The organism is Streptomyces sp. DSM 15324, assembly GCF_001514285.1.
GTDB lineage: Bacteria > Actinomycetota > Actinomycetes > Streptomycetales > Streptomycetaceae > Streptomyces.
The window spans coordinates 1-57,671 of sequence record NZ_KQ949023.1; the positions used below are offsets into that span (position 1 = coordinate 1).

Genomic DNA, 57,671 nt, shown 5'->3' on the forward strand with positions numbered 1-57,671 from the left:
CAGGACATTTGGACGCTCATTCCCGCGGACTCCATGGCGAGCCCGCTTTTCTCATAGTCGTCCCGCTGCCTTCAGCGCAAGGTAGGCGTCCGCGAGGGCCGGGGCGAGGTCGTCGGGGGTCGCGTCCACGACGGTGACTCCGTGCCGGCGGAGTTGTTCGGCTGTGCGATGGCGTTCGGTCTGGGCCTGGGCGGCGGATGCGGCGTCGTACACCGCGTCGGCACTGCCGCGGAAGGTGGCCATGCGGGCGATGTGGGGGTCGGCGACCGACGCGACGAGAACGGTGTGGCGCTGGGTGAGTCGAGGGAGGACCGGGAGGAGGCCTTCCTCGACCGGGGCGGCGTCGAGTGTGGTCAGCAGGACGATGAGGGACCGGCGGGGAGCCGTACGGAGCGCTGTGGTGGTGAGGGTCCTGGCGTCCGTCTCGACCAGTTCGGGTTCGAGGGGGGCCATGGCGTCGACGAGGGAGGGCAGGACGTCACGGGCCGAGCGGCCCTGCACAAGGGCGCGGACCCTCCGGTCGTAGGCGAGGAGGTCGACGCGGTCGCCTGCGCGGGAGGCCAGGGCGGCGAGGAGGAGGGCGGCGTCCATGGAGGCGTCGAGACGGGGGGCGTCGCCGACACGTGCGGCCGACGTGCGGCCGGTGTCCAGGACCAGGAGGATGTGGCGGTCGCGTTCCGGGCGCCATGTGCGGACGGCGACCGTGGAGTGGCGGGCCGTGGCGCGCCAGTCGATGGAGCGCGTGTCGTCGCCGGGGACGTATGCGCGCAGGCTGTCGAATTCGGTGCCCTCGCCGCGGGTGAGGGCGCTGGTGCGGCCGTCCAGTTCGCGGAGGCGGGCGAGTTTCGAGGGGAGGTGCTTGCGGCTGGTGAACGGGGGCAGGACGCGTACCGTCCAGGGAACCTTGTGGGTGCCTTGACGGGCGAGGAGGCCGAGGGGGCCGTAGGAGCGGATGGTCACGCGGTCGGCTCGGCGGTCGCCGCGGCGGGTGGGGCGCAGGCGGGTGGTGATGCGGCGGCGCTCGCCGGCGGGGACGGTCAGCTGGTGGCGGGACGCCTCGGTTTCTGTGCCGGGCTGCCAGCTGCTGGGCGGCCAGCCGTCGCGGATGCGGGCGCGCAGCGGGCGTCGGGAGGGGTTGGTGAGGGTCAGGGTGACGTCCGCGGGCTCACCGAGGCGTGCGGTGGTGTCACCGGAGCGGGTGAGGCGCAGGGGGCGTACGGGGGCTGCCAGGGCGTAGTCGCAGGCACAGGCCAGGGCCAGGGGGGCGTTGACGGCGAGGATGCCTGTCCAACTGGGGTCCCAGAGGCCGACGGGGAGGGCGCCGAGGGCCGCGAGCAGGGCGGCGCGTCCGGTGAGTGCCATCAGCGGGGGACGGGGACGTGGGCGAGGAGTGCGGTGATGACGGAGTCGGCCGTCACGCCTTCCATTTCGGCTTCCGGGCGGAGCTGGACGCGGTGGCGGAGGGTGGGGAGGGCGAGGGCTTTGACGTCGTCGGGGATGACGTAGTCGCGGCCGGTGAGCCAGGCCCAGGCACGGGACGTGGCGAGGAGGGCTGTGGCGCCGCGCGGTGACACGCCGAGGGTGAGCGAGGGGGATTCGCGGGTGGCGCGGCAGATGTCGACGACGTACGCGGTGATCTCGGGGGAGATGGTCGTCTTGGCGACGGCCGCGCGGGCCGCTTCCAGGTCTGCCGGTCCGGCGACGGGGCGTACGCCGGCGGCGTGGAGGTCGCGCGGGTTGAAGCCTTCGGCGTGGCGGGTGAGGACGTCGATCTCTTCCTGGCGGGAGGGGAGAGGGAGCGTCAGTTTGAGGAGGAAGCGGTCGAGTTGGGCTTCGGGGAGGGGGTAGGTGCCCTCGTACTCGACGGGGTTCTGGGTCGCGGCGACGAGGAACGGGTCGGGCAGGGGGCGGGGGGTGCCGTCGACGGTGACCTGCCGTTCCTCCATGGCCTCCAGGAGGGAGGACTGCGTCTTCGGCGGGGTGCGGTTGATCTCGTCGGCGAGGAGGAGGTGGGTGAAGACCGGGCCGGGCTGGAAGGAGAACTCGGCGGTGCGCGCGTCGTAGACGAGCGAGCCCGTGATGTCGCCGGGCATGAGGTCGGGGGTGAACTGGACGCGCTTGGTGTCGAGTTCGAGTGCGGAGGCGAGGGCGCGGACGAGCAACGTCTTGGCCACTCCGGGGACTCCTTCAAGGAGAACGTGTCCGCGGCACAGAAGAGCGACGACGAGGCCGGTCACGGCGGGGTCCTGGCCGACCACGGCCTTGGAGATCTCGGCGCGCAGGGCTTCCAGGGAGGCGCGGGCGCGGCCCGGGTCCCCGGTGTTCCCGGCGTTGTCAGTGGTCGGGTCCATCATGGACGGCGTACCTCTCTTTCGAGGGCGTCGAGTTGGTCGGCGAGTGCGATGAGGGCCGTGTCGTCGCTGGGCGGCGGGCCGAAGAGAAGGGAGTGCAGGGGCTGTCCGCCGGAGGGGAGGCGGGCGGACAGGGCGGGCAGGAGTGCTTCGGGCATGTGTGCCTGGGTGACGGGGATGCCTACGAGGGGGGCCAGTCGGGTGCGGGTGGTGGAGCGAAGAGCGGTGGCCGCGCGGTCGCGGGCGCGGGCTGCGCGGTAGAGGCGGGCGCGGCCTTCGACGGTTTCCGAGGCGCGGATCGCCACGGGGAGTTTCTCGGGTACGAGCGGGCCGAGTCGGCGTGCCCGCCAGAGGGCGGCGAGCGCTGCCGCGACGAAGAGTTGCAGGGTGCCCCAGAGCCAGCCCGAGGGCAGCAGGTCGAAGAAGGATTTCTCGTCGCCGGGTTCGGTGGCGGAGGTGTCGGAGAGCGAGGGGAGGTACCAGGTCAGATGGCGGCGGGAGCCGAGGAGTTGAAGGGCGAGCGAGGCGTTGCCCTGCTGGTCGAGTCGGGTGTTGTAGAGGATGTCGGGTGCGCCGATGACGAGGGTGTCGCCGCCGCCGGAAGGGTCCGGGATGCGCAGGAGGGTGGCCAGTCGCCGGCTGGGGTAGCACATGTCGGCGTCGAGGTGGCGGGTGCTGTAGCGGATGCCGCCGGTCTCGGCGGTGCCGGCGCGTCGGGCCTCGGGGAGGGCGCAGTCGGGGGCGAGGGCGGAGCCGCGGCTGGCGGCCGGGTCCGCGGTGACCCCGGGGGCGAGGGTGGAGACGGAGGGGCTGCCGGGAGCGATGAGGACGGTGCGGCCGCCGGAGCCGGAGGTCGTGGCACGCAGGTCCTGCTGCTGGCGCTCCGTCAGAAGGTCGGGGGCGGCGACCAGGAGGGTGGTGTCGGGGCCGGTGGCGGCGCGGGCCTCGGCGAGGGTGGTGACGACACGGGTGGAGACGCCCCGGTCGGCGAGGAGTTCGGCGACGGCGCGGCTGCCGTAGGGGTCGGCGGAGCGGGGGTCGAGGGTGCCGTGCCGGGCGTCGGAGCGCAGGACGGCGAGTGCGACGCCGGCCGCCAGGAGGAGCGTGACGGCGAAGGCCACTCCTCGCGCGCGGGTCCACAGGTGGCGGACGGTGGGCGAGGTCGCGGTGGCGGGGAGCGTGGCCTCGGTGGTCATCCGGCGGCTCCCCGGCGGGTGGTGGGGGCCGCGTCGGCGGTGCTGCGGGTGGTGAGCAGGGGTTTGGCGCGCTCCAGGTCGAGGTCGAGTTCGGCGATGCGGCGGTACGCCTGCTCGGTCGCCGGGCGGCCTCCGTACGTCACGTCGTCGAAGACGCGGGCGGCGGTGTGGAGTCGGTCGCTGTGGCCGGGGAGGGTGCGGCCGGCCTCTGCGGCGGCCTCGTCGGCGGTGCGGCCGGGGCGGGTGTCGAGGAGCGCGCGTTCTTCGAGGGAGCGGACGACCGCGCGCATGCGTTCCTGGAGGGCCTGGCTCCAGTGGCCCTGGGAGGCGTGCGCCTCGGCGGCGGCCCGGTGTTCGGCGGCGGTGCGGGGGCGGTCGTCGAACAGGGCGGCGGTAGAGGCGGGTTGGCGGCGGGGGGTGCCCAGGCGCCACCACAGGGCGCCCACCACGGCCACGACGGCCGCGAGGACCACCAGCACGCCGACGATGCCTCCGGGGGTGGCGCCGGACGCTGTGGCGAACAGGTCGCCGATCCAGTCCCAGAGGGTGGTGAGGGCGCGCTGGAGGAGGCTGGGGTCGTGCTCGTGGTACAGGCGTTCGGACAGCTCGCGTCGGGCCGCCTCGCGCGCGGGATCGCGGGGGATGGTCAGCGGAGGCGTGTCGTCGGAGCGGACGAGTGTGCCGTGCGGAAGTGAGGGCGCGGTGAGGGTACCCCCCGTCAGGCTCACCGCATCAGCTCCCCGAGGTGGTGCCGGGGTCGGGGGAGCCGTAGCCCTGGACACCGGCGGCGCGGGCCAGGTCGAGGTCGAGGGCCTCGCGGCGGATGCGCTGGTCGATGTAGAGGAGGACGACGACTCCGGCCGCGATCGGGAAGGTGATCATGGAGCCGATCACCGAGCCGATGCCGCTGACGATCAGGTAGGTCCAGCCGTAGTCGCCCGTGCCGTCGACGAGGCTGCCGATGCCGCTGTCGCTCATCGCGGCGCCGGCGAAGGCGAAGGGGACGAGGACGATCGTCGCGACGATGTTCGCGATGATCAGGGCGAGCAGCTGGATGCCGAAGACCCGCCACCAGGAGCCGCGGACGAGTTTGGCGGAGCGGCCCATCGCCTTCGTGATGCTCTGCTTCTCCAGCATCAGCGCGGGCGAGGAGAGGGAGAGCCGGACCAGCAGCCACAGGGCGACGAAGACCGCGACGAAGGTGCCGAGGACCGACAGCGCGACCCCGCCCTCGCCGGCCCCGGCGGCGCTCGCCAGGATGCCGGGCAGCGCGCCTGCGGCGCCCACCGCGCCCGCGATGAGCAGCAGCAGGAAGATCAGCCCGAACAGCCGGGGGATCCGGGGACGGGCATCGCGCCAGGCGTCCTGGAGGGTGGCGGGCTTGCCGAGGACCGCACGGCTGATGACGGCCGTGAGCAGGGCGGTCGCGAAGATGGTGCCGACCAGCGAGACCAGCAGCAGGACCCCGGAGTTGAGCATGACGTCGCCCATGGCGCGGGTCTGCTCGTCGAGGGTGGCGCTCGGGTCGCTGAGGGCGGAGGTGTCCGTGGTGTGGTCGAGGACCAGGCCCTGGAGCAGGACGACGATGACCTCGGTGACGATCGCGACGGTCAGCGAGATGCCCAGCACCGTGCGCCAGTAGGTGCGCATCGTGGTGACCGCGCCGTCGAGGATCTCGCCGACGCCGAGGGGGCGCAGCGGGATCACACCGGGCTTGGCCGCGGGCGGGGGGCCGCCCCAGCCGTTGCCCCAGGCCGGGTAGGGGGCGTAGCCCGGGTGGCCGTGGGGGGCACCGCCGTACGGGCCGGCGGGCGGGCGGCCGCCCCAGCCGGGGCCGGGCGGTGGCGGCGGAGGCTGGAGGGGGTTCTGCGGAGCGGCCTGGCCCGGCTGCTGGGGGCCTGCGGGCGCGGACCACGGGCCGGGGGGCGGCTGCTCCTTGGACCACTTCGCTTGGGGGTCCGGTGGATTCGCGGCCGACTGGCCCTCGGGCTGCGCGTGGGCGGGCTGGTCAGCGGGGTCGGACGCGCCGGGCTCCCGCCCGTCGGACGGGGCGGATCCGGGCGAGGCCCAGCCCGGAGTGTCTTTCATCGTCGCTCCTTCACGATGCCCGTCCGCGGGCGCGGCGGCAGGTTGGCTGCCATCGTGCCATGGGGTGGTCATGAGGAGACCGGCCGCGGTAAGGGCTGCACACCTTCAATTGTCCGCCGGACTCGGGGCAGACTGACCGCATGGCTGATCAGTACGCGCAATCCGGTGAGGACAAGCGGCAGGCCGAGATACCGGCGATCCGTTGGGAAGAACCACCCGAAGGCCCCGTGCTGGTGCTTCTCGACCAGACGAGGCTGCCGGCCGAGGAGGTCGAACTGGTCTGTACGGACGCGTCGGCGCTGGTGGAGGCGATCCGTTCGCTGGCCGTGCGAGGGGCGCCGCTGCTCGGCATCGCCGGGGCGTACGGCGTCGCGCTCGCCGCCGCCCGGGGCTTCGACGTGGAGGAGGCGGCCACCGCGCTGGCGGGAGCACGGCCCACCGCGGTGAACCTGTCCCTCGGGGTGAACCGGGCGCGGGCCGCCTACCGGGCGGAGCTGGCGGGCGGAGCCGGTCCGGCACAGGGGGCGCAGGCCGCGCTGGCTGCGGCACGGCGACTGCACCGGGAGGACGCCGAGGCCAGCACCCGGATGGCCGGGCACGGGCTGGCGCTCCTGGACGAGCTGCTGCCCGGAGGCGGGCACCGCATCCTCACGCACTGCAACACCGGCGCGCTGGTGTCGGGCGGGGAGGGGACGGCGTTCGCCGTCGCGCTGGCCGCGCACCGCGTGGGGAGGCTGCGGCGGCTGTGGGTGGACGAGACCCGTCCGCTGCTGCAGGGCGCCCGCCTCACCGCGTACGAGGCGGCGCGCAGTGGTATGGCGTACACCCTGCTGACGGACAACGCGGCAGGCTCGCTGTTCGCGGCGGGCGAGGTGGACGCGGTGCTGATCGGGGCGGACCGGATCGCGGCCGACGGCTCGGTGGCGAACAAGGTGGGGAGCTATCCGCTCGCGGTGCTCGCGCGGTACCACCATGTGCCGTTCATCGTGGTCGCGCCGGTGACGACCGTCGACCCGCACACGGCGAGCGGGGCGGCGATCGAGGTCGAGCAGCGCCCCGGGTTCGAGGTGACCGAGGTGACGGCGCCGCAGGCGCCGGTGACGGGCGCGGGAGGCGGGATACCGGTGGCGCCGCTGGGCACCCAGGCGTACAACCCGGCGTTCGACGTGACGCCGCCGGAGCTGGTGACGGCGATCGTGACGGAGGAGGGCGTGGTGTCGCCGGTGACCGCCGAAGGGCTCGCCGAACTCTGCGCGAGGGCCCGTCCGGGGACGGGTGCCTGATGCCCTGGAGATCACGGTCTGTCGGCGAGGGCAGACAGTGACGGTCCCGTACGACTATCGTCACCGGGCGGTGAGGCTTCTCACCTGCGTCACCTTCACCGTTATGAGAATGGGATGATGTCGTTTATGAAGGGACGAGTCCTTGTCGTCGACGACGACACCGCACTGGCCGAGATGCTCGGCATCGTGCTGCGTGGTGAAGGTTTTGAGCCGTCTTTCGTAGCCGACGGTGACAAGGCGCTGGCCGCGTTCCGGGAGGCGAAGCCCGATCTGGTGCTGCTGGACCTGATGCTGCCCGGACGGGACGGCATCGAGGTCTGCCGCCTGATCCGGGCCGAGTCCGGTGTGCCGATCGTGATGCTCACGGCGAAGAGCGACACCGTCGACGTGGTCGTCGGGCTGGAGTCCGGCGCCGACGACTACATCGTCAAGCCGTTCAAGCCGAAGGAGCTCGTCGCCCGCATCCGGGCGAGGCTGCGCAGGTCGGAGGAGCCGGCGCCGGAGCAGTTGGCGATCGGTGACCTCGTGATCGACGTCGCCGGACACTCCGTGAAGCGCGACGGGCAGTCCATCGCGTTGACGCCGCTGGAGTTCGACCTGCTGGTCGCGCTGGCGCGCAAGCCGTGGCAGGTCTTCACCCGCGAAGTCCTCCTCGAACAGGTGTGGGGTTACCGGCACGCCGCCGACACCCGCCTCGTCAACGTCCACGTCCAGCGGCTGCGCTCCAAGGTCGAGAAGGACCCCGAGCGCCCGGAGATCGTGGTGACCGTCCGAGGCGTCGGATACAAGGCGGGGCCGAGCTGACATGCCCGGGGACAGTGCCGCTTCGGCCCCCGGCCGGTCCGGGGTCCGACCGGAGCGGCCTGTCGGCCGGAAGACCATGGATTCACGCTTCGGACGCCTCCTCGAAGGCGGGCTGCTCCAGGGCGGGATGCAGGGCAGCCCGATCCTGCGCCTGCTCCTGCGCTGGGTACGCCGGCCGCTGCTGCCCGTCATGCGGCTGTGGCGCCGCAACATCCAGCTCAAGGTCGTCGCGACCACCCTGCTGATGTCGCTGGGCGTCGTCCTGCTGCTCGGCTTCGTCGTCATCGGGCAGGTGCGCAACGGACTGCTCGACGCCAAGGTCAAGGCCTCCCAGGGCCAGGCCGCCGGCGGATTCGCCGTCGCCAAACAGAAGGCCGACGAGGCGGTCGCCGCGGGCGGCGACGGGAACGCCGTCGACAGAAGCTCCCTGCAGAACGTCACCGAGTGGATGAGCGAACTCGTGTCGTCGCTGTCCAGCGGCGGCCAGGGCGCCTTCGACGTCGTCACCCTCCCCCCGGGCGACGACAGCGGCGGCGGACCGGGACCCCGGTCCTCCGGCTACGTCGACCCCAACAAGAGCGTCCCCGAAGCCCTGCGCGACCACATCAACGGCAACGCCGGAGCAGCCCAGAGCTACTCCCGCATCCTCTACAGCAACGACAAGGAATCCCAGCCGGCCCTCGTCATCGGCAAACAGCTCAACGACCCCAACGGCGACCCCTACGAGCTGTACTACCTCTTCCCGCTCACCCAGGAGGAGAAGTCCCTCAGCCTCGTCAAGGGCACCCTCGCGACCGCCGGGCTCTTCGTCGTCGTCCTCCTCGGCGCGATCGCCTGGCTCGTCGTACGGCAGGTCGTCACACCGGTCCGCATGGCCGCGGGCATCGCCGAACGGCTCTCCGCCGGGCGTCTGCAGGAACGTATGAAGGTCACCGGAGAGGACGACATCGCCCGCCTCGGGGAGGCCTTCAACAAGATGGCGCAGAACCTCCAGCTCAAGATCCAGCAGCTGGAGGACCTCTCCCGCATGCAGCGGCGCTTCGTGTCCGATGTGTCGCACGAGCTGCGCACACCGCTGACCACCGTACGGATGGCCGCCGACGTCATCCACGAGGCGCGTGAGGACTTCGACCCCGTCACCGCGCGGTCCGCGGAACTCCTCGCCGACCAGCTCGACCGCTTCGAGTCCCTGCTCGCCGACCTGCTGGAGATCAGCCGCTTCGACGCCGGCGCTGCCGCCCTGGAGGCCGAACCCATCGACCTGCGCGAGGTCGTCCGGCGCGTCGTCAGCGGCGCCGCGCCCCTCGCCGACCGCAAGGGCACGACCATCCGCGTCCTCGGCGACCAGCAGCCCGTCGTCGCCGAGGCGGACGCCCGGCGCGTCGAGCGGGTCCTGCGCAATCTCGTCGTCAACGCCGTCGAGCACGGCGAGGGCAAGGACGTCGTCGTCAAGCTCGCCGCGGCCGGCGGGGCCGTCGCCGTCGCCGTACGCGACTACGGCGTCGGACTCAAGCCCGGTGAGGCCACCCGCGTCTTCAGCCGCTTCTGGCGCGCCGATCCGGCACGCGCGCGTACCACCGGCGGCACGGGCCTCGGACTGTCCATCGCCCTGGAGGACGCCCGGCTGCACGGCGGCTGGCTGCAGGCCTGGGGCGAACCCGGCGGCGGCTCACAGTTCCGCCTCACCCTGCCCAGGACCGCCGACGAACCCCTGCGGGGCTCGCCGATACCCCTGGAACCCAAGGACTCGCGGCGCAACCGCGGCCTCGGTGACCTGGGACAGGGCGGCAGGGGCGGCGAGAAGAGCGCCACCGTACCCGTGCAGCCCGCCCGCGAACCCCTCTCATCCGCACACGCCCCGCTGGCACCCCGCACGGCCACGGTGACCCCCACTGCCGACCCGACCGCCCTGCCCGGCAACGGCGCACGCGTCGTGGCCCGGCCCGCCGCCCCGGCCACCCGGACCAGCGACGAACCCGCCGACGGCACCGCCGCGGCACGCGCCGACGCGGGGCACAGGGACGCGGGGCACAGGGGCGCGGTGGGCAGAGACGTGACGCGCAAGGACACGGCATCCGGCGACACCCCTGGCCGGCCGGATGCCGGACCGCAGGGTCCGGACGAACAAGGGGAGGCATTCCGTGGGCGCTGACCGCCAGAAGCGCGACCGGCGCACACCGGCGCGCGTGGTGGCGTACGCCGCCTGTGGCGCCGTACTGCTCGCCGGATGCGCCTCCATGCCCGACCGCGGCGACCTGCGTGACGTCGAGTCCACACCGCGCCAGGACACGCAGGTACGGGTGTTCGCCATGCCGCCCCGCGACGACGCTCCGCCCTCCGAGATCGTCCAGGGCTTCCTCGAGGCCCTGACCAGCGACGACCCCAGCTTTGCGACGGCCCGGCAGTATCTGACCAGCTCCGCGGCCCAGAGCTGGCAGCCGGAGCTCTCCACCACCGTCCTCGCCGACGGACCCGGCGCGGAGGCCGGACGGTCGGGCGGCCGGGACGGCGGCGACACCTCCTTCACCCTGACCGGTACGAAGGTCGCCACCGTCGACGCCCAGCAGTCCTACACACCCGCCTCCGGCGGCTACAACCAGACGGTGCACCTCACCCGCGACAAGAAGACCGAACAGTGGCGCATCGACGTACTCCCCCAGGGGGTCGTCATGGGCAAGTCGGACTTCCAGCGGAACTACATGTCCGTCAACAAGTACTACTTCGCCTCCAACACCACCTCCGCCGCCTCCGGGCAGCCCATGGCCGTCGCCGACCCCGTCTACGTACGGGAACGGGTCGACCCCACGACCCAGATGGTCCGCTCCCTGCTCAGCGGTCCCACCAGCTGGCTCCGCCCCGTCGTCCGATCCAGCTTCCCCACCGGCACCGCACTGCGGAAGGGCGTCAGCGCGCTCGCGCCCGACGACCAGAACAAGCTGACCGTGCCGCTCAACGACAAGGCCGCCCACATCGGCCGGGGCAAGTGCGCCGAGATGGCCGCCCAGCTGCTGTTCACCATCCAGAGCGTCACCCCCACCGTGCAGGAGGTCGCCCTGCGGGCAGGCGGCCGCCAGCTGTGCTCGCTGGGCGGCGACGCCGCCGCGGGCGTCGCCACCCGCGGCAGCGAGGCCGACCCCGAGTACCTCTACTTCATCGACGGACGCCACCAGCTCCGTCGCATGCCCTCCGGCGCAGGCGCCGACGGCAACGCCAAGGCCGACCCCGTCCCCGGAGCGCTCGGCGACGGCACCAAACCACTGCTCTCGGTGGCCGTGGCCCGCGACGAACACAGCGCCGCCGGAGTCTCCCTCGACGGCCGGAGCCTGTACGTCACCTCCACCGTGGCCAGCGCCTCCCTCGGTGACCCCGTCCTCACCAGCACCGGCAGGACCGAGGCCGACCGCCTCACCACCCCCACCTGGGACGCACAGGGCGACCTGTGGATCGCCGACCGCAACCCGGTCGCCCCCCGGCTCCTGCTCCTGCAGAAGGGCGGCGGCAAACCCGTCGAGGTGCTCACGCCGCGGCTGGACGGCCGTATCAACGCCGTACGGGTCGCCGCCGACGGGGCGCGCATCGCACTCGTCGTGGACAAGGACGGCAAGCAGAGCCTGCTCATCGGGCGCATCGAACGGGCCGCGGGCAGCGGTGACCAGCCGTCCGTGTCCGTACAGGAACTGCGCTCCGCCACACCCGAACTCGAGGAGGTCACGGCCGTGGCATGGGCCGGCGACAGCCGTCTCGTCGTGGTCGGGCAGGAGTCCGGCGGCGTCGAACAGGTGCAGTACATGCAGTGCGACGGCTCGATCCCCGAGTCCGGCACCCTGCCCGGCCTCACCGAGGTCACCAGCATCGCCGCCTCCGAGAACAGCGACAAACCCCTCTTCGCGACCTCCAAGGACGGGCTGCTGTGGCTGCCCGGCGGGAGCGGGTGGCGCACCCTGAAGGAAACCGCCTCGACGGCGTTTTATCCGGGGTGATCCCTTCGGCGTCCGCCTTTCCGGAGTGGTCCTCCGATTAGGCCGGCCGGGCTCTGAGGAGAGCCAGGCCGGCCTTTTATCTTACTTACCGGTCGGTTTTCCACAGGTCCCCCTCCACGGTTTTCCACAAGGGTGGCCGCCACCCTCTTCCCCCGGCACAGTGAAGACGTGGACGGAGTGCGCAGGTGGTGGCAGGAGATCGCCGGCCTGGTGCTGCCGGCCGAGTGCGCGGGCTGCGGGCGGGCCCGTACGGCACTCTGCCCGCGGTGCCGGGGCGCGCTCCTCGGAAACCGACCGCGGCGGGTACGACCGGAACCGGAACCGGCAGGGCTCCCCGCCGTGCACGCGGCGGCGCCCTACGCGGACGAGATCAGGGCGGTGCTGCTGGCGCACAAGGAAAGGGGCGGGCTGGGGCTGGCGGGGGTGCTGGGGGTGGCTGTGGCGGGGGCGGTGCGGGTGGGGTTGGGGGAGGCGGGGGTGGGGGAGGGGGAGGGGCCCCCGCCCCCGCCTCCCCTTCTCCTCCTGGTCCCCGTCCCCTCCGCCCCCGCCGCCACCCGCGCCCGAGGCCACGACCCCGCCCGCCGTATCGCGCTGGCGGCGGCCGGGGAGCTGCGCCGGGCCGGGGTGCGGGCGCGGGTGGCCCCGGTGCTGCGGCAGCGCCGGGCGGTGGCCGACCAGACGGGGCTGAACGCGCGTGAGCGGCAGGAGAACCTGGTCGGCGCGCTGGCGGTGGTGCGCGGGGGCGGGCGGTTGCTGTGCGGTGGGCCGGTGGTGCTCGTCGACGACCTGATGACGACGGGTGCCTCGCTCGCGGAGGCGGCGCGGGCGGTACGGGCCGCGACGGCGGCGGAGCCTCTGGGGCAGGGGCAGGGGCAGGGGCAGGGGCAGGCGCAGGCGCAGTACGGGACGACTGCCGGATGCGCGCGCGGTGCCCTCGGTGTGACGGGCTTGGGCGGGCCGGCGGCCAGCGGGGCGACGGGGGTACCCGGCGTGCAGGCGGTCCTCGGGGTGCCCGGGCTTCACGGTGCGGACGGCGTCCTCGACGCGACGGGCTACCCCGGCGCGCACGGCGTCCCCGGGCCGGCGGTGCGTCCCGGGTCGGCGGTGCGTCCCGGACCGGAGGGCGGCTCGTACCCGATGAGAGGTCGTCCGGAGGGCGGCCCGGGGCCGACGAGGATTCGCGGTCCCGGGGACGGCCCGGTCCGGGCGAGGGATCTCCGTCCCGAGGCGGACTTCGGGGGTGGTCGTGGTGGGTCGGCCGTGTACCTCGGGGACGGTCGGGAAGGGAGAGGGGTACGGCGGTTCCGGACGGCGGAGGGAGGTGCGCGGGCGGCACGTGGCGGTGACGTGCTCTGCGCGGCCGTGGTCGCTGCGTCGCCGGATTCCTTCGTAATAAACCGGAACTGACTGCGAAGTTGCGTCGTTGCAGCTAATGACAGGGTCAATTCACCTGAACGGAGGTATGGCGCAGTAGAGGGTGACGACATCCGTCCCAGCGAGATATGTTCGGTTGTGAGGGAAAGCCGCAGGCCACACCTCTCATTTCCGAATGCCGTGCTGCGGTTTGGGGAATCGTCCGCCGCACCTGGGGTGTAGATCTCGCCGATGGGGGAGGAGGAGGTGGAAGTCACCAAGTCCGCGGTTCCGGTGCTCACCGGAGCCTGGTGCAAAAGGGAGACGCTCCGCACTGAGGCGGAGTGATCCGGGAACGGAGTTCTGCGTGGACATCGTCGTCAAGGGCCGCAAGACCGAGGTGCCCGAGCGGTTCCGCAAGCACGTGGCCGAGAAGCTGAACCTGGAGAAGATCCAGAAGCTCGACGGCAAGGTGATCAGCCTCGACGTCGAGGTGTCCAAGGAGCCCAACCCCCGACAGGCCGACCGGTGCGAGCGAGTGGAGATCACGCTCCGCTCCCGCGGCCCTGTGATCCGGGCGGAGGCCGCGGCCAGCGACCCGTATGCGGCACTCGACCTGGCGGCGGAGAAGCTGGACGCCCAGCTGCGCAAGCAGCACGACAAGCGGTACACGCGCCGTGGCGCACGCCGGCTCAGCGCGGCAGAGGTTCCCGACCACGTCCCGGGCGTGGCGACGCTCAACGGCAACGGACACCCCGTTCCGGCCGAAGCGTCGGACAGCGTGCCGACAAAGAAGATCGGTTCGCTGGAGGTGCAGGGCGACGGCCCCCTCGTGGTCCGGGAGAAGACCCACGTCGCCGCTCCGATGACTCTCGACCAGGCCCTCTACGAGATGGAGCTGGTCGGCCATGACTTCTATCTGTTCGTCGACTCCGAGACCAAGCAGCCGAGCGTCGTCTACCGGCGCCACGCCTACGACTACGGCGTGATCCACCTCGACACGGACCCCATGGTCGCCCAGGCGCACTCTCCCGAGGCGGGCGGGGCGCTGGGCGGCTGACCCTGCCCGGTGACAGTGGTTGACGCGGTTGTGCCCCTGGAGCGCTGTGTGCGCCCCCAGGGGCACCCGTGCGCGACCCCCAGGGGCAGCGCTCTGTCACCGCTTTGTCGCACGGGCATGGAATCATGGCCGGTGCGGCCCAATCGGTGGGCCGCAGCCTTGGGTTGGCGCTGGCTCAGGACCACAGCCGCAGCCTTGCAGGGGGAGGAACGATGGCGGACAGCTTCGGACCGATGCGGGACGAGGATGCCGACGACGGCGTCGTCGGCATGGGCCCGGACGCGGGTGCTTCACGCAAGGAGCCGATCAGAGTCCTTGTCGTGGACGACCACGCCTTGTTCCGCCGGGGGCTGGAGATCGTGCTCGCGGCCGAGGAGGACATCCAGGTCGTCGGTGAGGCCGGGGACGGCGCGGAGGCCGTGGACAAGGCGGCCGATCTGCTGCCGGACATCGTGCTGATGGATGTGCGGATGCCCAAGCGCGGCGGTATCGAGGCGTGCACCTCCATCAAGGAGGTGGCTCCCAGCGCGAAGATCATCATGCTGACGATCAGCGACGAGGAGGCCGACCTCTACGACGCGATCAAGGCGGGTGCGACGGGCTATCTGCTGAAGGAGATCTCGACGGACGAGGTCGCCACCGCGATCCGGGCGGTCGCGGACGGGCAGTCGCAGATCAGCCCGTCGATGGCGTCGAAGCTGCTCACCGAGTTCAAGTCGATGATCCAGCGCACCGACGAGCGCCGGCTGGTGCCCGCGCCCCGGCTGACGGACCGTGAGCTGGAGGTGCTCAAGCTGGTGGCGACCGGGATGAACAACCGGGACATCGCCAAGGAGCTGTTCATCTCCGAGAACACCGTGAAGAACCATGTGCGCAACATCCTGGAGAAGCTGCAGCTGCACTCCAGGATGGAGGCGGTGGTGTACGCGATGCGGGAGAAGATCCTCGAGATCCGCTGAGGTCGTTCAGCGCAGGGCGGTGGCCAGGGCGCGGGTCACCGCTTGGGTGAGGGGGTCGCGCAGTTCCGGCGCGTCGACCCGTTCCACCCGTACGTCCGTGCAGTCGACCCAGCTCGCCGCCTCGACCAGTGCCTCGGCGACCGCCGGCACCGCCTTGGGGCTGTGCAGGCCGACCTGTCTGGCGACCAGGGTGTGGCCCTCGCGGGCCGGGTCGACGCGGCCCACGAGCCGGCCGCCGGCCAGGACGGGCATCGCGAAGTAGCCGTGGATCCGCTTGGGCTTGGGGACGTAGGCCTCCAGGCGGTGGGTGAAGCCGAAGATCCGCTCGGTGCGGGCCCGTTCCCAGATGAGGGAGTCGAACGGGGACAGCAGGGTGGTGCGGTGGCGGCCGCGCGGCGGGGTCGCCAGGGCCGCCGGGTCGGCCCAGGCCGGCTTGCCCCAGCCCTCGACGGTGACCGGGACCAGGCCCGAGTCGGCGATCACCGCGTCGACCTGTTCGCCCTTGAGGCGGTGGTAGTCGGCGATGTCCGCGCGCGTGCCGACGCCGAGGGACTGGCCGGCGAGGCGGACCAGGCGGCGCAGGCACTCGGTGTCGTCGAGTTCGTCGTGCAGCAGGTCGGCGGGGACGGCGCGCTCGGCGAGGTCGTAGACACGTTTCCAGCCGCGGCGCGTCACGCAGACGACTTCGCCGTACATCAGGGCGCGTTCCACGGCGACCTTGGTGCCGGACCAGTCCCACCATTCGCTGGTCTTCTTCGCGCCGCCGAGTTCGGTGGCGGTGAGGGGGCCCTCGGCGCGGAGCTGTTTGAGGACCTGGTCGTAGGTGCCCTCGGGGAGGTCGTGGTGCCACTGGGGCCGGTTCCGGTAGGCGCGGCGGCGGAAGGCGAAGTGGGGCCACTCCTCGATGGGGAGGATGCAGGCGGCGTGGGACCAGTACTCGAAGGCGTGGGTGTCCTTCCAGTAGGCGTCCTCGACGGCTGCCCGGCCCACGCGTCCGAGGCGGGCGTAGGGGATCAGTTCGTGGGAGCGGGCGAGGACGGAGATGGTGTCGAGTTGGACCGCGCCGAGGTGGCGGAGGACGCCGCGGACGCCGGCCCTGCGGTCGGGGCTGCCGAGGAAGCCCTGGGCGCGCAGGGCGATCCGGCGGGCTTCGTCTGCGGAGAGCTCGGTGCTGGGGCGCGGGGTCGTCATGTCCCGCACGATAGGCGGTGGCACTGACAGTCCGGGGTGAGCTGGGGATTCGTCCGGCGAGGAGGGTGTTCCTACGGCGTGTGCCGGGCCGGTGGCGGCAGGTAGGGGGCGGCCGAGGGCAGGCCGAGGTCGCAGGGGAGGAGGGAGCCGACCCAGCAGTCGCGTCGTACGCCTTTGTTGTTGAGGGCCGAGCGGAGGGTGCCCTCCAGGGTGAAGCCGGCGGCGCGGGCGACCGCGCGGGAGGCCTGGTTGCCGACTTCGGCGCGCCATTCGACGCGGTCGACGGCGAGGTGGGTGAAGGCCCAGCGGGTGGCGGCGCGGGCGGCCTCGGTGGTGTAGCCCTGGCCGCGGTGTTCCTTGGCGGTCCAGAAGCCGATCTCGGCGGTGCCGAGGGAGCGCATGGTGAGGCCGAGCATTCCGGTGAGGGTTCCGTCGGGGAGGAACACGCCGAAGGTGTACATGGAGGCGTCGGCCCAGCCGTCGGGGGCGACCTGTTCGGTGAAGCTGTGGGCGTGTTCGGGGAGGTAGGGGGAGGGGAGGGTGGTCCAGCGCTGGATGTCGGGGTCCTGGGCGGCGGCGAGGACGGCGTCGGTGTCCTGGGCGCCGACGGGGCGCAGCACCAGGCGGTCGGTTGTGAGGGTGACGGGCTCCATCGGGAGATTGTGGTGGGCTCCGGTGGGCGGGCGCCATCGGTTTGCGGGGGGTGTGCCCCTGCCGCGCGGTCGATGACCCCTTCCCGGCCGGGGCGGTCGTGCCGGTTGTGCGGGGCGTGAGCGGGTGATCACGATTCGCGCAATTCATGGGCGGGGGGCGGCACCATCGGCGGGGGCCGGACGTTGTCCCGTTTGAAGAAGATTTTGGCGCGTGTGCGCGACAGTGTGCGGTCCTCGTCATGGCGGGCCTCCCGGCGTGGCGGGGTCCTCGCATACGATGGCCGTTGCTCAGTGAGTCAAATGGAAACCGACCGTGCCAGGCCCGACCGGCAAGGAGACCAACCCCCGTGTCCGTCCTCTCGAAGATCATGCGTGCAGGCGAAGGCAAGATCCTGCGCAAGCTGCACCGCATCGCGGACCAGGTCAACTCCATCGAAGAGGACTTCGTCGACCTCTCCGACGCCGAGCTGCGAGCTCTCACCGAGGAGTACAAGCAGCGGTACGCCGACGGAGAGTCGCTGGACGACCTGCTGCCCGAGGCGTTCGCCACCGTGCGTGAGGCGGCGAAGCGTGTGCTGGGCCAGCGTCACTACGACGTGCAGATCATGGGTGGTGCGGCCCTGCACCTCGGCTATGTGGCCGAGATGAAGACCGGTGAGGGCAAGACCCTCGTCGGCACGCTGCCCGCTTATCTGAACGCCCTGTCCGGCAAGGGCGTCCACCTGATCACGGTCAACGACTACCTGGCCGAGCGCGACTCCGAGATGATGGGGCGCGTCCACAAGTTCCTGGGTCTGGAAGTCGGCTGCATCCTGGCCAACATGACGCCGGCCCAGCGGCGCGAGCAGTACGCGTGCGACATCACGTACGGCACGAACAACGAGTTCGGCTTCGACTACCTGCGCGACAACATGGCGTGGGCGAAGGACGAGCTGGTGCAGCGGGGCCACAACTTCGCGATCGTGGACGAGGTCGACTCGATCCTGGTCGACGAGGCGCGTACGCCGCTGATCATCTCGGGTCCGGCCGACCAGGCGACGAAGTGGTACGGCGATTTCGCCAAGCTGGTGCTGCGTCTGAAGAAGGGCGAGGCGGGCAACCCGCTGAAGGGCCTGGAGGAGACCGGCGACTACGACGTCGACGAGAAGAAGCGCACGGTCGCCATCCACGAGGCCGGTGTCGGCAAGGTCGAGGACTGGCTGGGCATCGACAACCTCTACGAGTCGGTGAACACGCCTCTGGTGGGCTACCTGAACAACGCCATCAAGGCGAAGGAGCTCTTCAAGAAGGACAAGGACTACGTCGTCATGGACGGCGAAGTCATGATCGTCGACGAGCACACCGGCCGTATCCTCGCCGGCCGCCGCTACAACGAGGGCATGCACCAGGCGATCGAGGCGAAGGAAGGGGTGGACATCAAGGACGAGAACCAGACGCTCGCGACGATCACCCTGCAGAACTTCTTCCGCCTCTACAAGCGGCACGACCACGACGGCAAGGAAGTGCCCGGTCTGTCCGGCATGACCGGTACGGCGATGACCGAGGCCGCCGAGTTCCACCAGATCTACAAGCTCGGCGTGGTGCCGATCCCGACGAACAAGCCGATGATCCGCAAGGACCAGTCGGACCTGATCTACCGCACCGAGGTCGCCAAGTTCGAGGCGGTCGTCGACGACATCGCGGAGAAGCACGAGAAGGGTCAGCCGATCCTCGTCGGCACGACGTCCGTCGAGAAGTCGGAGTACCTCTCGCAGCAGCTCTCCAAGCGGGGCATCCAGCACGAGGTGCTGAACGCCAAGCACCACGAGCGGGAGGCGTCGATCGTCGCCCAGGCGGGCCGCAGGGGCGCGGTGACGGTGGCCACCAACATGGCCGGCCGTGGTACGGACATCAAGCTCGGCGGCAACCCCGAGGACCTCGCGGAGGCGGAGCTGCGCCAGCGCGGCCTGGACCCCGAGGAGCACATCGAGGAGTGGGCGCACGCGCTTCCCGCCGCTCTGGAGAAGGCCGAGCAGGCCGTCAAGGCGGAGAAGGAAGAGGTCGAGGAGCTCGGCGGGCTGTATGTGCTGGGTACGGAGCGGCACGAGTCGCGTCGTATCGACAACCAGCTGCGTGGTCGTTCGGGCCGGCAGGGCGACCCGGGCGAGTCGCGGTTCTACCTGTCGCTGGGTGACGACCTGATGCGTCTGTTCAAGGCGCAGATGGTCGAGCGCGTGATGTCGATGGCGAACGTCCCGGACGACGTGCCGATCGAGAACAAGATGGTCACGCGTGCGATCGCGTCGGCGCAGTCGCAGGTCGAGCAGCAGAACTTCGAGACCCGTAAGAACGTCCTGAAGTACGACGAGGTCCTCAACCGGCAGCGTGAGGTCATCTACGGCGAGCGTCGTCGGGTGCTGGAGGGCGAGGACCTGCAGGAGCAGGTCGTGCACTTCATGGACGACACGATCGACGCGTACGTCTCCGCGGAGACGGCCGAGGGCTTCCCGGAGGACTGGGACCTGGACCGGCTGTGGGGCGCGTTCAAGCAGCTGTACCCGGTGAAGATCACGGTGGAGGAGCTGGAGGAGGCGGCCGGTGACCGGGCGGGTCTGACGGCCGAGTTCATCTCCGAGTCCATCAAGGACGACATCCACGAGCAGTACGAGGCGCGTGAGGCGCAGCTCGGCTCCGAGATCATGCGGGAGCTGGAGCGCCGGGTCGTGCTGTCGGTGCTGGACCGCAAGTGGCGTGAGCACCTCTACGAGATGGACTACCTCCAGGAGGGCATCGGTCTGCGCGCGATGGCGCAGAAGGACCCGCTGGTGGAGTACCAGCGTGAGGGCTTCGACATGTTCTCCGCGATGATGGACGGCATCAAGGAGGAGTCGGTCGGCTACCTGTTCAACCTGGAGGTTCAGGTCGAGCAGCAGGTCGAGGAGGTTCCGGTCACGGACGCCGAGCCGGTCGACCTGGACAAGCAGGACGTGGTGCCGGCGCAGGCGGGTGCGCGTCCGGAGATCCGTGCCAAGGGGCTGGACGCCCCGCAGCGGCGGAACCTGCACTTCTCGGCGCCGACGGTGGACGGCGAGGGCGGCACCATCGAGGGTGAATTCGACGACGAGGACGAGCCGGTGCGCTCCGAGGCCGACGGTCTCACGCGCGCGGAGCGCCGCAAGCAGGCGAAGGCGCGGGGTCGTCGCAAGAAGTAGCCGTCAGTCGTGATGAGGGCCGGGTCGCCTCGGGTGACCCGGCCCTTTCGCGTGTCCGCGGCCCCGGGGGGCGTTCTCGGGTGGGGCTCAGTCGTCCTGGTCGCGGGGCCTGCGGGGGCCGTCGAGTTCGACGGCGGTGCAGCGCCAGCGGTGGTCGGTGCCGAGTTCCAGGCGGAAGGCCATGGCGCGCAGTCGGTCACCGGTGCCGATGCGGGCGAAGGCCTCGATGGCGCCGGGGCGGGGGACGTAGTAGCCGATGTCGCGGACGGTCGGGCCGGCGCCGCGGGTGGTGCGCAGGGGGCCGCGTTCGGCGAGGTGGGAGAGGTCGTCGTAGGCGCTGCCGAGGGTGTGGCGGAGCATCGAGTGGACGGGGCGTCGGCCGCTGAGGACCGCGAGGAGGCGGTCGGCGAAGAGATCGGTGGGGCGGGGCTGTGGCGGGGCGGGAGAGGGGCGCTGGGGGCTCGGGGCGGGCGCGGTGGCTGCGGGGGCCGGGCGGCGGGTCGCGGGGGCGTGGGCCTGGCGGGTGCGGGGTGGGGTGCCCGCGGGGCGGCGGGGGTCGCGGCGGCCCGGTGGGCGGGTGCCGGCGGTGGCGGGTGCGGTGGCGGGTGGGCGGGTGCCGGCTGGTGCGGGTGCCGCTGTGCCCGCCCGTGCCGCCCCGGTGGCGCGGCTGCCCGCTGTTTCGCCGGTGACAGGTGCGGGGGCGGTTCGGGGGGCAGGGGCGTGCTTCCTCGTCATGACCTTGTTCATCGTGTCCCCGTCGGATCGACTTGATGGGTGGGCGGCCCCGACCTTCTACCGATCGGTAACTTGCCGTTGCCGATCTTGTACGTGGTTGCGCTGTGTGAGGGCAAGGGGGCGGAGGGTAGTGGCGAGGATGGCGGGCGGTTCACCTATCAGGGTGGTCGAGGCAGGGGAAAGCCCCGGTGGGGGCGGTGTGCAGGGTGAATTCCGGGGCGTGGGGTGGACGCTGCGGCGTCTGCGGGGAGGGGCCCGAAAGGGGACGGCCGCACGTATCCTGAAGGCCTCCGGGCCGAGCGCCCGGGCCGAATCCGACGACGAAAAGAGCGGCCTGCCATGCGCGTCTACGTCCCCCTGACCCTCCCCGGCCTCGCCGAGGCGCACAAGACGGGGGAGCTGGGGTCCGGGCCGCTCGTCGCCTACGCCGTCACGCCCGCGTTGCGCGAGTGGTATCTCTCCGACGACATCGAGGAACTGGAGTACGCGGCGCTGAGCCGGGCCGCCCTCGCCTCGCTGCGGCTGCTCGCGGCGGACGGGGGCGCGCCGCGCCGCAGGGTCGTGGTCGCCGTCGACGTACCCGACCGCGCGACCGGGGTGGACCCCGACCGGGGGCTGGACCCGGCGGCGCTCGGCGAGGTGCGGGTGTCGGGGGTCGTGACGCTGGCGAAGGCGGCCTCGGTGCACGTCGACGCCGGGGACGCGGAGGCGGACGTGGCCGCGGCGGCGGAGGCGCTCGCCGCGGCGGACGGCGGGGACGACGACGCGCAGTTCGTGGTGGACGGCGCCGAGGACCACGAGCTGCTGTGGTTCGCCACGCAGGAGATCCCGAACCTGGTCGGCGCGGGCGGCTGACGGCGCCTCCGCTCTTGAGCGCCGGTGCGGGCGGGTACGTTTGCCGCATGGGGAAGCAGCAGGTGGCGGCGCACATCGTCTGGGACTGGAACGGGACGCTGCTCGATGACAACGACGCGATCATAGGGGCGACGAACGCGGCGTTCGCCGAACTGGGCCTGGAGCCGCTGACGCTGGAGCGGTACCGGGCGCTGTACTGCGTGCCGGTGCCGAAGTTCTACGAGCGGCTCATGGGGCGGCTCCCGACGGACGCCGAGTGGGAGCTCATGGACGAGGTCTTCCACCGGTACTACGCGCAGCACCGGGTGCGGTGCGGGCTCACCGACGGGGTGGTGGAACTGCTCACGGGGTGGCGTTCGGCGGGGCACAGCCAGTCGCTGCTGAGCATGTACCTGCACGAGGAACTGGTGCCTGTGGTGCGGGGTTTCGGCATCGAACCGCACTTCGTGCGCGTGGACGGCCGGGTCGGGCCGTCCGGGGGCAGCAAGGCGGAGCACATGGTGCGGCATCTGGCCGCGCTCGGGAAGTCGGTGGACCCCGCCCGGACCGTGGTGATCGGGGACGCCGCCGACGACGCGGTGGCGGCGCTCCACGCGGGGGCGCGGGCCGTGCTCTACACCGGCGGTTCGCACAGCCGGGCGAGCCTGGAGGCGGTGGGCGTTCCCGTGGTGGACACCCTCGCGGAGGCGGTGGAGGTCGCCTCACGGGCGGCCGCATGACGGTCTAGCGGCCCTCGCGCTGGAGGCCGCGGCGTCCCCTGGGGGCTGGCGCCCCCCCGGCTGGCCGGCCGCCTCCCGGGAGACCGGCGCCCCGGCTTCCTTATCCCCCCTGGGGGGGGGACCCCCGGAGGCAGGCATCCGGACGGCAGGCAGCCCAGAAGGCTGTCGCCATCGGAGGTAGCCCCCTGAGAGCAGGCGCCGCCGACTGGCTGACCACCCCCGGGAGACGGGCCCCCTTTGGGGAACCGGCGCGGCCGGAAGGTCGGCGCGGCCCGGATGCCGGCGCCCCCCCGAAGGCCGGCGCCCCCGAAGGCCGGCGCCCCCAGCCAGCTGACCGCCCCGGAAGGCCGGCGCGCCCCGGACGCCGACGCCCCCCCCGAAGGCCGGCGCCCCCGAAGGCCGGCGCCCCCAGCCAGCTGACCGCCCCGGGAGGCCGGCGCGGTCAGGATGCCGACGCCTCCCGAAGGCCGGCGTCCCCGGGATGACGGCGCCCCTGAAGACCGGCGCCCCCAACTGACTGCCCCCCGAGCGGCCAACGCCGTACCCCCAGCCCCGGTCAGCCGGCCGGAGCCTTCTCCCGGAGTATCTTCAGGAACGCCCGCATCCAGGCCGGGTGGTCGGGCCAGGCGCGGGCCGAGACGAGGGTGCCGTCGACCACCGCCTCGCTGTCCTGGAAAGTCGCGCCGGCCGACTGCATGTCGAGCTCCAGCGCGGGGTACGCCGTGACGCGCCGCCCCTGCAGGGCGTCGGACGCGGCGGTGAGCAGCGGGCCGTGGCAGATCTGGGCGACGGGTTTGTCGCCGTCGAAGAACGACTTGAGGATCTTGCGGAGTTCGGGGTCGTTGCGCAGATACTCGGGTGCGCGGCCGCCGGGGATGACGAGGGCGGCGTACTGCCCGGGGTCGACCTCGGAGAAGGCGAGGTCGGCGGGCCAGGTGTAGCCGGGTTTCTCGGTGTAGGTGTCGAAGCCGGCTTCGAAGTCGTGGACGACGAAGCGGAGCGTCTTGCGGGTGGGGGCGGCGATGTGCACCTCGTAGCCCTCTTCGCGCAGGCGCTGGTAGGGGTAGAGGACTTCCAGGGACTCCGCCGCGTCGCCGGTGACGATGAGGATCTTCGCGGACATGGTGCGGCTCCTCTCTCGGGGGCGCTTCCCCTCTCGGGGGCGCTCCCCCCTCAGGGTCTCGCGCCCGCCGCACCGGCGTCGACCTCTCCGGTCCGCCCGAGGTGGCCGGTTTCCCGCCCGGCCCCTGTGCAGGCCCGGCCCCTGTGCAGAACGTCAAAGTTCTGCCCCTGGTTTTGTACACATACGGCTCATGACGGGTCCCCGGTGAGGAGCGATAGCCTTAGTGGCGTGATCAGCGCGATAGTTCGCGGGGGTTCTGTTGCCCCTGCCCTGCGCCCGGCATGTGCGGACCATCTCCGCGGCCGGGCGGCGGACGCTGGTTCTTGCGGGCGGGACAGGGGCGTATGGGGCCCCGGGACGCCGTACCCACACGCGGAAGGCGCGACGCGGAGAGCAGCGTCACACCTCGCGGTGGTGTCGAGAATGGCCGATAACCCCCCGCTCATCTCATCTTGCGGCATAGCGTCGGAGCAGACCGGAGACCCCGGGCCGTGGCGGCGAGCCGCAAGGGGGGAGACCGTACTTCCTTCTACGTCACGCAACGGCGCGCGACAGGAGTCAGAGGACAATGCAGACCAAGCTGGACGAAGCCAAGGCCGAGCTGCTCGAGAGGGCGGCGCGGGTCGCTGAGAACAGCCCGGTCGGGGGGTACCTACCGACTGGGACGACGAGCGAGGGCACGCCAGGAGCTCCGGGCACCCCGGACCACGACGCCCTGCTCGCGTTCCTCCAGCGCTACTACCTGCACACCGCCCCGGAGGACCTCAAGGACCGCGACCCGGTCGACGTCTTCGGAGCCGCCCTCTCCCACTACCGGCTCGCCGAGAACCGGCCGCAGGGAACCGCCAACGTCCGGGTCCACACCCCGACGGTCGAGGAGAACGGCTGGACCTGCAGCCACTCCGTCGTCGAGGTCGTCACCGACGACATGCCCTTCCTCGTCGACTCCGTCACCAACGAGCTGACCCGGCAGGGACGCGGCATCCACCTCGTCGTGCATCCGCAGGTCGTGGTGCGGCGCGATGTGACCGGCAGGCTCATCGAGGTGATGGGCGGCGGGCACGCCGGTGTGCTCCCGCACGACGCGCACGTCGAGTCGTGGATCCACGTCGAGATGGACCGCGAGACCGACCGCGCCGACCTCAAGCAGGTCACCGCCGATCTGCTGCGGGTGCTCTCCGACGTCCGGGAGGCCGTCGAGGACTGGGAGAAGATGCGGGACTCGGCGCTGCGGATCGCCGACGGTCTCACCGACGAGCACACGCCCGGCGATCTGTCCCCCGCCGACGTCGAGGAGGCGCGTGAGCTGCTGCGCTGGCTCGCCGCCGACCACTTCACCTTCCTCGGCTACCGCGAGTACCAGCTGCGCGGGGACGACTCCCTCGCGGCCGTGCCCGGCACCGGGCTCGGCATCCTGCGCGCCGATCCGCAGCACGCCGGTGAGGACGCGCACCCGGTCAGCCCGTCGTTCGAGCGGCTGCCGGCCGACGCCCGCGCGAAGGCCCGCGAGCACAAGCTGCTCGTGCTGACCAAGGCCAACAGCCGGGCCACCGTGCACCGGCCGTCGTACCTCGACTACGTCGGGGTGAAGAAGTTCGACGCCGAGGGCAATGTCGTCGGCGAGCGCCGCTTCCTCGGACTGTTCTCCTCCGCCGCCTACACCGAGTCCGTGCTGCGGGTCCCCGTCGTGCGCCGCAAGGTCGACGCGGTCCTGACCGGCGCCGGGTTCTCGCCCAACAGCCACGACGGGCGCGACCTGCTCCAGATCATGGAGACGTATCCGCGCGACGAGCTGTTCCAGACGCCGGTCGACGAGCTGCGCTCCATCGTCACCTCGGTGCTGTACCTCCAGGAGCGCCGCCGGCTGCGGCTCTACCTGCGCCAGGACGAGTACGGGCGCTACTACTCGGCGCTCGTCTACCTGCCCCGCGACCGCTACACCACCGGGGTACGGCTGCGGATCATCGACATCCTGAAGGAGGAGCTCGCCGGGACCAGCGTCGACTTCACCGCCTGGAACACCGAGTCGATCCTGTCCCGGCTGCACTTCGTCGTCCGGGTCGCGCCGGGCACCGAGCTGCCGGAGCTGTCGGAGTCCGACAAGGACCGCATCGAGGCGCGTCTCGTCGAGGCCGCCCGGTCCTGGGCGGACGCGTTCGCCGAGGCGCTCACCGCGGAGCTCGGCGAGGAGCGGGCCGCCGAGCTGCTGCGCCGCTACAACAACGCCTTCACCGAGGGCTACAAGGCCGACCACACCCCGCGCGCCGCGGTCGCCGACCTCGTCCACCTCGAACGGCTCACCGAGGAGCAGAATTTCTCGCTCAGCCTGTACGAGCCGGTCGGCGCCGCGCCCGACGAGCGCCGCTTCAAGATCTACCGCAAGGGCGACGCGATCTCCCTGTCGGCGGTGCTCCCGGTGCTGAACCGGCTCGGTGTCGAGGTCATCGACGAGCGGCCGTACGAACTGCGCTGCTCGGACCGGTCGGTGGCGTGGATCTACGACTTCGGGCTGCGCATCCCCAAGGCGCTGGGCGGCGGCAGCACCGATCTGCTCGGCGACGACGGGCGCGAGCGGTTCCAGGAGGCGTTCGCGGCGACCTGGACCGGCCGTGCGGAGAACGACGGGTTCAACGCGCTGGTGCTGGGCGCCGGGCTGAGCTGGCGCCAGGCGATGGTGCTGCGCGCCTACGCCAAGTACCTGCGGCAGGCGGGGTCCACGTTCAGCCAGGACTACATGGAGGACACCCTCCGTACGAACGTCCACACCACCCGGCTGCTCGTCTCCCTGTTCGAGGCGCGGATGTCGCCGGGGCGGCAGCGGGCCGGGCTGGAGATCGTCGACGCGCTCCTCGAGGAGCTCGACGCCGCGCTCGACCAGGTGGCCTCCCTCGACGAGGACCGGATCCTGAGGTCCTTCCTCACCGTCATCAAGGCGACCCTGCGCACCAACTTCTTCCAGAGCAGCGCGGACGGCACGCCGCACGCGTACGTGTCGATGAAGTTCGACCCGCAGGCCATCCCGGACCTCCCGGCGCCGCGGCCGGCGTTCGAGATCTGGGTGTACTCGCCGCGGGTGGAGGGTGTGCACCTCAGGTTCGGGAAGGTGGCGCGCGGCGGTCTGCGCTGGTCGGACCGCAGGGAGGACTTCCGCACGGAGATCCTCGGCCTGGTCAAGGCGCAGATGGTGAAGAACACCGTCATCGTGCCGGTGGGCGCCAAGGGCGGCTTCGTCGCCAAGCAGCTGCCCGACCCGGCCGTGGACCGCGACGCGTGGCTCGCCGAGGGCATCGCCAGCTACCGCACGTTCATCTCGGCGCTCCTCGACATCACGGACAACATGGTCGCCGGTGAGGTCGTGCCGCCGTCCGACGTCGTGCGGCACGACGAGGACGACACGTACCTGGTGGTCGCGGCCGACAAGGGCACGGCGACGTTCTCCGACATCGCCAACGACGTCGCCGGAGCGTACGGCTTCTGGCTCGGGGACGCCTTCGCCTCCGGCGGCTCGGCCGGCTACGACCACAAGGCGATGGGCATCACCGCCCGCGGCGCCTGGGAGTCCGTCAAGCGGCACTTCCGCGAGCTGGGCGTCGACACCCAGGTGGAGGACTTCACGGTCGTCGGCATCGGTGACATGTCCGGTGACGTGTTCGGCAACGGCATGCTGCTGTCCGAGCACATCCGTCTGGTGGCCGCCTTCGACCACCGGCACATCTTCATCGACCCCACCCCGGACGCCGCGGCCTCCTACGCCGAGCGCCGCCGGCTGTTCGAGCTGCCGCGCAGCTCCTGGGCCGACTACAACGCCGATCTGATCTCCGCCGGCGGCGGTGTCTTCCCCCGTACGGCGAAGGCGATCCCCGTCAACGCGCACATCCGGCAGGCCCTCGGCATCGAGGCGGGCGTCACCAAGGTGACCCCGGCCGACCTGATGAAGGCGATCCTGTCCGCGCCGGTGGACCTGCTGTGGAACGGCGGCATCGGCACGTACGTCAAGGCGAGCACCGAGTCGAACGCCGACGTCGGCGACAAGGCCAACGACCCGATCCGGGTCGACGGCCAGGACCTGCGGGTCAAGGTCGTCGGTGAGGGCGGCAACCTGGGCCTGACCCAGCTCGGCCGGATCGAGTTCGCCCGCCAGGGCGGCCGGATCAACACCGACGCCATCGACAACAGCGCGGGCGTGGACACCTCCGACCACGAGGTGAACATCAAGATCCTGCTGAACGGGCTGGTCACGGACGGCGACATGACGGTCAAGCAGCGCAACAAGCTGCTCGCCGAGATGACCGACGAGGTCGGCGGGCTGGTCCTGCGCAACAACTACGCGCAGAACACGGCGATCGCCAACGCCCTCGCCCAGTCCAAGGACATGCTCCACGCCCAGCAGCGCTTCCTGCGCCACCTGGTGCGCGAGGGGCACCTCGACCGGGCGCTGGAGTTCCTGCCGAGCGACCGGCAGATCCGGGAGCGTCTCGGCTCCGGCCAGGGCCTGACCGGCCCGGAGACGGCCGTCCTGCTGGCGTACACGAAGATCACCGTCTCGGACGAGCTGCTCCAGACCTCCCTGCCGGACGACCCCTATCTGCGCGGTCTGCTGGACGCGTACTTCCCGACCGCGCTGCGCGAGCGGTTCCCGGAGCACATCGACAGCCACCCGCTGCGCCGGGAGATCACCACGACCGTGCTGGTCAACGACACGGTCAACACGGGCGGTACGACGTATCTGCACCGGCTGCGGGAGGAGACCGGGGCCTCGCTGGAGGAGATCGTGCGGGCGCAGACCGTGGCGCGGGCGATCTTCCGGTCGGCGCCGGTGTGGGACGCGGTGGAGGAGCTGGACAACACGGTCGAGGCGGCCGTGCAGACCCGGATCCGGCTGCACTCGCGCCGGCTCGTCGAGCGCGGTACGCGCTGGCTGCTGAACAACCGGCCGCAGCCGCTGCAGCTGGCCGAGACGGTCGACTTCTTCGCCGAGCGGGTCGAGCAGGTGTGGTCGCAGCTGACCAAGCTGCTGCGCGGCGCGGATCTGGAGTGGTGGCAGAAGATCTACGACGAGCTGAGCGGCGCGGGTGTGCCGGACTCGCTGGCCGCGCGGGTGGCCGGGTTCTCCTCCGCCTTCCCGGCGCTGGACATCGTGTCGGTGGCCGACCGGATGGGCAAGGACCCGCTGGACGTCGCCGAGGTCTACTACGACCTCGCGGACCGGCTGCACATCACCCAGCTGATGGACCGGATCATCGAGCTGCCGCGGGCCGACCGCTGGCAGTCCATGGCCCGTGCCTCCATCCGTGAGGACCTCTACGCGGCGCACGCGGCGCTGACCGCGGACGTCCTGGCCGTCGGCAACGGCACCTCGACGCCCGAGCAGCGCTTCAAGGCGTGGGAGGAGAAGAACGCGGCGATCCTGGGCCGGGCGCGGACGACCCTGGAGGAGATCCAGAGCTCGGAGACGTTCGACCTGGCGAACCTGTCGGTGGCGATGCGGACGATGCGGACGCTGCTGCGGACGCACTCGTAAGGCGACGCAGTGATGCGGTAAGGGGCGCCTCCCCGTGGGGGGAGGCGCCCCTTACCGTGGGGTGGATGCGGCTCAGTTCGTCGGCGTCGGTTCCGGAGCGGGCTTCGCCGCCCGGTTCTTCGCGGCGGCCTTCTTCTTGCCCTGCTGGTCGCCGCTGAACTCCTCGTAGGCGCTCATGACCTCCTCCGTGGGCCCGTCCATCCGCAGCTCGCCGCGCTCCAGCCACAGCACGCGTTCGCAGGTGTCGCGGATCGAGCTGTTGCTGTGGCTGACGAGGAAGACGGTGCCGGCGTGCTCGCGCATCTCGCGGATGCGGTCGGCCGAGCGCCGCTGGAACTTCGCGTCACCGGTGGACAGCGCCTCGTCGATGAGGAGGACGTCGTGGTCCTTGGCGGCGGCGATGGAGAAGCGCAGCCGGGCCCCCATGCCGGAGGAGTAGGTGCGCATCGGCAGGGTGATGAAGTCGCCCTTCTCGTTGATGCCGGAGAAGTCGACGATCTGCTGATAGCGCTCCTTGATGACTTCGCGGGGCATGCCCATGGCGAGGCCGCCCAGGTAGACGTTGCGTTCGCCGGTCAGGTCGCCCATCAGGGCCGCGTTCACCCCGAGGAGGGAGGGCTGGCCGTGGGTGTAGATACGGCCGTTCTCCACCGGCAGCAGGCCCGCGACCGCCTTGAGCAGCGTCGACTTGCCGGAGCCGTTGGTGCCGATCAGTCCGATGGCCTCGCCCTTGTAGGCGACGAACGAGACGTTCTTGACCGCGTGGATCCGGCGGACGCCCGCCGCCTGCTCGGCCTTCTTGCGGCGCAGGATGCGGTTGAGGGCGACGGTGGCGGAGCCCCGGCCGGCACCCGTGCCGTTGACCCGGTAGACGATGTCGACGCCGTCCGCGATGACGGTGGGGGTCCGCTCGGCGGTGTGCTGCTCGGTGTGCGGTGAGTTCTCAGCCACGGCCGTACGTCTCCTCAGCCTTCCAGAAGTAGATGAAGCCGCCGACGCCGGCGAGCAGGGCCCAGCCGGTCGCCCAGACCCACACGTGCGGCGGCAGCTGGCTCGCGTGGAAGGTGTCGATCAGCGCGAAGCGCATCAGGTCGATGTAGACGGCGGCCGGGTTGGCGCGCAGCAGGTCCGTGGCCCAGGCCGGCCAGTCGCTGTGCTTGCTGAGCAGGTTGTCGATGCTCCACATCACGCCGGAGATGTACATCCAGGTGCGCAGCACGAACGGCATCAGCTGGGCGATGTCGGGGGTCTTCGCGCCCACCCGGGCGAGGATCATCGACACACCGGCGTTGAAGGTGAACTGCAGCAGCAGGGCCGGAACGGCGAGGACCCACGAGACGGCCGGCGGCACGCCGACGGCGAGCAGGATGACCACCAGCGCGGCCATCGAGAACAGCAGCTGCTGGAGCTGCTGGAGGCAGTACGAGATCGGCAGTGCGGCCCGCGGGAAGTGCAGGGCCCGCACCAGGCCGATGTTGCCGGAGATGGCCCGGGTGCCCGACATGATCGAGCTCTGGGTGAACGTCCACACGAACACGCCCGTGACCAGGAAGGGGATGTAGTCCGGGACGCCCTTCTTGGTCTGCAGCAGCACGCCGAAGATGAAGTAGTAGACCGCCGCGTTCAGCAGGGGGGTCATCACCTGCCAGATCTGGCCCAGCTTCGCCTGGCTGTACTGCGCGGTCAGCTTGGCGGTGGCGAACGCGGTGATGAAGTGGCGACGCGCCCACAGCTGACGGATGTACTGGGGCAGGGAGGGGCGGGCACCGCTGACCGTGAGGCCGTGACGGGCGGCGAGGGCCGCCAGGTCGTCGGAGGGGGGTCCGGCCTGTGTCCTGGGCGGTGTGTGGAGTACCTGGCTCACATCCGCTGCTTTCACTCGGGGGGTGGGGGTGTGTGCGGCCGTTCCGGCTGCACGTGGCCGTCGTCGGGCGTTCTCTTACGCTTCTCTTGACGTTTTCTTACGTCGGAACGGGACCGTATCGTCGCATCGTGAGAGTAGGCCCAATCGACGTCGGAACGCAACCGTTTCGTCGTGACGCCCTATGCTGGAAGGCATGACGACGAACGCGACGAACGCCGACGAACCGCAGGCGAAGCCGCGCCGCCGGGCTCCGGCGGGCGCGGCCGTGCTTCGCGAGGATGTGACGGAGGCCATCCGGGCTGCCGTGTTCGAGGAGCTCGCCACCGTCGGCTACGCGCGGATGTCCATCGAGGGCATCGCCCGGCGCGCCGGCGTGGGCAAGACCGCGGTCTACCGGCGCTGGCGCTCCAAGCTGCATCTGGTCCTCGATCTCGTCTCGGCGCTCGCCGTACAGGGCCTGCCGGTCCCGGAGACGGGCAGCCTGGAGGGCGATCTGCGGATGCTGTACGAGGTGACCTCCCGGGCGCTGCGGCACCCCGCGGCCTCGCAGATCATCCCGGACCTCCAGGCCGAGGCGGCCCGCAACCCGGAGATCGCCGAGGCGCTTCAGAAGACGCTGCGCGAGGGTCAGGAGGGGGTCGCGCTGAAGATCGTCGCGGCGGCGGAGCAGCGCGGTGAGGTCCGGATGGGTCTCGACGACGAACTGGCGCTCGACCTGATCTCCGGTCCGTTGTACTGGCGTTCGGTGGTGATCCGCAGCCCGAAGCTGCCCAAGGGCTATCTGGCCGCGCTGGCGCGCGCGACCGCGGCGGCGATCAAGGCGCTGTGACCGGGGCACTTCGGGCACCGTGACGGGAGCCGACCGGGGTCGAGGGGGGTCGGCCCGAACGCCCGGTGCGGTCGCCCGCGCCACGGCTACGTCCGAGCCGCCTGCGGATGCAGCCGCAGCCAGCCCTCCCAGGCCGAGGTGATCATGTCCTGGACGTCGTGCACGGCCTTCCAGCCCAGCTCGGCGGCGATGCGGTCGGCGCAGGCGACCACCCGGGCCGGGTCGCCGGGGCGGCGGGGGGTGACCGTGGGCGGCCGGTGGTGGCCGGTGACGGCGGCGACCCGGTCGATCATCTCCCGGACCGAGACGCCCTCGCCGCGGCCGACGTTCAGGGTGAGGTCGTGGCCGGGGGAGGTGCGCAGGGCCTGGGCGGCGGCCACATGGGCGGCGGCGAGGTCGGCCACGTGGATGTAGTCACGGACGCAGGTGCCGTCCGGGGTGGGGTAGTCGTCGCCGAAGACGCGGGGCGGCGCGCCCTCCGAGAGCCTTTCGAAGATCATCGGGATGAGGTTGAAGACACCGGTGTCGGCCAGGTCGGGGGAGGCCGCGCCCGCCACGTTGAAGTAGCGCAGGCAGGCCGTGGACAGGCCGGTGGCCCGGCCGGTCGCGCGGACCAGCCACTCGCCGGCCAGCTTCGTCTCGCCGTACGGCGACATCGGCGCGCACGGGGTGTCCTCGGTGACGGGATCGACGTCCGGCATGCCGTAGACGGCGGCCGAGGAGGAGAACACGAAGGACCCGACACCGGCCTCGGTGACCGCCTCCAGCAGGACTCGGAGGCCCTCCACGTTCTCCCGGTAGTAGTGCAGGGGCCGCTCCACCGACTCGCCGACCTGCTTCTTCGCCGCGAGATGGACGACACCGGTGACCGTGTGCTCGGCGAGGGCGCGGGCGACCCGCTCCCCGTCCAGCGTCGAGCCCGTCACCAGCGGCACCCCCGCCGGCACGCGCGCGGCGACACCGGTGGACAGGTCGTCGTACACCACCGCCCGCTCGCCCGCCGCGGTCATCGCCCGGACGACGTGCGCCCCGATGTAGCCGGCGCCGCCGGTGATCAGCCAGGTCATGTGGATTCCCCCAAGCAGGATGGCCGGATGCGGGGCGATTCGTCCGCGATCGGCCCGTTCGTCTCACAGTGAAGCAGGCGTACGGCTCTCCCGCAGGGCCTCGGGGCGACTGCCGGCGCGCTCGGGGGCGCGTGTCGTCGTCGCGCGCCACAGGCGGACGTACGACAGCACGGCCGCCGCGAGCAGCAAGCCGTTGCGCAGGACCATCAGCCCGGTGCCGGTCCAGGTGCACTCGATGACCTTGCCGTACTCGACCGGGAAGATCACGGAGCTGATGGCGGTCGACGCGAGGATCAGTGCCACCACCGGGCGCTGGGTGGTGTGCCGGGAGGTGAGGCAGACGGCGGCCAGGCCGACCAGCCAGATCATGTACTGCGGGCTGATCACCCGGCTGGTCACGGTGAACAGCAGGACCGCGCTCAGCGCCGCGTCGAAGGGCACGGCGTCGGTCCAGTGCCGGGCCCGGACCCGCCACAGCACGAGCAGGCCGAAGGCGACCGCGGTCAGGGCGAGCGAGGCGTGCGCCACGCTGGAGACGTACGGCCCGGTGAACTCCATCGCGCCGTACCGGTAGTGGACCGTGCCCGGCCACCCCGCGTGGGTCGCCAGCGAGAGCAGGGTTCCGCCCAGGGACTCGATCTGAACGCCCCGGCCGCCCTGCTGGCGCACGAAGGCGAGCGGATTGCGGAACGCGAAGACCAGGAGCAGGAACAGCGAGGCCCCGGTCAGCGCCACCGACGACCACACCGACCGGGAGTCCCGCCCGCGCCGCACCCCGATCAGTACCAGCGCCGGCCACACCTTCACCAGCGCCCCCACGGCCGCCAGCGCCCCGCACGCGCGCGTGGAGCGGGCGAGCGCCAGCAGGGAGAGCACCGCGAGCGCCGTGACCTGGACGTCGTAGCGGGCGAACGGGACGCGGACCAGGAGGGGCAGCCCGCCCACCCAGACGGCCGCCCCGGCCAGCCGGCGGCCGGGGCGGGTGCCCGCGCGGGCGAGCGCGCAGGCGACCACGGCGTCCGAGAGGACGGTGAGGGCGACGAACGCCTGGAAATACGTCCACCACGGCAGTACGCCCGGCGACAGCAGTACGGGACCGGCGCCCGGCGGGTACTGCCACAGGGTGTCGTGCGCGGGGAAGGCGCCGTGCGCGAGGACGCCGTACCAGTGGTGGTACAGGTGCCACACCTCCCGGCCCACCCGGCCGCCCAGGATTCCGAGGGAGTCGTGGGCGAGCAGCCACAGCATCAGGGCGCGGGAGGCCAGCCAGGTGGCGGCGAGGGCGACGAGAAGGTGACGACGTCTCATGACGGCGGATCGTATGGCGCCCGAATGCCTCTTTAGTTCAGATACTCCGTCAATAGCCAAGAAGCGGTACTAAATCCAACAAAATGGGGTCCGTGCACATCAGGAACAGGGCCGGTGCGGCGGTGCTCCTGCCCGTCGGGGCCGGGCTCGCGCTCGGTCTGTGGGGGCTGGACCGCGGGGGCATGTGGCGTGACGAGGCCGTCACCTTCCAGGTGGCGCGGCGCTCGGTGCCGCAGATCTGGCGGCTGCTGCACCGGGTGGACGCCGTGCACGGCCTGTACTACCTGCTCCTGCATCCCGTCCTCGCCGTGCGCCCCGGCGAGGCCCTCCTGCGCCTGCCGTCCGTCTGCGCGGCGGCCCTCACGGCGGGCCTGGTCGCGGCGCTCGGCGTCCGCCTGGCCCGGCCGCGGGTCGGCCTGTGGGCGGGTCTGCTGTACGCCGTCACCCCGCTCGTGGGCCACTACGCGCAGGAGGGCCGCTCCTACGCCGCCGTCTGCGCCGGCGCGGCCGGGGCCGACCCTGCTGTTCGTCCGGGGGGTGCAGGGGTGCTCCTGGTGGCCGTACGGCGTCGTCCTCGCGCTGACCTGTCTGCTGCACGAGCTGGCGGTGCCGCTGGTGCTCGCCCACGGGGTGACGCTCCTCTACGCGCGCGTGGCGGGGCGGGACGCGGTGCGGTGGGCCGTGGCGGCCGGGGCCGCGCTGCTGGTCCTGACCCCGCTCGCCCTCGTGTCGCGGGCCCAGGCCGCCCAGGTGGCGTGGCTGTCCCGGCCGGGCGCGGGCAGCGCGCTACGGCTGCTGCACGCGTTCCTCGGGCCGGGCGGGCCCGTCTTCTGGACCGGTCTGCTCCTCGCCCTCGCCGCCCTGCCGGGCCCCCGCCGGCTGACCCTCGCCTCGGTGGCCCTGCCGTGGGCGGTCGTGCCCCCGCTGACCCTGCTGGCCGTCTCCCAGCTCCGCCCGGTGTACGACGACCGCTATGTGCTGTACGCCCTCGCGGGGGCGCCGCTGCTGGTGGCGGCGGGGGCCGACCGGGTGCTGCGGGCGAAGGCGGCGAGGTCGCCCCTGATCCCGCTCGCGGGAACCCTGGCCGTCGCCCTCGCGTTCATCCAGTACCTGCCCCTGCACCGCCAGGACCGCACCCTGCGCGGCCGCCCCGACACCCTCGCCGCCGTCGCGGCGCTGGCCGCGCGCGAGGTGCGGCCGGGCGAGGCCGTGGTGTTCCTGCCGTCCATCGGGCGGCGGGCGAAGGTGTCGTACCCCGACACCTTTCGGGGAGTGCGGGACGTGGCGCTCCAGGCGTCCGGCCCCGCCTCCGGCACGCTCTACGGCCGTGAGCGGGACGCCGCCGGACTGCGCCGCGAGCTGCTCGCGCTGGACCGGCTGTGGGTGCTGGCCGAGCCGTACGCGCTGCGCTCCCCGTGGTACCCCCGCAATCCGGTCGAGCGGGTCAAGCTGACCGTCGTGACGGAGGAGTTCGTCCCGAGCGAACCGCGACGGGAGTTCGTCCGCGACGGGGTCACCCTGCGCCTCTACACCCGCCGTCCCGCGCGCTCCCTGCCTACGCCCTGCCCGTGCCCTGGTTCCGCCGACCGCCCGGCTCCTCCTCCAGGGCCGCCGAGTCCAGGGCGTCGGTGAGCCGGTCGAGGCGCTCCCGCAGCTCGCTGATCTCCTCCAGCTCGCACCCGGTCGCCGCGACGATCCGCCGGGGCACCTGCAGCGCCCGCTCGCGCAGCGCGGCACCTTCCTCGGTGAGCCGGATCTCCACCGAGCGCTCGTCGCGCGCGCTGCGCTCCCGGATCACCAGACCGGCCGTCTCCAGCCGTTTGAGCAGCGGGGACAGCGTGCCGGAGTCCAGGCGCAGATGTTCGCCGAGCTTCTTCACGGGCAGCTCGCCCTGCTCCCACAGCACCAGCATCACCAGGTACTGGGGATAGGTCAGCCCCAGTTCCTTGAGGATCACGCGGTAGACGCCGTTGAAGGCACGCGAGGCCGCGTGCAGGGAGAAGCAGATCTGGCGGTCCAGGCGCAGCCAGTTCTCCGAGGGGACGGGGGCGGGGAGAGGGGTCGACGTCGGGGTCATGGCTCCAGGGTAACGCCGGTGAGCCATTTAGTTGTGCACAACTGAATTGTGTGCTCTACTTATCCCCGTGAACGGCCCGGACGCGAGAAGCGGCCGGACCGGCCACCCCCCGACAGACCCATCCGAGAGGGACGGTTCATCCATGGACGCGCTCTACACCGCAGTCGCCACCGCCACCCACGGCCGCGAGGGCCGCGCCGTCAGCAACGACGGAAAGATCGACCTCGCCCTCGCCATGCCGGTGGAGCTCGGCGGCAACGGTCAGGGCACCAACCCGGAGCAGCTCTTCGCCGCCGGTTACGCGGCCTGCTTCGGCAGCGCCCTCGGCCTCGTCGGCCGTCAGGCGAAGGTCGACGTCTCCGACGCCGCCGTGACCGCCGAGGTCGGCATAGGCAAGCAGGGCGAGGGCTTCGCTCTGAAGGTCACGCTGCGCGTCGAGCTGCCGGACACCCTGGACGAGGCGACCGGCCGCAAGCTGGTCGAGACCGCCCACCAGGTCTGCCCCTACTCCAACGCCACCCGCGGCAACATCGAGGTCGACCTCGTCGTCGAGTAACCCCCGGCGGGGCCACCGGGGCCCCACCAGGCCGGGGCCTCCCGAGGGGTCCGAACAGCGGGCTACCCCCTCGGGAGGCCTCTTCCCGCAGGCCGCGCCCCGCGGCAGCAGTCCAGTGCAGCCCCTGGCGCCCCCGCGTCTCACCCCACCCGCGCCAGCACCTCCCCGGTCCGCCGGCTCCACGCCACCACCACCGCCTCCTCGGGCACCCGGTGCCAGCGCGTCAGCAGCAGCCAGCGGACCCGGTAGCGGCGCACGATCGCCGCCCGCCCGGCCCGCGTCGAACCGGGGGCGAGATACGCCCGGACGTCCGCCGCCCGGCGCAGCCGCGCCCGCTCGTCCAGCGCCGCGTCCGGCCAGGGGGGCGCCGCGAGGTTCGGCCCGTACCCGGCGATCGCGTGCACGGCGAAGTACCCGTCGGTGATCACCACCTCCCCGGGCCCGATGTGCCGCGCCGCCCAGTCGTACGCCGGCCAGCGCGGCGGCTGGTCGAAGCCCACCGGATCCAGCGCGCGCGGCACGACCGCCCCCGCCTGCACGGTCAGCAGCCCCACACAGGCCCCGACGGCCGTGACCGCGCCCAGGGCCCTGCGCCACGCCCCCCACGGCCTCGGCGCCGCGAGCTCCACCGCCAGCGCGAACTGCGGCGGCACCAGCGTCAGGCCGAGGATCCGCCCGTAGGTGTAGTGGCCGCTGACGAACCCGTACGCCACCACCGCACAGTCCAGGGCGCACATCAGCACCAGCGGATCGCGCGCCGAGCGCCTCGCCCGCGCCCACAGCGCCGGCAGGCCCAGCAGCGCCAGCCAGAAATGGCCGGCCACGTCGTCGTAGAGCCGCCGGTGCATCCCGTCGACGCTGCCGTCCCCGGCCAGCGCGAACACATCGAAGTACGGCCAGGCGGCGGCGACCAGCAGCGCCGTCGCGGCCGTCACCGCCCAGCGCGCCGCCACCGCCGGCCGCCACGGACGCTGCAGGCCGAGGACCACCGCGACGCAGCCCGTCACCGCCCCCACCGCCGTGATCGGATGCACCAGCAGGATCGCCCCGTACAGCGCGCCGACCCCCGCGTACCCGGTGAAGCCGCGCAGCCCGTCCGGACCGACGTAGCGGACCGGACGGCCGTCCCGCGCGCGTGCCGCCGTCAGCGCCCACGCCCAGAAGGCCAGGCCGATCGCGAAGGTGGACGGATAGCCGAGGTTGCCGGTCATCGACATCAGCCCCAGATAGCCGCTCCACCAGGCGCGTTCCGTGCCCCACAGCAGCGTCATCGCCGCCAGCGCGAGCACCGGCGCCCACGGCCTGGGCGTCAGCGCCCGGACGAACCGGCCGAGACCGGTCAGCAGCACGACCAGGTTCAGCGGCCCGGCGACCCTCAGCACCGCCCAGCCCGCAAGCCCGGTCAGCCGGGCGAACACGCCCTCGGCCAGCGCGTACGGCGAGTAGTACGGGCTGCCCGCGCCCGGCAGATCGGCCATCGGGTGCCGGGGGTGCAGCAGATCGGCCCGCAGACGCTCCACGACCGCCGCGTGCACCCCCGCGTCGCAGCACAGCGGCACCCGCCAGAACGCCAGCGTCGTCACCAGCCAGAACACGAAACCGAAGACCTGGTACGGGCTCGGACGCCACACCCGCCGACGGCGCAGCGCCCCGGCACCGCGCACCGGACGCCGGATCAGGACACCGGCGCTCACCGGGCGCGGACCGGAAGGTGGCAGACAGGGGCAGAGTTGCGCAAGAGGGGCATTGGCCGTACCTTCCCGCCCGCGTCAACAGCCTCGCCCCCTGTCACCCCGCCGGGTGAGCCCGAACGGAGTCCGTCCCGCGCACGGGCCGCCCGGCGCTAGGCCGACGCCAGGTGGTCGTGCGCCGCACCCGGCGCGGGCACCCGTGCCGTCCCGACGTCCGGGAAGTCCTCGCCCAGCAGCAGACGCCGTACGACCCGTTCGGCGGCGTGTCCGTCGTCGTACGCGCAGAAACGCGCCCGGAACGCGGCCCGCAGCCGGGCGGACTCCTCGTCCCGCCAGCTGCCGGAGGCCAGCAGGGCGGCCAGCTCGTCGAAGGAGCGCGAGACATGGCCCGGCGGCTCGGCGGTGATGTCGAAGTAGGCGCCCCGGCTCGCCGTGTACGCCTCCCAGTCGTCGGCGTGCACCACGATCGGCCGGTCCAGATTGGCGTAGTCGAACATCAGGGCCGAGTAGTCGGTCACCAGCACGTCCGAGGCGAGCATCACGTCCTCCACGTGCGGCTCGTCCGTCGCGTCGACGAGCACCCCGCGCCGGTGCAGCTCCGCCAGGCCCATCCCGCGCGCGTGCCCCGTCGCCAGGGACGGATGCAGCCGTACGACGAGGGTGTGCCCCTCACCCAGGCACGCCGCGAACCGGGCCAGGTCGATCCGGTCGACGTGTCCGCCCCGGACGTACTCCCGCCGCGTCGGCGCGTACAGCACCACGCTGTGCCCGGCCGGCACACCCAGCCGGGCCCGCGCCGCCGCGCCCGCACCCGCGTCCGCGCCGACCAGCACGTCGTTGCGCGGGCTGCCGGTGCGGGCGGAGGCGAAGTGGCACGGGTAGGCCCGCTCCCACACCAGCTCAGAGTGCCGGTTGGCGACCAGGCTGTGGTCCCAGCGGTCGGCGCGGCGCAGCATCTGCGGCACGTCCACCCCGTAGCGGGCCCCGGGCCGGTGCAGCAGATCGGCGGCCATGTACTTCAGCGGGGTGCCCTGGTGGGTGTGGACGTGGACGCTGCCGGGGCGCTTGACCAGCGCGCCCGGCCAGTTGACGTTGTTGACGAAGAAACCCGCCCGCGCGGTCACCCGCCGGTAGCCGGGCGAGTCCAGCAGGACGTGCTCGACGCCCGCCGGGAGCCCGGCGGCCGTCTCCTCGTCGCGCACCACCCACACCCCGCGCAACTGCGGCGCGATCTCCAGCGCCTTGCGGTAGACCGCCCCCGGATCGCCCAGCACCCCCCGGTGCGAGAACGCCGAGTACACGACCAGCTGCGGGTCGACCGGCCGGCGGGCGCGCACCCCGTCCACCGCGCGCCGGCCGCGCGCCCCGGCCGCCCGGCGTACCAGCGTCCCGCGCCGCGCCAGCTCCCGCCCGGCGCGCTCGGCCTGCCGCCGCGCCCGGTAGGCCGCGTACCCGTGCTCCAGCACCCGCAGCCCGGCCGGCACCGGTGCGCCGTCCGGCCGGCGGGAGCGGAACATCTCGGCCGTGCGGCGGAAGAACTCCTTCTTGTCGGACGGCGGCAGCCGGTCCGGCTTGGCCAGGATGTCCAGGCAGTGCTCGCCCATCTTGCGGTGCAGATACGGCCGCCAGAGCGCGAGCGCCGGGCGGGAGTCGACAAAGGCGAAGACCCGCTCGTACTGGTCGTGGATGTCGAAGTGCTTGCGGCTGGTGGTGGACAGGATGTTGCCCTGGCGGCGCTGGCGGTAGTTCAGGCAGATCCGGTCCAGCACGGCGATCCGCTCCGCGCTGAGCATGACCGGGAACGTCCAGGGCGTGTCCTCGTAATAGCCGGGCGGGAAGGCGAAGCCGTTCTCCTCGACGAACGCGCGCCGGTAGACCTTGTTCCAGACCACCATCAGCAGGTCGAGGATCTCGGGGCGCTCGGCGGCCGTGAAGGTCGGCGCGCAGGTGCCGTCCACGGCCTCGGCGAGGAGGTGCGCGAGGGCGTTGCGGCGGGTGCCGCCCCACCAGTAGGTGCGTGCGTAGTCGAACACCAGCACGTCCGGATCCGCGGTCTCGGCGAGCCGGTCCGCCATCGCGCCCAGGGCGCCCGGGGTGAGGGTGTCGTCGCTGTCGAGGAAGAACAGGTAGTCGCCCACCGCGTGCGGCAGACCCGCGTTGCGGGCGCGGCCGAGACCCACGTTCTCCGGCAGGTGCAGCACCCGGACCCGCTCGTCGCGGGCCGCGTACTCGTCGAGGATCGCGCCGCAGCCGTCGGGCGAACGGTCGTCGACGGCGATCACCTCGAAGTCCGCGTACGACTGCGACAGAAGCGAGTCGAGACACTCGCGCAGGAAGCCCTGCACCTTGAAACAGGGGACGATGACGCTGAAGCGGGGCACTGCGGGGGTCAGCTCCTCACGGGGGTGGCGGCGGGGGCCGGGACGCGGTCGGCGAGCGGCAGCACGGGCTTGATCGCCTCCGGGGGCTCACCGAGCAGCACTCTGCGCACCACGCGCTCGGCGGCCCGGCCGTCGTCGAACTGGCAGAAACGGGCCCGGAACGCGGCCCTGAGCTCCGCGGCCCCGGGCGAGGCGTACGCGCCGTCGCGGAACACCCGCGCCAGCTCCTGCGGCGTACGGGCCACCGGTCCCGGCGGCGCCGCCATCAGGTCGAAGTACACGCCGCGCGTCTCGGTGTAGACCTCCCAGTCGTCGGCGTACACGACGATCGGCCGGTCCAGGTTGGCGTAGTCGAACATGATCGACGAGTAGTCCGTGATCAGGGCGTCGGCGGCCAGGCACACGTCCTCGGAGGAGGGGTGCCCGGTGACGTCGAGGACCCGGCCCGTCCCGCGGGCCCCGCCCCGGTCGTAGAAGTAGTGGGCGCGCAGCAGGACGACGATGTCCTCGCCGGCCGCCTCGCAGAAGGCCTCCAGGTCCAGGCCGCCCTCGAAGCCGGTCCGCCAGTCGCGGTGGGTCGGCGCGTACAGCACGGCCGTCCGCCCCTCGGGCACCCCCAGCTCGCGCCGGATCCGGGCCACGTCCTCGGCGGTCGCCGTGTACAGGACGTCGTTGCGCGGATAGCCGTACTCCAGGTGCTCGTAGCGGCCCGGGAAGGCGCGCTCCCACATCTGGGTGGAGTGCGTGTTGGAGGAGAGGTTGAAGTCCCAGCGGTCCACCCGCCCGAGCAGCTTGGTGAACGAGCCGCTCGCGGCCGCCACCACCGGGTACGTCGACTGGTCGACGCCCATCTTCTTCAGCGGGGTGCCGTGCTGGGTCTGCACGTGCACACTGCCCTCCCGCTTGACCACGCCCTCGGCGAAGTTGGCGTTGTTGACCAGGTACTTGGCGCGGGCCAGGACCTGCCAGTAGCGGCGGCTGCCGATCACGGCGTGGTCGACGCCCTCCGGCAGGGTGTGCGCCCGGCCGGGCTCGACGAGGAACACCGAGCGGATGTGCGGGGCGAGTTCGGCGGCCTTCGCGTGGATCGCGGCCGGGCTGCACGCGTAACCGCGGCCCCAGTAGGCGCAGTACACCGCCAGGTTCGGGTCGACGGGGCGGCGCAGCTGACGCCGGTAGAACAGGCGGGTGCGCAGCCCCCGGGGGCGCGCGAGGAGCCGGGCGGCGGCCGACAGCCGCTGGTTGGCGCCGCGCAGCGCACGGAACGCCGTGTACGCCCCCGCCGCGAGCAGCCGGTGCTGCACCCCGAGGCTCCCGCCCGGTCCGCGCCAGCCGGCCGGGCGGTGGCGGCGGTGGAGCCGGGCCGCGCGGCGGAAGAACGCCCGGCGACGGCGGCCCGGCAGCCGGCGCGGGTGCGCGGCCGTCTTCAGGACGAGCGCGAAGAGCTGCTCGAACAGCGGCCCCGACCGCTCGGCGGACAGCCCGAGTCCGGCCGCCGCCGTCAGCACCGGCTCGATCCGGTCCAGCAGGTCGGTGTGGTGCGCGCCCGGCCGGTTGAGCCGGTTGCCCTGCCGGCGCAGCAGGTGCCGTACGACGACCGAGCGCAGCACCGCGATCCGCTCGGCGTGCAGGGTGACCAGGCCGCCGAAGCCGAGGTCGGTGAAGTGCCCCTCGGGGAAGGTGATGTGCCGCTCCTCCAGGAAGGCACGGCGGTAGGCGGCGCTCCAGGCGGGCAGCAGCACCCCGGTGACCCGGGGCGCCTCGGCCGGGCCGAAGGCGCCCCGCGGGGCCTTCGCCAGCAGTGGCGCCGCCGGGTTGGCGGGCTCGCCCTCCCACCAGGGGACGCGCTCGTGCTCGACGTACAGGACGTCCACGTCACCGATGGCGGCGAGGCGGGTGTCCAGCGCCGTCAGCGCGCCCGGGGCGAGGGTGTCGTCGCCGTCGAGGAACAGCAGATACGTCCCGTGCGCCGCCCGCGCCCCGGTGTTGCGCGCGCCTGCCAGGCCCTGCGACGGCGGCGAGTGCACCGGCGTCACCCGGGGGTCCCGCTCGGCGTACCCGGCGGCTACGGCGGCGGCCGGGGCGTCCGGCGCGTCGCAGACCGGGATCAGCTCGAAGTCGCCGAAGGACTGGGCGAGGACGGAGTCCAGCGCCAGGGACAGCCGCCCCGCGACCCCATGGGACGGGACGATGATGCTGAAGCGGGGCATGCTGCTCTTTCTCTGTGGGGGCTCTGCGGGGCCATGCGGGGTTCTGCTGGGGTTCTGCTGGGGTTCTGCGGGGTTCTGCGGCGCTCTGCGATGGCTCTGTCGGGTGTGCTGCGCCGGTGTGTTCGTCGGGCCAACGGTGTTCAGTGGCCGTCGGTGACGGGCTGTGCGCCGGAAGGCTGCGGTACGGCCGTGAGCGGGGGGTGGCCCGAGTCCGCCGCCGACGGCACGGGCCGGCGCTCGGCGAGCGGCACCACGGGCGGCAGCTGGGTCTCGCCCAGCACGATCCGCCGGACGACCCGCTCGGCGGCGCGCCCGTCGTCGTACGGGCAGAACCGCTCGCGGAACACGGCCCGCAGCTGGGCCGAGCGGGAGCCGCGCCAGTGGCCGGTGCTGAAGATGTCGATCAGTTCGTCCTCGCTGCGGGCCACCGCGCCCGGCGGGACGGCCCGCAGATCGAAGTAGACGCCGCGGGCCGCCCGGTACGCCGCCCAGTCCTCGTCGGGGGCGTGGACGACGATCGGGCGGTCCAGGTTGGCGTAGTCGAACATGATCGACGAGTAGTCCGTGACCAGGGCGTCCGAGGCGAGGCAGAGCGACTCGACACTGGGATGGTCGCCGACCTCGATGACCCCGGGCGTGCGCCGGGCGACGAGGGAGCCCTGCCAGTGGTGCGGGCGGGCCAGCACGACGAAGCGCGGGCCCAGACGGCGCAGGACGCGCTCCAGGTCCAGGGCGGGGTACTGGGTGCGCCGGTGGTCGCGGTGGGTGGGGGCGTACAGGATCGCGACCGTGTCGCGGGGGATGCCGAGGGAGTCCCGCAGCCGGGCCACGTCCGCCGCGGTGGCCCGCTGGAAGACGTCGTTGCGCGGATAGCCGTACTCCAGGGTCCGGTAGCGGCCGGGGTAGACGCGCTCCCAGGTCAGGGTGGTGTGGCGGTTGGCGGACAGCACGTAGTCCCAGGTGTCGACGCCGCGCAGCAGCGCCTCGAAGTCCATGTCCCGGGCGGCGGCCGGGCGTTCCTGGAGGTCGAGGCCCATGTGCTTGAGGGGGGTGCCGTGCTGGGTCTGCACGAAGACCTGACCGGGCCGTTTGACCAGCCGGCGGTCGAAGTTGACGTTGTTGACGAGGTACTTGGAGCGGGCCAGCGCCGTCCAGTAGGCGGCGGTGCCGGGGGTGAGGGGGCGCGGGCCCGGCGGGACCGCCTGCCGGTGCTCGGGGCGGGCGATCCACGCGGTGCGCACCTCGGGCGCGTAGGTGCGGAACGCGGCCTCCAGCGCCCCCGGGTTGCAGCCGTGCCCGCGCCCCCAGTACGCCCCGAACACCGCGCGGTCGGCGCGCAGGGGCAGCCGCAGCTGGACGCGGTAGTGCGTCTGGAGGAGGCCGGCCCGCAGGGCGCGGGCCAGCTTCACGGCGAGCTTCAGGGTGCGGCGGCGCAGGGTCATGGCGGCCTGGAGGGCCCGGTAGGTGCGGTGCAGGCCGAGGTGGACGAGGGCGTGGCGCAGCCGGGAACGGGGCGGGACCGTGGTGCCGGGGGTGAGGTAGCGGCGGTAGTGCGTGCGGGCGCGGCGCAGGAACTCGGCGCGGGCGGCGCGCGGCAGCCGGTCCCGCTTGGCGAAGATCGTCGTGAAGTGGTCGACCATGCGGCGGAACAGCACCGGCCGCCAGCGCGCCAGTTCGGGGCGCTCCTCGACGAACGCGAACACCCGGTCGTACTGCTCGAAGACGTCGAAGTGCTTGCGGCTGGTGGTGGACAGGATGTTGCCGCGGCGGCGCTGGCGGTAGTGCACACAGACCCGGTCGAGGGTGGCGATCGACTCCGCCGCCATCAGCACCGGGTACGTCCACGGCGTGTCCTCGTAGTAGCCCGGCGGGAAGGCCAGGCCCGTGCGGTCGACGAACTCCCGTCTGCAGGCCTTGTTCCAGGCCACCATGAGCAGGCGGAGCAACTCCGGGCGGTCCTCCAGCCGGAACGGGGCGGGGCCCTGTTCGCCGAGCACGGAGGCGACCTTGTTGCGCTCGGCCTCGCCCGTCCAGTAGGTGCGCGCGTAGTCGTAGACCAGGACGTCCGGCTCGCCGGTCTCCTTCAGCCGGTCGGCGATGGCGCGCAGCGCGTCCGGGGTGAGGGTGTCGTCGGAGTCCAGGAACAGCAGGTAGTCGCCGACCGCCACCCGCATCCCGGCGTTGCGGGCCCGGCCCAGGCCCGCGTTCTCGGGCAGGTGCACCGCGCGCACCCGTGGGTCGCGCGCCGCGAACTCGTCGATGATCTCTCCGCAGGCGTCCGGCGAGCAGTCGTCGACGGCGATCAGTTCGAGATCGGTCCACGACTGGGACAGCACCGATTCCAGGCACTCGTGCAGATACGCCTGAACCTTGTACGCGGGGACGATGACACTGAACCTGGGCAAGGGACATCCATGGGTCGGCGCGGGCAGGGCCTTGCCCGGGAACGGCCGATGGAGTGAATCGGTTACGGTTCGTACGGCATTCGGGGGATCGCGGGTGAACGGGGAAGGGCGGGACCGTGACGTCCCGCCCCCGTGGCGGTTATTTGACGGCGCCCGCCATCACCCCGGACACGAACTGCCGCTGGAACGCGAAGAACACGGCCAGCGGGATCACCATCGAGATGAAGGCGCCGGGCGCCAGCACGTCGATGTTGTTGCCGAACTGCCGTACCTGGGTCTGGAGGGCGACCGTGATGGGCTGGCTGCCGGCGTCGGTGAACACCAGCGCCACCAGCATGTCGTTCCACACCCACAGGAACTGGAAGATGGCCAGGCTCGCGATCGCCGGAGCGCCCAGCGGCATCACCACCCGGAAGAACAGGCGCAGTTCGCCCGCCCCGTCCAGCCGGGCCGCCTCCAGCAGTTCGCGGGGGATCTCCGCGAAGAAGTTCCGCAGCAGGAACACCGCGAACGGCAGACCGAAGCCGACATGGAACAGGATCACCCCGAAGACCGACCCGAACAGGCCGAGCTTGCCGAAGAGTTCGGCGATCGGGATCAGCGCCACCTGCACCGGCACCACCAGCAGCCCCACGACGGCCAGGAACCACCAGTCGCGGCCCGGGAACTCCATCCAGGCGAAGGCGTATCCGGCGAGCGAGCCGATGAAGACCACCAGCAGGGTCGCCGGGACCGTGATCAGGACGGTGTTGACGAGCGAGTCGGTGATGTCGCCGTTCTCCAGGAGCTTGCGGTAGCTGGCGAAGGTGAGCTGGGAGGGCTCGGAGAACACCGTCCACCAGCCGCCGGCGCTCAGGTCCTCCGGGGAGCGCAGCGAGGAGATCAGCAGACCGATCGTCGGCACCAGCCAGAACAGGCCGACGACGAGGAGGAAGCCCCGGACCAGACCGCTGTTGACCTTCCCGACCAGCCATCTGCCCATGGTCGTCATCGCCGCACCTCCCGCCTGAGCCTGCGGACGTTGAACCACATCACCGGGATCACCAGCAGCAGCAGGAACACGGCGATCGCGCTGGCGATGCCGGGCTGGTTCTCCGAGAAGCCCTTGCGGTACAGCTCCAGCGCCAGCACGTTCGCGTCGTCCTGCGAGGAGCCCGGCGCGATGATGAACACCAGGTCGAACACCTTCAGCACATTGATCATCAGGGTCACGGTGACGACCGCGAGGACCGGCGCGAGCAGCGGGACGGTGACCCTGCGGAACACCTGCCACTCGTTCGCCCCGTCGACCCGTGCCGCCTCCAGCAGTTCCCGCGGCACCCCGGCGAGCCCGGCCGCGATCAGCACCATCGCGAAACCGGCCCACATCCAGATGTACGACCCGATGATCGCCGGCGTGACCAGCGAGGGGCCCAGCCAGTCCAGGCCGTTGTACGGCTCCGCGAAGTTGCTCGCGGGCAGCCGCAGCCGGGCCCCGTCGGCCGCGGCGGGCAGGGTGAAGGTGCCGTCGTCGGCGGCCGTGGCGGACGCGACCACCTTGCCGTCCTTCACGGCCTCGATCCTCATCCCGGCGTAGCCCAGCTCGGTGGGGTCGGGGGCGCCCAGGGTGCCGACGCCCTTGCCCCGGGTGAAGTCCTGCCAGGTGGTGCCGGTGATCGCGGCGGGGTCGGCCCCGGCCGCCACGGCCCTCTTCGCGTCGCCGGGCATCCGGTCGGGCGCGACACCCACCAGCGGGAGGGAGACCGTCTCGCCGGTGTGCACGGTCGCCCTGGTGACGTAACCGCCGCCCTCGGCCGTCAGGGGCGAGTCACGGCCGGGGTGGGCCTTCGGGAACGCGGACGCCTGGACGAACGTGTCGTGCACCCCGACCCACACCGCGTTCGCGACCCCCTTGTCCGGGTCCTGGTCGTACACCAGCCGGAAGATGATCCCGGCGGCGAGCATGGAGATCGCCATCGGCATGAAGACGACCAGCTTGAACGCCGTGCCCCAGCGCACCCGCTCGGTCAGCACCGCGAAGACCAGACCGAGGGCGGTCGCCACCGTCGGCGCGAACACCACCCAGATCACGTTGTTCTTCAGGGCCGTGCGGATGCCGTCGTCGGTGAAGAGGGCCTTGTAGTTGTCGACGCCGACGAAACCGTCCCCCGACGGGTCGTAGAAACTGCGCACGACCGAGTACCCGATGGGGTACACCACGAGCGCGCCCAGCAGCACGAGGCAGGGCAGCAGGAACAGGGCCGCCACGGCTTTGCGCGTGCCGGTTACGGACTGCCGCATCGCCGGGTCAGTTCCCGTACGCCGCCGCCGCGTCCGACTCCAGTTTCCGCTGGGTGCCGGCCACGTCCGTCGGGTTCTTCAGGAAGTCCTGGAGATCCTTCCACTCGCCCTTGCCGGGCGTGCCGCCGAAGGCCTGCGGGGCCTGGTCGGACATGTCGAAGCGGAAGTCGTCGCCGGACGCGATCAGCGCCTTGGCGATCTTCTGCTGGACCTCGTTCGGGTACGAGGAGATCGCGACGTTCTTGTTCGGCGAGAGGTAGCCGCCCAGCTTCGCCTGGATCGTCGCCGCGTCCGGTGAGGCCAGGAAGGTCGCCAGCGCCTGCGCGCCCTTGGAGTCCTTGAAGACGACCGCCGCGTCACCGCCGGACACCACCGGCGGGGTGTCACCGGCCTTCGGGAAGGGGAACACCTTGGCGTCTGTGCCCACCTTGGCCTTGGTGTCCGCGATGTTGACCTGCACGAAGTCGCCCTCGTAGACCATCGCCGCCTTCGGCTGGTCGCCGCCGGTGAACGTCTGCGTCACCGAGGCCGGGAACTCCGTCTGGAGCGCGCCGCTCGCACCGCCCGCGATCCAGTCCTTCTTGCCCCAGATCTGCGCCAGCGTGGTCAGCGCCTTCGTCACCGACGGATCCGTCCACTTGATCTTGTGCTGGGCGAGCTGGTCGTACTTCTCGGGGCCCGCCTGGGACAGATAGACGTTCTCGAACCAGTCGGTGAGCGTCCAGCCGTCGGCGCCGCCGATCGAGAACGGCGTGACACCGGAGTCGTACACGGTCTGCGCGGTGCTCAGCAGCTCGTCCCACGTCTTCGGCTCACTCGCGCCCGCGTTCTCGAAGACCGGCGCGTTGTACCAGATCAGCGACTTGTTGGCGGCCTTGTAGTAGACGCCGTACTGCTTGCCGTCGACCTTGCCGATGTCCTGCCAGCCTTGCGCGTAGTTCTTCCGCAGCTCCTTCAGGGCGTCGGCGCCCAGCGGCTTCGCCCAGCCCTGGTCGACCGCCTGCTTGATCGCACCGGGCTGGGGGAGCATCGCCACGTCCGGCGGCGAACCGCCCGCGATCTTCGACCCGAGGAAGTTGATGATCGGGTCCTGCGCGGGCACGAAGGTCACCTTCGCGCCGGTGCGCTTCTCGAACTCCGCCAGGACCTTCTTGAAGTTCGCCTGCTCCGCGCCGGTCCACACGGCGGCCACCTCGAGCGTGGTCCCGTCCAGTTTCGGCAGGCTCAGGTCGCCGCCGGTGTCCTCGGTGCCGGTTCCGCTTCCGCTGCCGGTGCTCTTGTCGTCGTCCCCGCCGCACGCGGTGAGCGAGAGCGCGAGGGCTCCCGCCGCCAGTGCGGCGGCCGTCTTCACGGTCCTGCGTGTCCGGATGGTGCGGCTCGTCCTGCGCATCACGACCCCGTTCTTCGGCTCTCGTCGAACGTCGAGCGCTGTCCCGTGACCACTGGTCTACGCCGCGTGACGGAGGTCGGCAAGAGCGCCCACCCTGTCCACCGGGGGATCGTGACCGCGTCGTGACTGCACGGCGCACGTTCTCGCAGGGGCCTTTCAGACCCCCGAGGGGCTGCGCGAGGCCCGCTCCAGCGCGCTCGCCAGGAGCGCCAGGTCCGTCGGACCGTTGCCCAGCTCGCGGACCGGGCGGCGGGCCGGCGGGTCGCCCATGCGCTGCCACTCCAGGGGGACCACCGTCGGGCGCAGGGTCGCCGTGCGGGGGATGCGGCCCGTGACGCGGCCGCCCTGGAAGGGCGTGAGACGGCCGTCCGCGCCCCGCAGGCGGCCCCGGCCGGGGGCCGGCTCGTCGACGCCCGAACCCGGCGGCTCCAGGCTGACCCGAACGGTGGAACGGCGGGCCGGTTCCGACTCGGCCGTGCGGGCGTCCGGAGCCGTCGCGGCCACCAGGTGCACGCCGAGGCGGTCGCCCTCGCGGGCCACCGCCTCCAGCGCGCGCATCACCGAGCCGGCGGCGGGGCGCCCGGGGGAGCCCAGGGCGGGTGAGACCAGCGCGTCGAGGTCGTCGACCACGACCACCAGACGGGGCAGCGGGGCGGGTGTCTCCTCCTGGCGGCGGGCGGCCGCCGAGGGGCGCAGCCGGATCGTGGCGCTGGGCGGGGCGTCGAGGTCGGCCGCACCGGAGGACGAGGGCGCCGGGGCCGGGGTGCGCTGCGCGACGATCCGGCCGGACACCTCGCGGTGCGTGTGCCACTCCGCGAAGTCGGAGAGCCCGAGCAGCTCGGCCCGCCGCTTCAGCTCGGCGCTCAGCGACTGCGCGAACTCCCGCATCCTGACCGGGTCGTTGGCGGTCAGATGACCGGTGACATGCGGTACGTCCGTGCAGACGCGCAGACCGTCGCCCTGGCCGGCGGTGCCCTTGCCGACGGTGTCGCCGCCGTCCAGCAGCAGCACGCTCAGCCGGTCCGGGCGCTCGGCGGCGGCCAGCGAGGCCACGACCGCCCGCAGCAGTTCCGTACGGCCGCTGCCGGACGGTCCCTCGATCAGCAGATGCGGGCCCTCGGCGGCGAGGTCCACCGCGACCGGACCGCGCGGGCCCGCGCCCAGCACGGCCCAGGCCCGGCCGCCGAGCGCCTCGGTGTCGTCGGCCGCGTCCGCCCAGCGGGCCATCAGGGAGGCCGGGGTGGCCCGGGCCAGGCCCAGTTCGTCGAGGAGCCGCGCGGACGGGGGCAGGGGGGCCGACACACGGGTGTGCCGCTCGCCGCCGCCGTCCGGGCGCAGCGGGGCCAGGGCGCGCGCGAACCGCTCCGCCCAGGCGGGGGAGACCGCGTCCACGGCGGCCAGCGTGCCCCGGCCCACCGGGCCCGACCGGCCGTCACCGTCGAGCGCCACCCGGAACAGCCGCAGCGCCGTCGCCACGTCACCGCTCAGCAGCGCCACCGCCCCGCACGCGCGGAACGCCGGTGCCGCCGCGCAGGCCGTCTCGTAGGCCTGTGTCACCGGGGCGGCCGGCGACACGGCGGACGTCTCGGCCAGACACAGCACATGGATGCCGGCCCGGGGGCCCGCCACCGCCAGCCGCGTCACCGCCTCGCGCAGGTCGGCGCCGCCCGGGTCGCCGTCCACGACGAGCACCGTGAACGGGCCGGGGAATGCCGCCCCGTGCTCGGCCCGCGCCCAGGACGGGCGGTGCGCCGTGGCCGGTGCGGGGGCGCCGCCGTCCGGCTGCCGGTCCGCCAGCCGCCGCAGCAGTTCGTCGGTGCGGGCCGCCGCCTGCTCGTGGTCGTAGGCGAGCAGCAGACGGCAGTCCTGGCCGTGGCCGGGCCGCAGATGGGGCAGCCAGCCGAGCCAGGCCCACTCCGCGGTGCGCTCCTGCTCGCTGCGCGCCCGGTCCGTGCTGATCAGGACGATCTCCAGGACGTCCGGCGAGTGCAGCGCGGCCAGCTGCGCCAGCACCGCGCGGGCCAGCCCCGCGAGCCGCGGGCGGGGCCCGGCCAGGCCCAGCGCACCCGCCTCGCGCAGATCCGCCGTCACCGGGACGGCGGGCAGCAGGCCCGAGCCGTCCGGCGCCGGCCGGTCCGCCGTGCCGAGCCGGACCGTCAGCGCCTCCGGGTGACCGGGGGCGCGCTCCCACAGCCGGGGGCCCGGGGCCAGGGCCGTCAGCAGCAGCGCCGCCGGGTCCGGCCAGGTCTCCGGCGCGGGCGCGGCGACGGCCGAGGAGGGGGGCGCGGCGCCCGGGGTGTCGTCGTGGGCGTCGGTGTCGGGGGCGTCCTGGGCGCCGCCGCGGCCACCGGCCAGCTTCCGGGCCCAGGCGGAGAGACCACCGCGTTTGCGCAGGCCGGGCGGGACGTCGGTGCCGCGCAGGGGCGTGCCCTTGCGGCGGGACGCGGCGGGGGTGTCGTCGTCGGGGGCGGTGCCGTGCGGGCCGCGGGGGTCGTGCGGGTCGCGGGGGTCGTGCGGGTCGCGGGGGTCGTGCGGGCCGTGCTGCGGCTCGGTGCCGTGGGGTTCGCCGTGGTGGGGTTCGCCGCGGTGCGGCCGGGCGAAGGAGCCCACGCCCGCGTGGCCGGCGTGCGTGCCGGTGTGCGGGTCGGTGTGGGGGGCGTCAGGCGCCCCGGCGGACGGCCCGCGGCGCGCCCCGCCGGGGGCCGGGTGGCTCTCGATGTGCGGGGCACCGCCCTGGCCCGGCACCGAGGGGGCCCCGCCCGAGGGGTGGGGGCGCTCGGGCCGGCGCGCGGCGGCACCCGTCCAGTCGACCGTGCCGTAGGCGTGGCCGGTCGGGCCGTGCGGCGGTGCGGGGGCGGCCGACGGGTGCGGGCCCTCGGTCCGCGCGCCCGGCACGCGCGCGGGGGCGGACACGGGGGCGGATCCGGGGGTGCCCGCGGGGCCGCCCGCCAGGCCGCCCGGTCGCGTCCCGGGCGTCTCGCGCGCGTGCCCCTCTGCCGCCGTGGCCGAGGGCGGGGCGCCCTGTGCCGTACCGGCGCCGCACGGCACGCGGACGTGCCCCTCGCCGTCCGGGGTGGTGGCCACGGGGGCTCCCGGGCCGCCGGGCGGAGCGAGCCGCAGGGCCGACTCGCCGACCCGCAGCAGCGCGCCGGGGGCCAGCCGGACGGGACGGGACTGGACCCGGCCGCCGTCCAGGGTGGTGCCGTTGGTGGAGCCGAGGTCGGTGACCGTGGCGCGCCCGTCGGGGGTCAGGGTCACCGCGCAGTGCAGCCGGGAGACGTCCGGGTCGTCCAGCGGGACGTCGGCCTCCGCGGAACGGCCCACCCGGACCTGACCGCCGTGCAGCAGGTGCACCCCGCCGGCGTCCGGGCCCGCGACCACGTGCAGCCGGGCCGGGGCGTCGTCGACCTCGGGATGCGGCTCGGGGTCGGCCGGGGCGCCCACCGCGAGGACCGCGCCGTCGATGAGGGGAGGCTCGCCCAGGGTGCAGCGCCGGCCGTCGAGCCGCTCCGCGCCCGCGTACAGGACGGCGGGCGCGCCGCTCGCGCTCTCCCCGGAGACCGCGGCGGACAGGGCGGACGCGACCTCGGCCAGCGCCGTGCCGGCGGGCGCCGTGACCAGTACGTCGCAGCTCGCGGCGCGGCCCCGCCCCTCCGTGGACGCGCCCAGCGGGTCTACGACGGTCAGCCGGATCTGCATCGCCGTCAGCGGTCCCTTCTGCCCGGGCGCGGACAACCCCCCACCCCGCACGAGCACATCGGCCAGTACTGCAGGCATCCTCGCACCTGTCACCGACAATCCGCCCACCGCCCGCGTGCAAGTGATCTTGATTGGTCGGCTCTGCCCGCAAAAGTGCCTGACCATTCGATCGCCGGCGACCGGACGACGATCAGTTGAGATCGGTCACGCCGGGGTGCGGCAACCGGGGGACCGGGGCGCGCGTCTTCCCTTCGAACGGGCAGGGAAGAAAGCACGTAACCGTACGCAAGGCCCACGGGAAACCGTCCGCAAGGCCCACAGGAAGAGGACGGCCCGGTCCGGGGACCCCGGCACTACAGTGGGTCGGACACACCACCGGCAGTACAGGCAAGCAAGCAGCAGGGAGCGCGTGACGTGCGGCCAGTCGGCAGCAAGTACCTGCTCGAGGAGCCGCTCGGACGCGGCGCCACGGGCACCGTCTGGCGAGCCCGCCAGCGCGAGACCGCGGGCGCCGAGGCGGCCGTGCCCGGTCAGCCCGGGGAGACCGTCGCGATCAAGGTCCTCAAGGAGGAGCTCGCGAGCGACCCCGACGTCGTGATGCGCTTCCTTCGCGAACGGTCGGTGCTGCTGCGCCTGACCCACCCGAACATCGTCCGGGTCCGCGACCTGGTCGTCGAGGGCGATCTCCTGGCGCTGGTCATGGACCTCGTCGACGGCCCCGACCTGCACCGCTATCTGCGCGAGAACGGACCGCTGACGCCGGTCGCCGCCGCGCTGCTGACCGCCCAGGTCGCCGACGCGCTCGCCGCGAGCCACACCGACGGCGTGGTCCACCGCGACCTGAAGCCGGCCAACGTCCTGCTGAAGCAGGAGGGCGGGCAGATGCACCCGATGCTCACCGACTTCGGCATCGCCCGCCTCGCCGACTCCCCGGGCCTGACCCGCACCAGCGAGTTCGTCGGCACGCCCGCGTACGTGGCGCCCGAGTCGGCGGAGGGCCGTCCGCAGACCTCGGCGGTCGACATCTACGGCGCCGGCATCCTGCTGTACGAACTGGTCACCGGCCGTCCGCCGTTCGCCGGCGGCTCCGCGCTGGAAGTGCTCCACCAGCACCTCAGCGCCGAACCGCGCCGCCCCTCCACCGTCCCGGACCCGCTGTGGACGGTCATAGAGCGCTGCCTGAGCAAGACCCCCGAGACCCGGCCGAGCGCCCAGAACCTGGCGCGCGGGCTGCGGATCGTCGCCGAGGGCATCGGGGTGCACGCCAACTCGATGCAGATCGCCGCCGCCGAGGGAGTCGTCCACCTCCTCGCCCCGGACCCGGCTCCCGCGCAGGTGCCGGGCGCGGACGCCGGAGCGGGGCTGTCCCAGGGGGCGTACGACCCGAACGCCGCGACCAGCGTGCTCCCGCACGCCGGTGCCGCCGCGGGACCCGCCGGCTCCGCCGACCCCACCGCCGTCCTGCCGCACACGGGCGGCCCGGGCGGCGGCGCCGACCCGACGGCCGTCCTGCCGCCGGTGCCCGGGCACCAGACGGGACAGCAGCAGCCCGAGCAGCCGCACCCCTGGCAGACCCAGTTGCGGGCGGCCCGCGACCGCAACGAACAGACGCAGGTCCAGCAGTACCTCGACCCCGGCGAGGACCCGCTGCGCCGCCGCCCCCAGCGGCAGGTCTCCCGGCAGCCGCAGCCACAGCCGCCGCAGCGGCCCCAGCAGGGCGGCTACCCGCCCCAGCAGGGTGGCTACCCGCCCCAGCAGGGCGGCGGCTACGGCTATCAGCAGCAGCCCCAGCAGCAGTACGCGCCGCCGCAGCAGCCGCCGCAGCAGCCGCAGCGGTACGCCCCGGCACCGGCACCGGCTCCGCAGCCCCAGCCGCAGCGGCAGGCCCAGCGGCCCGCCCCCGAGCCGCGCCGGCCCCGCGAGCCGAGGCAGCGCAGCGCCAACCCGATGAAGATCCCCGGGCTCGGCTGCCTCAAGGGCTGCCTGTTCACGATCGTCATCTTCTTCGTGGCGGGCTGGCTCATCTGGGAGTTCAGCCCGCTCCAGGAGTGGATCGGCACGGGCCGCACCTGGTGGGGTGAGCTGACCCATCTGTTCCACCAGTTCACGAGCTTCGTCGGGGACCTCGCCGACGTCGGCGGCGACTCCGGAGGCAAGGGGCCCTGAGAACGGGCGGCTCCCGGCCGCGAGTCTGTGGACTTGTCGACATCTGGCGGGTGATTTCCGTCTCCGCGGTGAAGGTTGGCTCGTAGGACGCGTACTTTGTTCGGCAACACGCGTCGGTAGGAGCAGTCTTGGCACGGAAGATCGGCAGCCGGTACACCGCCCACCAGATCCTGGGTCGGGGCAGCGCCGGCACGGTGTGGCTGGGCGAGGGGCCCGAGGGGCCCGTCGCCATCAAGCTGCTGCGCGAGGACCTCGCCTCCGACGAGGAACTCGTGGGCCGCTTCGTACAGGAACGCACGGCCCTGCTCGGGCTCGAACACCCGAACGTGGTCTCCGTACGGGACCTGGTGGTCGACGGCAACGACCTGGCGCTCGTCATGGACCTGGTCCGGGGGACCGACCTGCGCACCCGGCTCGACCGGGACCGCAGGCTCGCGCCCGAGGCCGCGGTGGCGATCGTCGCCGACGTCGCGGAGGGACTGGCCGCGGCGCACGCCGCCGGGGTCGTGCACCGGGACGTCAAGCCCGAGAACATCCTGCTCGACATGCAGGGCCCGCTGGGCCCGGGCGGCTCGCACCGAGCGCTGCTGACCGACTTCGGCGTCGCGAAACTCATCGACACCCCGAAGCGGACCCGCGCCACGAAGATCATCGGCACGCCCGACTACCTCGCCCCGGAGATCGTCGAGGGCCTGCCGCCCCGGGCGTCCGTGGACATCTACGCCCTGGCGACCGTGCTCTACGAGCTCCTCGCCGGGTTCACCCCGTTCGGCGGAGGACATCCGGGGGCCGTGCTGCGGCGCCATGTCACGGAGTCGGTCGCGCCGCTCCCCGGCATCCCCGACGAGCTGTGGCAGCTGATCGTGCAGTGCCTGGCGAAGGGGCCGGCCTCACGGCTGCGGGCGTCCGAGCTGGCGGCGCGGCTGCGGGAGCAGCTGCCCACCCTGGCCGGGATGCCGCCGCTCGACGTGGACGAGCCGGACACCGAGCCGGCGGCCGAGGGCGGCGAGCCCGCGGACCCGGCCGCGCCCGCCCCGGCGGCGCCCTCCGGCCGGGTGCGGCGGGGCTCGGTGCCGCTGGTGCCGGGCGCCAAGCCGGACTCCAACCGGGACACCCACACCTCGATGCGGGTGCCCGCGCCCGACGAACTGGCGGGCGGGGCGCACGGGACGGCACGGGTGCCGAGGGCCGCGGGGGCACCCCGCCCCGGCTCGGCGCGCAACCGGGCGGTCACCCGGCGCCGCCGGATCACCCTGGGCGCGGCGGCGGTCGCGCTGGTCGCGGCGGTGGGCGTCGGCACCTGGGCGGCGACCTCGGGCGACGACGCGGGCGCCTCCCCGCGGGACGCCGGCACCACGGCCCCGTCGGCGCCGTAGCCGCAGGGCCGCGACCGGCGCCGGAGGGGAGCGGATGGCGGGTCCGTTACGCTGGAGGCGTGGCAGTCGTCGATGTATCCGAAGAGCTCAAGTCCCTCTCCTCGACCATGGAGTCGATCGAGGCCGTTCTGGACCTCGACAAGCTGAGGGCAGACATCGCCGTGCTCGAGGAGCAGGCGGCCGCGCCGTCCCTGTGGGACAACCCGGACGAGGCGCAGAAGATCACCAGCAAGCTGAGTCACCTGCAGGCGGAGGTCAGGAAGGCCGAAGCCCTCCGCGCGCGGATCGATGATCTCGCCGTGCTCTTCGAGATGGCCGAGGAGGAGGACGACCCGGACACCCGTGCCGAGGCAGAGTCCGAGCTCACCGCCGTCCGCAAGGCGCTGGACGAGATGGAGGTGCGGACGCTGCTCAGCGGGGAGTACGACTCCCGCGAGGCGCTCGTGAACATCCGTGCCGAGGCCGGTGGCGTGGACGCCGCCGACTTCGCCGAGAAGCTCCAGCGCATGTACCTGCGCTGGGCGGAGCAGCACGGCTACAAGACCGAGATCTATGAGACCTCGTACGCGGAAGAGGCCGGCATCAAGTCGACCACCTTCGCCGTGCAGGTGCCGTACGCCTACGGAACCCTCTCGGTGGAGCAGGGCACCCACCGGCTGGTGCGCATCTCGCCCTACGACAACCAGGGCCGCCGCCAGACCTCCTTCGCGGGTGTCGAGGTCCTCCCCGTGGTCGAGCAGACCGACCACGTCGAGATCGACGAGTCCGAACTGCGCGTGGACGTCTACCGGTCCTCCGGGCCCGGCGGCCAGGGCGTGAACACCACCGACTCCGCGGTGCGCCTCACCCACCTGCCCACCGGCATCGTCGTCTCCTGCCAGAACGAGCGCTCGCAGATCCAGAACAAGGCGACCGCGATGAACGTCCTCCAGGCCAAGCTCCTCGAGCGGCGCCGGCAGGAGGAGCAGGCCAGGATGGACGCCCTGAAGGGCGACGGCGGCAACTCCTGGGGCAACCAGATGCGGTCCTACGTCCTGCACCCGTACCAGATGGTCAAGGACCTGCGCACCGAGTTCGAGGTCGGCAACCCCGAGGCCGTCTTCAACGGTGAGCTCGACGGGTTCCTGGAAGCGGGAATTCGCTGGCGCAAGCAGCAGGAGAAGTAGTTTTGTCGACAAGGCAACCGCCCCTGAATCAGGGGCGGTTGCCTTTCGTCTTGCCTTTTACGTCACATTCACGGCTTCAACCTCGGTCAAAGACTCCCGACTTGGACATTGCGCCCGCAACGACCTTGACGTTGATATGAAAAA

Annotated in this window: 39 protein-coding genes and 1 pseudogene; 17 read left to right on the top strand and 23 right to left on the bottom strand. The window is 72.6% G+C overall.

The genetic code is table 11. The features are described 5' to 3' along the window. Nucleotides 1-51 precede the first annotated feature (51 nt). From AQJ58_RS00005 to AQJ58_RS00025, 5 genes are read right to left on the bottom strand one after another with little or no spacing between them, the layout of a single operon-like run. Nucleotides 52-1,362, bottom strand: a complete 1,311-nt coding sequence (locus AQJ58_RS00005; RefSeq protein ID WP_067243575.1) for a DUF58 domain-containing protein — start codon at nucleotides 1,360-1,362, stop codon at nucleotides 52-54. Next, a complete protein-coding gene (locus AQJ58_RS00010; RefSeq protein ID WP_107121931.1) occupies nucleotides 1,362-2,351 on the bottom strand; it encodes an AAA family ATPase in 990 nt (329 codons plus the stop codon). Before AQJ58_RS00010 ends, AQJ58_RS00005 begins: the two co-directional genes overlap by 1 nt. After that, entirely contained in the window at nucleotides 2,351-3,547 is a 1,197-nt protein-coding gene (locus AQJ58_RS00015; RefSeq protein WP_067243579.1) for a DUF4350 domain-containing protein, read from the bottom strand. The genes AQJ58_RS00010 and AQJ58_RS00015 overlap by 1 nt, the downstream gene beginning before the upstream one ends. Next, nucleotides 3,544-4,275 carry a DUF4129 domain-containing protein gene (locus tag AQJ58_RS00020; protein ID WP_067243581.1) on the bottom strand — a complete coding sequence of 244 codons (732 nt, stop codon included), beginning with the start codon at nucleotides 4,273-4,275 and terminating at the stop codon, nucleotides 3,544-3,546. The genes AQJ58_RS00015 and AQJ58_RS00020 overlap by 4 nt, the downstream gene beginning before the upstream one ends. Nucleotides 4,276-4,279: 4 nt before the next feature. Beyond that, nucleotides 4,280-5,635, bottom strand: coding sequence for a glycerophosphoryl diester phosphodiesterase membrane domain-containing protein (locus AQJ58_RS00025; RefSeq protein ID WP_067243582.1), 1,356 nt, complete (start codon nucleotides 5,633-5,635; stop codon nucleotides 4,280-4,282). Nucleotides 5,636-5,775: 140 nt separating this feature from the next. On the opposite strand from AQJ58_RS00025, the gene mtnA reads away from it, so the two are divergent. From mtnA to AQJ58_RS00060, 7 genes and pseudogenes are all read left to right on the top strand, one after another. Continuing rightward, nucleotides 5,776-6,918, top strand: coding sequence for an S-methyl-5-thioribose-1-phosphate isomerase (gene mtnA, locus AQJ58_RS00030; RefSeq protein ID WP_067243584.1), 1,143 nt, complete (start codon nucleotides 5,776-5,778; stop codon nucleotides 6,916-6,918). Between the two features lie 114 nt (nucleotides 6,919-7,032). Further along, complete coding sequence (gene mtrA / locus AQJ58_RS00035; protein ID WP_187283109.1) at nucleotides 7,033-7,722, top strand: two-component system response regulator MtrA; 690 nt, start codon at nucleotides 7,033-7,035, stop codon at nucleotides 7,720-7,722. A 1-nt stretch (nucleotide 7,723) separates the two neighbouring features. Then, complete coding sequence (mtrB, locus tag AQJ58_RS00040; RefSeq protein WP_067243586.1) at nucleotides 7,724-9,874, top strand: MtrAB system histidine kinase MtrB; 2,151 nt, start codon at nucleotides 7,724-7,726, stop codon at nucleotides 9,872-9,874. Beyond that, nucleotides 9,864-11,702, top strand: a complete 1,839-nt coding sequence (locus tag AQJ58_RS00045) for an LpqB family beta-propeller domain-containing protein (RefSeq protein WP_067243588.1) — start codon at nucleotides 9,864-9,866, stop codon at nucleotides 11,700-11,702. Before mtrB ends, AQJ58_RS00045 begins: the two co-directional genes overlap by 11 nt. 177 nt (nucleotides 11,703-11,879) lie before the next feature. Further along, nucleotides 11,880-12,575: pseudogene (locus AQJ58_RS44145) on the top strand (ComF family protein); the annotation flags it as partial. 847 nt (nucleotides 12,576-13,422) lie between these two features. Beyond that, entirely contained in the window at nucleotides 13,423-14,115 is a 693-nt protein-coding gene (hpf, locus tag AQJ58_RS00055; protein ID WP_055638881.1) for a ribosome hibernation-promoting factor, HPF/YfiA family, read from the top strand. Between the two features lie 212 nt (nucleotides 14,116-14,327). Continuing rightward, entirely contained in the window at nucleotides 14,328-15,074 is a 747-nt protein-coding gene (locus AQJ58_RS00060; RefSeq protein ID WP_055638882.1) for a response regulator, read from the top strand. Between the two features lie 6 nt (nucleotides 15,075-15,080). Here AQJ58_RS00060 and AQJ58_RS00065 read toward each other — a convergent pair whose 3' ends face one another. Beyond that, the gene (locus tag AQJ58_RS00065; protein ID WP_067243590.1) at nucleotides 15,081-16,265 is read right to left on the bottom strand and encodes a winged helix-turn-helix domain-containing protein; all 1,185 of its coding nucleotides are present in this window, start codon (nucleotides 16,263-16,265) and stop codon (nucleotides 15,081-15,083) included. Nucleotides 16,266-16,336: 71 nt separating this feature from the next. Then, the gene (locus AQJ58_RS00070) at nucleotides 16,337-16,918 is read right to left on the bottom strand and encodes a GNAT family N-acetyltransferase (protein WP_067243592.1); all 582 of its coding nucleotides are present in this window, start codon (nucleotides 16,916-16,918) and stop codon (nucleotides 16,337-16,339) included. A 347-nt stretch (nucleotides 16,919-17,265) separates the two neighbouring features. Here AQJ58_RS00070 and secA point away from each other — a divergent pair, with 347 nt between their 5' ends. Further along, a complete protein-coding gene (gene secA / locus AQJ58_RS00075; RefSeq protein WP_067243594.1) occupies nucleotides 17,266-20,109 on the top strand; it encodes a preprotein translocase subunit SecA in 2,844 nt (947 codons plus the stop codon). 87 nt (nucleotides 20,110-20,196) lie between these two features. Here secA and AQJ58_RS40245 read toward each other — a convergent pair whose 3' ends face one another. Further along, nucleotides 20,197-20,844, bottom strand: coding sequence for an Rv3235 family protein (locus AQJ58_RS40245; protein ID WP_234359918.1), 648 nt, complete (start codon nucleotides 20,842-20,844; stop codon nucleotides 20,197-20,199). Nucleotides 20,845-21,183: 339 nt separating this feature from the next. Between AQJ58_RS40245 and AQJ58_RS00085 the strand changes: the two genes are divergently transcribed. Together AQJ58_RS00085 and AQJ58_RS00090 are read left to right on the top strand one after the other, a co-directional pair. Beyond that, a complete protein-coding gene (locus tag AQJ58_RS00085; protein WP_067243597.1) occupies nucleotides 21,184-21,699 on the top strand; it encodes a DUF6912 family protein in 516 nt (171 codons plus the stop codon). Nucleotides 21,700-21,746: 47 nt separating this feature from the next. Then, a complete protein-coding gene (locus tag AQJ58_RS00090; RefSeq protein WP_067243599.1) occupies nucleotides 21,747-22,418 on the top strand; it encodes an HAD family hydrolase in 672 nt (223 codons plus the stop codon). Nucleotides 22,419-22,974: 556 nt separating this feature from the next. Here AQJ58_RS00090 and AQJ58_RS00095 read toward each other — a convergent pair. After that, on the bottom strand, nucleotides 22,975-23,541 hold the full coding sequence (locus tag AQJ58_RS00095) for a DJ-1/PfpI family protein (RefSeq protein ID WP_067243601.1): 567 nt from the start codon (nucleotides 23,539-23,541) through the stop codon (nucleotides 22,975-22,977). 568 nt (nucleotides 23,542-24,109) lie between these two features. On the opposite strand from AQJ58_RS00095, the gene AQJ58_RS00100 reads away from it, so the two are divergent. Continuing rightward, nucleotides 24,110-29,062 carry an NAD-glutamate dehydrogenase gene (locus AQJ58_RS00100; RefSeq protein WP_067243603.1) on the top strand — a complete coding sequence of 1,651 codons (4,953 nt, stop codon included), beginning with the start codon at nucleotides 24,110-24,112 and terminating at the stop codon, nucleotides 29,060-29,062. A 72-nt stretch (nucleotides 29,063-29,134) separates the two neighbouring features. Here the strand turns inward: AQJ58_RS00100 and AQJ58_RS00105 are convergent, their stop codons facing one another. Together AQJ58_RS00105 and AQJ58_RS00110 are read right to left on the bottom strand one after the other, a co-directional pair. Then, nucleotides 29,135-30,013, bottom strand: a complete 879-nt coding sequence (locus AQJ58_RS00105; protein ID WP_067243604.1) for an ABC transporter ATP-binding protein — start codon at nucleotides 30,011-30,013, stop codon at nucleotides 29,135-29,137. Next, complete coding sequence (locus AQJ58_RS00110) at nucleotides 30,006-30,926, bottom strand: ABC transporter permease (RefSeq protein ID WP_067243606.1); 921 nt, start codon at nucleotides 30,924-30,926, stop codon at nucleotides 30,006-30,008. Before AQJ58_RS00110 ends, AQJ58_RS00105 begins: the two co-directional genes overlap by 8 nt. 181 nt (nucleotides 30,927-31,107) lie before the next feature. Between AQJ58_RS00110 and AQJ58_RS00115 the strand changes: the two genes are divergently transcribed. After that, nucleotides 31,108-31,755, top strand: coding sequence for a TetR/AcrR family transcriptional regulator (locus tag AQJ58_RS00115; protein ID WP_199844499.1), 648 nt, complete (start codon nucleotides 31,108-31,110; stop codon nucleotides 31,753-31,755). 86 nt (nucleotides 31,756-31,841) lie between these two features. On the opposite strand, the gene galE is transcribed toward AQJ58_RS00115, so the two are convergent. The 3 genes from galE to AQJ58_RS45600 all read right to left on the bottom strand — a co-directional run bounded on the left by galE (nucleotide 31,842) and on the right by AQJ58_RS45600 (nucleotide 34,591). Then, entirely contained in the window at nucleotides 31,842-32,822 is a 981-nt protein-coding gene (galE, locus tag AQJ58_RS00120) for a UDP-glucose 4-epimerase GalE (protein WP_067243607.1), read from the bottom strand. A gap of 63 nt (nucleotides 32,823-32,885) precedes the next feature. After that, nucleotides 32,886-34,130, bottom strand: coding sequence for a glycosyltransferase family 87 protein (locus AQJ58_RS00125; protein WP_067243609.1), 1,245 nt, complete (start codon nucleotides 34,128-34,130; stop codon nucleotides 32,886-32,888). Between the two features lie 32 nt (nucleotides 34,131-34,162). Beyond that, nucleotides 34,163-34,591: a hypothetical protein gene (locus AQJ58_RS45600; RefSeq protein WP_067243610.1), complete on the bottom strand. Its 429-nt coding sequence runs from the start codon at nucleotides 34,589-34,591 to the stop codon at nucleotides 34,163-34,165. 76 nt (nucleotides 34,592-34,667) lie between these two features. Here AQJ58_RS45600 and AQJ58_RS00135 point away from each other — a divergent pair, with 76 nt between their 5' ends. Further along, a complete protein-coding gene (locus tag AQJ58_RS00135; protein ID WP_067243612.1) occupies nucleotides 34,668-35,762 on the top strand; it encodes a hypothetical protein in 1,095 nt (364 codons plus the stop codon). On the opposite strand, the gene AQJ58_RS00140 is transcribed toward AQJ58_RS00135, so the two are convergent. Further along, nucleotides 35,686-36,207, bottom strand: coding sequence for a MarR family winged helix-turn-helix transcriptional regulator (locus AQJ58_RS00140; protein WP_067243614.1), 522 nt, complete (start codon nucleotides 36,205-36,207; stop codon nucleotides 35,686-35,688). The genes AQJ58_RS00135 and AQJ58_RS00140 overlap by 77 nt on opposite strands. Before the next feature lie 142 nt (nucleotides 36,208-36,349). Here AQJ58_RS00140 and AQJ58_RS00145 point away from each other — a divergent pair, with 142 nt between their 5' ends. Then, the gene (locus tag AQJ58_RS00145) at nucleotides 36,350-36,763 is read left to right on the top strand and encodes an organic hydroperoxide resistance protein (RefSeq protein WP_067243615.1); all 414 of its coding nucleotides are present in this window, start codon (nucleotides 36,350-36,352) and stop codon (nucleotides 36,761-36,763) included. Nucleotides 36,764-36,903: 140 nt separating this feature from the next. On the opposite strand, the gene AQJ58_RS00150 is transcribed toward AQJ58_RS00145, so the two are convergent. From AQJ58_RS00150 to AQJ58_RS00185, 8 genes are all read right to left on the bottom strand, one after another. After that, complete coding sequence (locus AQJ58_RS00150) at nucleotides 36,904-38,457, bottom strand: hypothetical protein (RefSeq protein ID WP_067243617.1); 1,554 nt, start codon at nucleotides 38,455-38,457, stop codon at nucleotides 36,904-36,906. A gap of 149 nt (nucleotides 38,458-38,606) precedes the next feature. Beyond that, on the bottom strand, nucleotides 38,607-40,835 hold the full coding sequence (locus tag AQJ58_RS00155) for a bifunctional glycosyltransferase/CDP-glycerol:glycerophosphate glycerophosphotransferase (RefSeq protein WP_067243619.1): 2,229 nt from the start codon (nucleotides 40,833-40,835) through the stop codon (nucleotides 38,607-38,609). An 8-nt stretch (nucleotides 40,836-40,843) separates the two neighbouring features. Further along, a complete protein-coding gene (locus AQJ58_RS00160) occupies nucleotides 40,844-43,045 on the bottom strand; it encodes a CDP-glycerol glycerophosphotransferase family protein (RefSeq protein WP_067243621.1) in 2,202 nt (733 codons plus the stop codon). 140 nt (nucleotides 43,046-43,185) lie between these two features. Then, entirely contained in the window at nucleotides 43,186-45,450 is a 2,265-nt protein-coding gene (locus AQJ58_RS00165; protein ID WP_067243623.1) for a bifunctional glycosyltransferase/CDP-glycerol:glycerophosphate glycerophosphotransferase, read from the bottom strand. A gap of 139 nt (nucleotides 45,451-45,589) precedes the next feature. Continuing rightward, complete coding sequence (locus tag AQJ58_RS00170; RefSeq protein ID WP_067243625.1) at nucleotides 45,590-46,441, bottom strand: carbohydrate ABC transporter permease; 852 nt, start codon at nucleotides 46,439-46,441, stop codon at nucleotides 45,590-45,592. Next, on the bottom strand, nucleotides 46,438-47,730 hold the full coding sequence (locus AQJ58_RS00175; RefSeq protein ID WP_067243627.1) for a carbohydrate ABC transporter permease: 1,293 nt from the start codon (nucleotides 47,728-47,730) through the stop codon (nucleotides 46,438-46,440). Before AQJ58_RS00175 ends, AQJ58_RS00170 begins: the two co-directional genes overlap by 4 nt. Before the next feature lie 7 nt (nucleotides 47,731-47,737). After that, nucleotides 47,738-49,120: an ABC transporter substrate-binding protein gene (locus AQJ58_RS00180; protein ID WP_067243629.1), complete on the bottom strand. Its 1,383-nt coding sequence runs from the start codon at nucleotides 49,118-49,120 to the stop codon at nucleotides 47,738-47,740. Nucleotides 49,121-49,276: 156 nt separating this feature from the next. After that, on the bottom strand, nucleotides 49,277-52,819 hold the full coding sequence (locus tag AQJ58_RS00185) for an FHA domain-containing protein (RefSeq protein ID WP_067243631.1): 3,543 nt from the start codon (nucleotides 52,817-52,819) through the stop codon (nucleotides 49,277-49,279). A gap of 414 nt (nucleotides 52,820-53,233) precedes the next feature. On the opposite strand from AQJ58_RS00185, the gene AQJ58_RS00190 reads away from it, so the two are divergent. The 3 genes from AQJ58_RS00190 (at nucleotide 53,234) to prfB (ending at nucleotide 57,527) form a co-directional block, all read left to right on the top strand. Further along, complete coding sequence (locus AQJ58_RS00190; protein ID WP_067243633.1) at nucleotides 53,234-54,985, top strand: serine/threonine-protein kinase; 1,752 nt, start codon at nucleotides 53,234-53,236, stop codon at nucleotides 54,983-54,985. A 128-nt stretch (nucleotides 54,986-55,113) separates the two neighbouring features. After that, on the top strand, nucleotides 55,114-56,361 hold the full coding sequence (locus AQJ58_RS00195; RefSeq protein WP_067243634.1) for a serine/threonine-protein kinase: 1,248 nt from the start codon (nucleotides 55,114-55,116) through the stop codon (nucleotides 56,359-56,361). A gap of 59 nt (nucleotides 56,362-56,420) precedes the next feature. Next, nucleotides 56,421-57,527 (top strand): peptide chain release factor 2, encoded by a 1,107-nt coding sequence (gene prfB / locus AQJ58_RS00200; RefSeq protein WP_067243636.1) that lies wholly within the window; start codon nucleotides 56,421-56,423, stop codon nucleotides 57,525-57,527. Nucleotides 57,528-57,671: the final 144 nt, after the last annotated feature.

What these genes read in the sequence shown, in the direction of transcription:
- AQJ58_RS00005 (WP_067243575.1), bottom strand. Translation starts at nt 1,362, where the DNA reads ATGGCACTCACCGGACGCGCCGCCCTGCTCGCGGCCCTCGGCGCCCTC.
- AQJ58_RS00010 (WP_107121931.1), bottom strand. Translation starts at nt 2,351, where the DNA reads ATGGACCCGACCACTGACAACGCCGGGAACACCGGGGACCCGGGCCGC.
- AQJ58_RS00015 (WP_067243579.1), bottom strand. Translation starts at nt 3,547, where the DNA reads ATGACCACCGAGGCCACGCTCCCCGCCACCGCGACCTCGCCCACCGTC.
- AQJ58_RS00025 (WP_067243582.1), bottom strand. Translation starts at nt 5,635, where the DNA reads ATGAAAGACACTCCGGGCTGGGCCTCGCCCGGATCCGCCCCGTCCGAC.
- mtnA (WP_067243584.1), top strand. Translation starts at nt 5,776, where the DNA reads ATGGCTGATCAGTACGCGCAATCCGGTGAGGACAAGCGGCAGGCCGAG.
- mtrA (WP_187283109.1), top strand. Translation starts at nt 7,033, where the DNA reads ATGATGTCGTTTATGAAGGGACGAGTCCTTGTCGTCGACGACGACACC.
- mtrB (WP_067243586.1), top strand. Translation starts at nt 7,724, where the DNA reads ATGCCCGGGGACAGTGCCGCTTCGGCCCCCGGCCGGTCCGGGGTCCGA.
- AQJ58_RS00060 (WP_055638882.1), top strand. Translation starts at nt 14,328, where the DNA reads ATGGCGGACAGCTTCGGACCGATGCGGGACGAGGATGCCGACGACGGC.
- AQJ58_RS00065 (WP_067243590.1), bottom strand. Translation starts at nt 16,265, where the DNA reads ATGACGACCCCGCGCCCCAGCACCGAGCTCTCCGCAGACGAAGCCCGC.
- AQJ58_RS00070 (WP_067243592.1), bottom strand. Translation starts at nt 16,918, where the DNA reads ATGGAGCCCGTCACCCTCACAACCGACCGCCTGGTGCTGCGCCCCGTC.
- AQJ58_RS40245 (WP_234359918.1), bottom strand. Translation starts at nt 20,844, where the DNA reads ATGACGAGGAAGCACGCCCCTGCCCCCCGAACCGCCCCCGCACCTGTC.
- AQJ58_RS00085 (WP_067243597.1), top strand. Translation starts at nt 21,184, where the DNA reads ATGCGCGTCTACGTCCCCCTGACCCTCCCCGGCCTCGCCGAGGCGCAC.
- AQJ58_RS00090 (WP_067243599.1), top strand. Translation starts at nt 21,747, where the DNA reads ATGGGGAAGCAGCAGGTGGCGGCGCACATCGTCTGGGACTGGAACGGG.
- AQJ58_RS00095 (WP_067243601.1), bottom strand. Translation starts at nt 23,541, where the DNA reads ATGTCCGCGAAGATCCTCATCGTCACCGGCGACGCGGCGGAGTCCCTG.
- AQJ58_RS00100 (WP_067243603.1), top strand. Translation starts at nt 24,110, where the DNA reads ATGCAGACCAAGCTGGACGAAGCCAAGGCCGAGCTGCTCGAGAGGGCG.
- AQJ58_RS00115 (WP_199844499.1), top strand. Translation starts at nt 31,108, where the DNA reads ATGCTGGAAGGCATGACGACGAACGCGACGAACGCCGACGAACCGCAG.
- galE (WP_067243607.1), bottom strand. Translation starts at nt 32,822, where the DNA reads ATGACCTGGCTGATCACCGGCGGCGCCGGCTACATCGGGGCGCACGTC.
- AQJ58_RS00125 (WP_067243609.1), bottom strand. Translation starts at nt 34,130, where the DNA reads ATGAGACGTCGTCACCTTCTCGTCGCCCTCGCCGCCACCTGGCTGGCC.
- AQJ58_RS00140 (WP_067243614.1), bottom strand. Translation starts at nt 36,207, where the DNA reads ATGACCCCGACGTCGACCCCTCTCCCCGCCCCCGTCCCCTCGGAGAAC.
- AQJ58_RS00145 (WP_067243615.1), top strand. Translation starts at nt 36,350, where the DNA reads ATGGACGCGCTCTACACCGCAGTCGCCACCGCCACCCACGGCCGCGAG.
- AQJ58_RS00160 (WP_067243621.1), bottom strand. Translation starts at nt 43,045, where the DNA reads ATGCCCCGCTTCAGCATCATCGTCCCGTCCCATGGGGTCGCGGGGCGG.
- AQJ58_RS00170 (WP_067243625.1), bottom strand. Translation starts at nt 46,441, where the DNA reads ATGACGACCATGGGCAGATGGCTGGTCGGGAAGGTCAACAGCGGTCTG.
- AQJ58_RS00175 (WP_067243627.1), bottom strand. Translation starts at nt 47,730, where the DNA reads ATGCGGCAGTCCGTAACCGGCACGCGCAAAGCCGTGGCGGCCCTGTTC.
- AQJ58_RS00180 (WP_067243629.1), bottom strand. Translation starts at nt 49,120, where the DNA reads ATGCGCAGGACGAGCCGCACCATCCGGACACGCAGGACCGTGAAGACG.
- AQJ58_RS00185 (WP_067243631.1), bottom strand. Translation starts at nt 52,819, where the DNA reads ATGCAGATCCGGCTGACCGTCGTAGACCCGCTGGGCGCGTCCACGGAG.